At 42.3% G+C, this 57,671-nt stretch carries 48 protein-coding genes (1 of these 48 running past the window's edge); 34 read left to right on the top strand and 14 right to left on the bottom strand.

The window, feature by feature from the left end; all coding sequences use genetic code 11:
• The 5 genes from AC1DQW_RS18740 to AC1DQW_RS18720 all read left to right on the top strand — a co-directional run.
• Positions 1-475, top strand: partial view of a glycosyltransferase family 2 protein gene (locus AC1DQW_RS18740; RefSeq protein ID WP_477455471.1) — the 3' portion only. 263 nt of this gene lie to the left of the window's left edge; only the last 475 of its 738 coding nucleotides appear in the window; its start codon lies off the left edge, out of view; its stop codon occupies positions 473-475.
• 76 nt (positions 476-551) lie between these two features.
• Positions 552-1,655, top strand: a complete 1,104-nt coding sequence (locus tag AC1DQW_RS18735; RefSeq protein WP_477455470.1) for an MraY family glycosyltransferase — start codon at positions 552-554, stop codon at positions 1,653-1,655.
• 110 nt (positions 1,656-1,765) lie between these two features.
• Complete coding sequence (gene gap, locus AC1DQW_RS18730) at positions 1,766-2,773, top strand: type I glyceraldehyde-3-phosphate dehydrogenase (RefSeq protein WP_477455479.1); 1,008 nt, start codon at positions 1,766-1,768, stop codon at positions 2,771-2,773.
• A gap of 27 nt (positions 2,774-2,800) precedes the next feature.
• Positions 2,801-3,235 carry a GNAT family N-acetyltransferase gene (locus tag AC1DQW_RS18725; RefSeq protein ID WP_477455469.1) on the top strand — a complete coding sequence of 145 codons (435 nt, stop codon included), beginning with the start codon at positions 2,801-2,803 and terminating at the stop codon, positions 3,233-3,235.
• Positions 3,236-3,335: 100 nt separating this feature from the next.
• Entirely contained in the window at positions 3,336-4,526 is a 1,191-nt protein-coding gene (locus tag AC1DQW_RS18720) for a phosphoglycerate kinase (protein WP_477455468.1), read from the top strand.
• 147 nt (positions 4,527-4,673) lie between these two features.
• Here the strand turns inward: AC1DQW_RS18720 and AC1DQW_RS18715 are convergent, their stop codons facing one another.
• Complete coding sequence (locus AC1DQW_RS18715) at positions 4,674-5,912, bottom strand: endo-beta-N-acetylglucosaminidase H (RefSeq protein WP_477455467.1); 1,239 nt, start codon at positions 5,910-5,912, stop codon at positions 4,674-4,676.
• 432 nt (positions 5,913-6,344) lie between these two features.
• Here AC1DQW_RS18715 and AC1DQW_RS18710 point away from each other — a divergent pair, with 432 nt between their 5' ends.
• Both AC1DQW_RS18710 and AC1DQW_RS18705 read left to right on the top strand, forming a co-directional pair.
• Positions 6,345-8,210: a CocE/NonD family hydrolase gene (locus tag AC1DQW_RS18710; protein ID WP_477455466.1), complete on the top strand. Its 1,866-nt coding sequence runs from the start codon at positions 6,345-6,347 to the stop codon at positions 8,208-8,210.
• Positions 8,211-8,344: 134 nt separating this feature from the next.
• On the top strand, positions 8,345-8,761 hold the full coding sequence (locus AC1DQW_RS18705; protein ID WP_477455465.1) for a hypothetical protein: 417 nt from the start codon (positions 8,345-8,347) through the stop codon (positions 8,759-8,761).
• 12 nt (positions 8,762-8,773) lie between these two features.
• Here the strand turns inward: AC1DQW_RS18705 and AC1DQW_RS18700 are convergent, their stop codons facing one another.
• Positions 8,774-10,087, bottom strand: coding sequence for a polysaccharide deacetylase family protein (locus AC1DQW_RS18700; protein ID WP_477455464.1), 1,314 nt, complete (start codon positions 10,085-10,087; stop codon positions 8,774-8,776).
• A gap of 174 nt (positions 10,088-10,261) precedes the next feature.
• Between AC1DQW_RS18700 and AC1DQW_RS18695 the strand changes: the two genes are divergently transcribed.
• Positions 10,262-12,739: a TonB-dependent siderophore receptor gene (locus AC1DQW_RS18695; protein ID WP_477455463.1), complete on the top strand. Its 2,478-nt coding sequence runs from the start codon at positions 10,262-10,264 to the stop codon at positions 12,737-12,739.
• 122 nt (positions 12,740-12,861) lie between these two features.
• Positions 12,862-14,076: a PepSY-associated TM helix domain-containing protein gene (locus AC1DQW_RS18690; protein ID WP_477455462.1), complete on the top strand. Its 1,215-nt coding sequence runs from the start codon at positions 12,862-12,864 to the stop codon at positions 14,074-14,076.
• Between the two features lie 224 nt (positions 14,077-14,300).
• Here AC1DQW_RS18690 and AC1DQW_RS18685 read toward each other — a convergent pair whose 3' ends face one another.
• The gene (locus AC1DQW_RS18685) at positions 14,301-15,314 is read right to left on the bottom strand and encodes a methyltransferase (protein WP_477455461.1); all 1,014 of its coding nucleotides are present in this window, start codon (positions 15,312-15,314) and stop codon (positions 14,301-14,303) included.
• Between the two features lie 352 nt (positions 15,315-15,666).
• Here AC1DQW_RS18685 and mraZ point away from each other — a divergent pair, with 352 nt between their 5' ends.
• The 14 genes from mraZ to AC1DQW_RS18615 all read left to right on the top strand — a co-directional run bounded on the left by mraZ (position 15,667) and on the right by AC1DQW_RS18615 (position 33,032).
• Positions 15,667-16,131: a division/cell wall cluster transcriptional repressor MraZ gene (mraZ, locus tag AC1DQW_RS18680; RefSeq protein WP_477419912.1), complete on the top strand. Its 465-nt coding sequence runs from the start codon at positions 15,667-15,669 to the stop codon at positions 16,129-16,131.
• Complete coding sequence (rsmH, locus tag AC1DQW_RS18675) at positions 16,124-17,026, top strand: 16S rRNA (cytosine(1402)-N(4))-methyltransferase RsmH (protein WP_477403466.1); 903 nt, start codon at positions 16,124-16,126, stop codon at positions 17,024-17,026. Before mraZ ends, rsmH begins: the two co-directional genes overlap by 8 nt.
• A complete protein-coding gene (locus tag AC1DQW_RS18670; protein ID WP_477403468.1) occupies positions 17,023-17,436 on the top strand; it encodes an FtsL-like putative cell division protein in 414 nt (137 codons plus the stop codon). The genes rsmH and AC1DQW_RS18670 overlap by 4 nt, the downstream gene beginning before the upstream one ends.
• A complete protein-coding gene (locus tag AC1DQW_RS18665; protein WP_477455460.1) occupies positions 17,426-19,537 on the top strand; it encodes a penicillin-binding protein in 2,112 nt (703 codons plus the stop codon). Before AC1DQW_RS18670 ends, AC1DQW_RS18665 begins: the two co-directional genes overlap by 11 nt.
• Positions 19,534-20,994 carry a UDP-N-acetylmuramoyl-L-alanyl-D-glutamate--2,6-diaminopimelate ligase gene (locus tag AC1DQW_RS18660; protein ID WP_477455459.1) on the top strand — a complete coding sequence of 487 codons (1,461 nt, stop codon included), beginning with the start codon at positions 19,534-19,536 and terminating at the stop codon, positions 20,992-20,994. The genes AC1DQW_RS18665 and AC1DQW_RS18660 overlap by 4 nt, the downstream gene beginning before the upstream one ends.
• Before the next feature lie 94 nt (positions 20,995-21,088).
• Positions 21,089-22,330: a phospho-N-acetylmuramoyl-pentapeptide-transferase gene (gene mraY, locus AC1DQW_RS18655; protein WP_477403474.1), complete on the top strand. Its 1,242-nt coding sequence runs from the start codon at positions 21,089-21,091 to the stop codon at positions 22,328-22,330.
• 65 nt (positions 22,331-22,395) lie between these two features.
• Positions 22,396-23,787 carry a UDP-N-acetylmuramoyl-L-alanine--D-glutamate ligase gene (murD, locus tag AC1DQW_RS18650; protein ID WP_477455458.1) on the top strand — a complete coding sequence of 464 codons (1,392 nt, stop codon included), beginning with the start codon at positions 22,396-22,398 and terminating at the stop codon, positions 23,785-23,787.
• A gap of 70 nt (positions 23,788-23,857) precedes the next feature.
• Positions 23,858-25,003: an FtsW/RodA/SpoVE family cell cycle protein gene (locus tag AC1DQW_RS18645; protein ID WP_477455457.1), complete on the top strand. Its 1,146-nt coding sequence runs from the start codon at positions 23,858-23,860 to the stop codon at positions 25,001-25,003.
• Between the two features lie 96 nt (positions 25,004-25,099).
• Positions 25,100-26,203, top strand: coding sequence for an undecaprenyldiphospho-muramoylpentapeptide beta-N-acetylglucosaminyltransferase (gene murG, locus AC1DQW_RS18640; protein WP_477403480.1), 1,104 nt, complete (start codon positions 25,100-25,102; stop codon positions 26,201-26,203).
• Between the two features lie 53 nt (positions 26,204-26,256).
• A complete protein-coding gene (gene murC / locus AC1DQW_RS18635; RefSeq protein WP_477455456.1) occupies positions 26,257-27,615 on the top strand; it encodes a UDP-N-acetylmuramate--L-alanine ligase in 1,359 nt (452 codons plus the stop codon).
• Positions 27,608-28,468, top strand: coding sequence for a cell division protein FtsQ/DivIB (locus tag AC1DQW_RS18630; RefSeq protein ID WP_477455455.1), 861 nt, complete (start codon positions 27,608-27,610; stop codon positions 28,466-28,468). Before murC ends, AC1DQW_RS18630 begins: the two co-directional genes overlap by 8 nt.
• Position 28,469: 1 nt before the next feature.
• The gene (ftsA, locus tag AC1DQW_RS18625) at positions 28,470-29,810 is read left to right on the top strand and encodes a cell division protein FtsA (protein ID WP_477419920.1); all 1,341 of its coding nucleotides are present in this window, start codon (positions 28,470-28,472) and stop codon (positions 29,808-29,810) included.
• A 127-nt stretch (positions 29,811-29,937) separates the two neighbouring features.
• Complete coding sequence (gene ftsZ / locus AC1DQW_RS18620; protein ID WP_477455454.1) at positions 29,938-31,539, top strand: cell division protein FtsZ; 1,602 nt, start codon at positions 29,938-29,940, stop codon at positions 31,537-31,539.
• A 248-nt stretch (positions 31,540-31,787) separates the two neighbouring features.
• Positions 31,788-33,032: an aminotransferase class I/II-fold pyridoxal phosphate-dependent enzyme gene (locus AC1DQW_RS18615; RefSeq protein WP_477455453.1), complete on the top strand. Its 1,245-nt coding sequence runs from the start codon at positions 31,788-31,790 to the stop codon at positions 33,030-33,032.
• Positions 33,033-33,260: 228 nt separating this feature from the next.
• On the opposite strand, the gene AC1DQW_RS18610 is transcribed toward AC1DQW_RS18615, so the two are convergent.
• Positions 33,261-33,884: a LysE family transporter gene (locus AC1DQW_RS18610; protein WP_477455452.1), complete on the bottom strand. Its 624-nt coding sequence runs from the start codon at positions 33,882-33,884 to the stop codon at positions 33,261-33,263.
• A gap of 116 nt (positions 33,885-34,000) precedes the next feature.
• On the opposite strand from AC1DQW_RS18610, the gene AC1DQW_RS18605 reads away from it, so the two are divergent.
• Positions 34,001-34,927 (top strand): cobalamin-binding protein, encoded by a 927-nt coding sequence (locus AC1DQW_RS18605; RefSeq protein ID WP_477455451.1) that lies wholly within the window; start codon positions 34,001-34,003, stop codon positions 34,925-34,927.
• 195 nt (positions 34,928-35,122) lie between these two features.
• Positions 35,123-37,699, top strand: a complete 2,577-nt coding sequence (locus tag AC1DQW_RS18600; protein WP_477455450.1) for a family 20 glycosylhydrolase — start codon at positions 35,123-35,125, stop codon at positions 37,697-37,699.
• Positions 37,700-37,838: 139 nt separating this feature from the next.
• On the opposite strand, the gene AC1DQW_RS18595 is transcribed toward AC1DQW_RS18600, so the two are convergent.
• Entirely contained in the window at positions 37,839-38,864 is a 1,026-nt protein-coding gene (locus tag AC1DQW_RS18595; RefSeq protein WP_477455449.1) for a hypothetical protein, read from the bottom strand.
• A 161-nt stretch (positions 38,865-39,025) separates the two neighbouring features.
• Between AC1DQW_RS18595 and AC1DQW_RS18590 the strand changes: the two genes are divergently transcribed.
• The 4 genes from AC1DQW_RS18590 (at position 39,026) to AC1DQW_RS18575 (ending at position 42,598) form a co-directional block, all read left to right on the top strand.
• The gene (locus AC1DQW_RS18590; protein WP_477405144.1) at positions 39,026-39,598 is read left to right on the top strand and encodes a thymidine kinase; all 573 of its coding nucleotides are present in this window, start codon (positions 39,026-39,028) and stop codon (positions 39,596-39,598) included.
• A gap of 169 nt (positions 39,599-39,767) precedes the next feature.
• Positions 39,768-40,136 (top strand): response regulator, encoded by a 369-nt coding sequence (locus tag AC1DQW_RS18585; RefSeq protein ID WP_477405146.1) that lies wholly within the window; start codon positions 39,768-39,770, stop codon positions 40,134-40,136.
• A 187-nt stretch (positions 40,137-40,323) separates the two neighbouring features.
• On the top strand, positions 40,324-42,258 hold the full coding sequence (locus AC1DQW_RS18580; protein WP_477455448.1) for an alpha-amylase family glycosyl hydrolase: 1,935 nt from the start codon (positions 40,324-40,326) through the stop codon (positions 42,256-42,258).
• Positions 42,259-42,406: 148 nt separating this feature from the next.
• Entirely contained in the window at positions 42,407-42,598 is a 192-nt protein-coding gene (locus tag AC1DQW_RS18575; protein ID WP_091145844.1) for a cold-shock protein, read from the top strand.
• Positions 42,599-43,141: 543 nt separating this feature from the next.
• On the opposite strand, the gene AC1DQW_RS18570 is transcribed toward AC1DQW_RS18575, so the two are convergent.
• Both AC1DQW_RS18570 and AC1DQW_RS18565 read right to left on the bottom strand, forming a co-directional pair.
• Positions 43,142-44,002, bottom strand: coding sequence for a sigma-70 family RNA polymerase sigma factor (locus AC1DQW_RS18570; protein ID WP_477419929.1), 861 nt, complete (start codon positions 44,000-44,002; stop codon positions 43,142-43,144).
• A 336-nt stretch (positions 44,003-44,338) separates the two neighbouring features.
• Positions 44,339-46,828: an AsmA family protein gene (locus AC1DQW_RS18565; RefSeq protein ID WP_477455447.1), complete on the bottom strand. Its 2,490-nt coding sequence runs from the start codon at positions 46,826-46,828 to the stop codon at positions 44,339-44,341.
• A gap of 601 nt (positions 46,829-47,429) precedes the next feature.
• Between AC1DQW_RS18565 and AC1DQW_RS18560 the strand changes: the two genes are divergently transcribed.
• The 3 genes from AC1DQW_RS18560 to AC1DQW_RS18550 are packed head-to-tail and all read left to right on the top strand — an operon-like array spanning position 47,430 to position 49,766.
• On the top strand, positions 47,430-48,197 hold the full coding sequence (locus AC1DQW_RS18560; RefSeq protein WP_477455446.1) for a CHAP domain-containing protein: 768 nt from the start codon (positions 47,430-47,432) through the stop codon (positions 48,195-48,197).
• 10 nt (positions 48,198-48,207) lie between these two features.
• Positions 48,208-48,570 (top strand): hypothetical protein, encoded by a 363-nt coding sequence (locus tag AC1DQW_RS18555; protein ID WP_477455445.1) that lies wholly within the window; start codon positions 48,208-48,210, stop codon positions 48,568-48,570.
• Entirely contained in the window at positions 48,567-49,766 is a 1,200-nt protein-coding gene (locus AC1DQW_RS18550) for a hypothetical protein (RefSeq protein WP_477455444.1), read from the top strand. The genes AC1DQW_RS18555 and AC1DQW_RS18550 overlap by 4 nt, the downstream gene beginning before the upstream one ends.
• 16 nt (positions 49,767-49,782) lie before the next feature.
• Here the strand turns inward: AC1DQW_RS18550 and AC1DQW_RS18545 are convergent, their stop codons facing one another.
• Positions 49,783-50,820, bottom strand: a complete 1,038-nt coding sequence (locus AC1DQW_RS18545) for an LLM class flavin-dependent oxidoreductase (protein ID WP_477455443.1) — start codon at positions 50,818-50,820, stop codon at positions 49,783-49,785.
• Positions 50,821-50,999: 179 nt separating this feature from the next.
• Between AC1DQW_RS18545 and mmuM the strand changes: the two genes are divergently transcribed.
• Positions 51,000-51,935, top strand: coding sequence for a homocysteine S-methyltransferase (mmuM, locus tag AC1DQW_RS18540; RefSeq protein ID WP_477455442.1), 936 nt, complete (start codon positions 51,000-51,002; stop codon positions 51,933-51,935).
• A 2-nt stretch (positions 51,936-51,937) separates the two neighbouring features.
• On the opposite strand, the gene AC1DQW_RS18535 is transcribed toward mmuM, so the two are convergent.
• From AC1DQW_RS18535 to AC1DQW_RS18525, 3 genes are all read right to left on the bottom strand, one after another.
• On the bottom strand, positions 51,938-52,312 hold the full coding sequence (locus AC1DQW_RS18535) for an iron chaperone (protein WP_477455441.1): 375 nt from the start codon (positions 52,310-52,312) through the stop codon (positions 51,938-51,940).
• Positions 52,313-52,532: 220 nt separating this feature from the next.
• Positions 52,533-53,339, bottom strand: a complete 807-nt coding sequence (locus tag AC1DQW_RS18530) for a phytanoyl-CoA dioxygenase family protein (RefSeq protein ID WP_477455440.1) — start codon at positions 53,337-53,339, stop codon at positions 52,533-52,535.
• 258 nt (positions 53,340-53,597) lie between these two features.
• Entirely contained in the window at positions 53,598-54,374 is a 777-nt protein-coding gene (locus tag AC1DQW_RS18525) for an SDR family NAD(P)-dependent oxidoreductase (protein WP_477455439.1), read from the bottom strand.
• 235 nt (positions 54,375-54,609) lie between these two features.
• Here AC1DQW_RS18525 and AC1DQW_RS18520 point away from each other — a divergent pair, with 235 nt between their 5' ends.
• Positions 54,610-55,818, top strand: a complete 1,209-nt coding sequence (locus tag AC1DQW_RS18520) for a hypothetical protein (RefSeq protein ID WP_477455438.1) — start codon at positions 54,610-54,612, stop codon at positions 55,816-55,818.
• 18 nt (positions 55,819-55,836) lie between these two features.
• Here AC1DQW_RS18520 and AC1DQW_RS18515 read toward each other — a convergent pair whose 3' ends face one another.
• The 3 genes from AC1DQW_RS18515 to AC1DQW_RS18505 all read right to left on the bottom strand — a co-directional run.
• Entirely contained in the window at positions 55,837-56,505 is a 669-nt protein-coding gene (locus tag AC1DQW_RS18515; protein ID WP_477455437.1) for an STING domain-containing protein, read from the bottom strand.
• Positions 56,506-56,936: 431 nt separating this feature from the next.
• A complete protein-coding gene (locus AC1DQW_RS18510) occupies positions 56,937-57,305 on the bottom strand; it encodes a hypothetical protein (RefSeq protein ID WP_477455436.1) in 369 nt (122 codons plus the stop codon).
• Positions 57,306-57,479: 174 nt separating this feature from the next.
• On the bottom strand, positions 57,480-57,671 hold a 192-nt coding region (locus AC1DQW_RS18505; protein WP_477455435.1), incomplete at its 5' end, for an immunity protein Imm33 domain-containing protein.

Below are 57,671 nucleotides of genomic sequence, written 5' to 3'. Positions count from 1 at the left end.
TGACCGCTTGGCCGATGACCAGGTTATATCGGGAGTCGCACAAGTATTTACGCAACAGGATATTGACGCCGTTTATGGGAATTTGAATTTTGTTGATGTGACCGGAAAAATAACCCGTAAGTGGGTTTCAAAACAGTGTAGAGCTAATTCCTTTAACCGGGGATTTATGCCCCCGCACCCTACATTTTATTGCAAACGTGATTTATTTAAAAAATTAGGTTTTTATAGCCTTGAATATGGTTCAGCGGYCGATTACGAATTAATGGTAAGGTTTATGCATCTGTATAAAATCAAATGTTTTTATTTAAACAAAATAATGGTTGCCATGCTGAATGGGGGGGTAAGTAATAAGAGCTTTCAAAACCGGCTCAAAGCCTGGGGCTTTGATTTAAAAGCTATGCGGAACAACGGTATCAGGTTCCCTGTGCTTACGTTGGCTTTTAAGCCAATCCGCAAAATCTTGCAATATTTTTAATTTTAAGTTTAAACCTTTGATATGCTAACCGCGTATAAAACCCTGATTGATAAACTAACTGATTAAATACCTTAATATGATTGAAATTTTACATTCGTATCATTTTATTTACAATATTTTAATAGTATTGTTTTCAATCCTGATCACTTTGCTATCCATTCCATCCATTTTACACGTTGCGCGTTCAAGGCATCTTTATGATGATGTGGGCCATTTCAGAAAGCAGCATGATCACGGTATTCCGCGTTTAGGAGGGGTGGCTATTTTTGTAAGCTTTACCATTACAATTTTGCTGTTTAGTGTCATTGATAAGGCATTACCTATCAGTTACCTGCTTTTAGCCTGTATAATTCTTTTTATTATGGGATTAAAGGACGATCTATCCGGAGTAAATTCAAGTACAAAGTTCCTTATCCAGTTTGCGGTTGCAGCTATATTAGTGCTATTTGGCGATATCCGCTTAACCAGCATGTATGGTGTATTCGGTATTTTTCATCTGCCGTATATCCCAAGCGCCATACTCTCTATACTGCTGATCATGCTAATTGTCAATTCCTTCAATTTAATAGACGGAATAGATGGCCTCGCAGCTACAACAGGTATTATTGCAAACTGCACATTTGCTTTATTATTTATGTACATTAAGCAATATGAGCTGGCGGCTATTTCATTTGCTATGGCAGGTGCTATTATTGGCTTTTTAAAGTATAATATTACACCAGCCAAAATATTCATGGGCGATACAGGTGCATTGTTAATTGGCCTTGTATCGGCAGTTATGGCCATTAAATTTATCGAGATGAGTAAAATTTCGGGCGCTGGCATCCCTGCTATAAGCTTTGCGCCTGCATTAACAATTGCTGTATTGATAGGGCCTGTTTTTGATACTTTAAGAATGTTTACACTTCGGATAGTTAGCGGAAAATCGCCATTCGATGCCGATAGGAATCACAATCATCACCGTATATTAAGGCTTGGGCTCAACCACTTACAAACTACCCTGTGCTTGTCAGTAATTAATTTTTTATCAATAGGAATGGTATTTATGTTTAGTGGCTTAAGCAATTCGCTGCTAATTGTGATCATCTTGTTATTTTCGGTAGCCTCTAACTGGATCATCACTTTTTGCCTGCGCTCAAAAGAGCGTGAAAGCCTGGCATTGCGCAATTTTTTGGCCTAAATTAATCCATATTCAATGATGGTACTTTAAGTAGTTTTAAAGTCACTAAATTTAGGTAACTATAAATAGCCATCCATCTTCATTAACTTTGCTGCCCTTATAAAACAATGATGAAGATTGCCATAAATGGATTCGGCCGCATCGGGCGCATATTTTTAAGAAATATATTATCACGCCCTGATATACAGGTAGTAGCAATTAACGACCTAACTGATACCCAAACCCTTGCTCATCTGTTTAAATATGATTCTGTACACCGGGGTTTTAAAGGCGAGGTAAGTTTTGATGCGGATAACCTGTTCATTAACGGGCAAAAAATAAAAGTATTGGCCCAACGTGATCCCCTGGCCCTGCCATGGAAAGATCTGGATATTGATTTGGTGATAGAGTCTACCGGGAAGTTTACCTCAAGACAGGGTGCTCAGCTGCATTTAACGGCAGGAGCAAAACAGGTGATCATATCCGCCCCGTCAACGGATAAAAGTGTGCCAACAGTAGTGCTGGCCGTTAATGATGGGCTGGTTGACCTTCAATCGCCAATATTGTCTAATGCGTCCTGCACTACAAATAATGTGGCTGCTATGGTAAAGATACTTGACGAAAACTGGGGTATCATTGATGGTTATATCACCACTGTGCATTCAATGACGGGCGATCAAAGCCTGCATGATACACCACATAAGGATTTGAGGCGTGCAAGAGCGGCATCGGCGTCCATTATTCCTACAACTACCGGGGCCGCCAAAGCTATTACAGCAATATTTCCCCATCTTGATGGCAGACTGGGCGGAGCAGGCATTCGTGTTCCCGTACTTAACGGCTCATTAACCGATTTTACCTGCAGCCTTAAAAAGCTACCTACTATTGACGAGATTAACTTTGCATTTAAACAGGCAGCCTGCGGCTCCATGAAACATGTACTGGAGTATACCGAAGATCCCATAGTATCAACCGATATATTGGACAACCCTCACAGTTGTATTTTTGATGCTCAGCTTACCTCAATAGTAGGCGGTTTGGTTAAAGTTGTAGGTTGGTATGACAATGAAATGGGGTATAGCAGCCGCCTTGCGGATCTGGTTGAGAAAATTGCCAAATTAAAAAGTGCGATGGCTTAAATAGTTCAATTTTATTAGCTAAACTACATGATAAAATTTACTGAGGTTGAGGATCTTTTAGCCATTCGCAATGAAGTATTACGCGAGGGCAGACTTACTTTAAATGAATGCCGTTTCCCCACCGATAAAATAGAAGGGGCCTTCCATTTAGGGTTTTATAAAGATGATGAACTGGCATGTATAGTATCATTCCATCCCCAAACTTATGGCGAGTTTGCAGGAATGGGTTACCAGTTGCGTGGCATGGCAACCATTGAAAAATACAGGGGGCTGGGTTTAGGTAATCAACTGGTAAATTTCGCACTTACCTACCTGCGTGGCCAAAAGGTAAATTATGTTTGGTGTAATGCCCGCAAAAAAGCTGTCCCATTTTATCATAATACTGGTTTCGAGATCGTCTCGGCCGAATTTGAAGTGCCCGGAATTGGGCCACATTATGTGATGTATGTTAAATTAAGATGAAGTTTTAGGCGAAAAAGAATACCTTTTTTACTTTTTCGTTAAGAATTTAGAATAAAATGCTGAATTTGCGGCCCTCACATATAATGACCCATATAATCATATGAAAACTGTAGATCAAATTAGTTTCGCAGGCAAAAAAGCCCTAATCAGGGTTGATTTTAATGTGCCCTTGGATAAAAACTATAAAATTACTGATGATAACCGGATGACGGCGGCATTGCCCACTATAAAAAAGATTTTAAAAGATGGCGGCAAAGTTATCCTGATGTCGCACCTGGGCAGACCGAAAAGCGGGCCTACAGAAGAATTTTCATTAAAACATGTTGTGCCTCATTTATCCGATTTGTTGGGGCAGCAGGTTGAGTTTGCTGATGATTGTATTGGCGCGCAGGCAGTTGAAAAAGCTAAGAATTTGGGTAACGGCGAAGTGTTGTTATTAGAAAATCTTCGTTTTTACAAGGAGGAAGAAAAAGGCGATGTAGCCTTTGCCGAAAAATTATCGAAATTAGGTGATATATACGTAAACGACGCGTTTGGTACTGCTCACCGCGCGCACGCTTCAACGGCAATTATAGCACAGTTTTTTCCTGATGCCAAATACTTTGGTTACCTGATGGCAGCCGAACTGGCTAATGCCGAAAAGATCTTGAACGGAGCTGCAAAACCTTTTACTGCTATTATGGGTGGTTCTAAGGTTTCTGATAAGATCCAACTGATAGAAAGATTGCTGGATAAAGTAGATAACCTGATTATTGGTGGCGGCATGGCTTACACCTTTGCTAAAGCAGATGGAGGTAGTATTGGTACATCGCTTGTTGAAGCCGACAAACTTGATCTTGCCATAAGCCTGGTACAAAAAGCTAAAGAAAAGGGTGTAAAACTCTATCTGCCTGTAGATAATGTGGTCGCCGATGCTTTTTCAAACGAAGCAAAAACCGATGTTGCTAAAACCGGTCAAATTCCAGACAATTGGATGGGATTGGATATTGGTCCTGAAACGGTAAAATTATTCAGCAAAGTAGTTGAAGAATCAAAAACCATTTTATGGAATGGCCCAATGGGGGTATTTGAAATGGAAACATTTTTGGTTGGCACCAAAGCAATAGCCGAGGCTGTAGTAAAAGCAACAGAAAACGGAGCATTCTCATTAATTGGTGGTGGTGATTCTGCAGCGGCGGTTGCTAAATTTAACCTTACTGATGAGGTTAGCTATGTATCAACCGGTGGTGGCGCACTGCTGGAGTATATGGAAGGCAAAGAATTACCGGGTGTGAAGGCTATTAACGACTAACTGATCATAACGAGTTAGTGAGTATAACCATTTAGTGCTCAAATGGATTATACCTTGGTGGTATATAGGTATCCACTTGTTTTATTTATCATATTAAAAAAGGACTTTTCAAGTAGTTGATAGCTGCCCGAAAAGTCCTTTTTAGGTTTAGTTTATTTTAACTGATGATACCACATCATTCGCATTGGGCAATAGGGTAGTAAAGTTTGAGGTGTTTGATGTACGTATCCATGAAGTACCTAAAAAGTTATTGCTGCTGTACATGGTCACTGTCCATCCGGCCGGTACTTTCATTGAGGACGCCCAGTTGTCAACAAAGCCATAAGCCTGTAGCTGAGCCAGGGTGTAATTGCCCTTTGGTATATTCCCTGTTGCTGTACCGGTATAATTAATATTCTGGTAAAAATTAACCCCAGCAGCAGGTGTTCCTGTATTAAAAGTGGTAGCCTTGCCATAAAGCGCATTTGATACGCTGCTTAAGTAAGTATGCGTGTCGGCATTTGGCAGGTTGTAATACAGGTAAATGCCATAGTTATTGTTTACCGTTTGTGTAGCCAGTGATGCAGCAGTTGATGAGCTAGTGCTTTGAATATTAATGGCCGCCGGCCCAAGGTTGCTTGCCACAAGCCCTGGTACTGCTGGTACCGAGTAGGTGCCATAAATGGCGTTCCAGCTGTAATCAACCTTTGAGCCTACGGTTACACCATTAAAGCTTAAACGAGATGCCGCTGGTCCGTAAAAGTAAAATGAAATGATTTTTGTAGGCATCAACTGGCGTAGTGCGGTAACCAAATAAACAAATGAGCTTGAATTAGGTTGCCCGGTTCCGTTGTTGCCGTAATCAGCGTATTCATCATCAAAGTCAATTCCATCCAGTCCGTAAGTTGTAACCGCGTCGCTCAGTAATTGTGCATATGCGGTAGCGGATGCCTGATCGGGAAAGTTACAAATACCGGCGCCCTGGTGGTTTCCTAAAATTGATAGCAGTACTTTTATACCTTTAGCCTGTAAGGGTTGTATATAGGTTGCCTTATTGCTTAGTACATTGGTTACCTGTGTATTAAAAAATAGTTCGGCTTTTTGGGTTGTAGTATTGTAATTGATATTAGCGGCAAATATAATGGCAATATCAAACAACTGCTCACCGGTTGAAAGGTAGTAATTGCCCACGTTACGGATATCATTATTATTCACCTCCACATAGCAAACACCCTTTGGTCCGCTTACACCAATAGCATTGGTATTGAGTTTTGAGGTGGAGTTTGATTTGATCGATTCGGCAGGAGCGGGTGCGCTTTCTTTTTTACAGGCCGAGGTAATAAGTAGCAGTAAGCCAAATAAGGCGGTTAATGTTTTGTGTAGCGGTAAATTAAAATTTGTTCTCATAGTTTTTGGTTGTTTTTAATTTGACAAATAAAAATGTAGAAGCTCGTTTAACATTCGGTTGATTCATAGGCATGTTTTCAATTGGTTATTAATATGGAGGTATCTATAAAAGAGGGTAAGCCAAGGCCATAGCACGGTTAGTGGCATAGTATTGTTTTTTTATTATGGTATTTAGGCAGCCGTATACATTGGGGGATTTGTATATGGGGGATATTGGTTTATAAAGTGATAGAAAATCAATCGGTATAACTTGCACACAAGTTAATTATTATTTATAAAATAAATATTGATTTATAAAAAATATATTAATAGTTTATTTTGAAAATATTGGCCATGGGCTTTGTAACAAAGCAGTGGGAATCCATAAATCCGGTAGTACCGAGGTTGTCCTTTTTATTTTATTCAATTACTTTTAAACAATAATCATTTAATATGAAAAAAAGTCTACTTATAGTTGTTTGCTTTTTACTTTCAGCTTGCTGTCTGCAGGCTCAGCCTAAAGGCCCTGATGCTGATTATGTAAAAGCCAATTACAGTAAATATGAGTACCAGGTGCCCATGCGCGATGGCAAAAAGCTGTTCACATCGGTATATGTGCCAAAAGATCAAACCAAAAAATACCCTGTCATGATGGATAGAACCCCCTATAGTGTTGCCCCTTATGGTGCTGATGCTTATAAAGGTAGTTTAGGCCCGTCATCGTTGTTTGTGCACGATGGTTACATTTTTGTTTACCAGGACGTGCGCGGTCGTTGGATGAGCGAGGGTATCTACGAAGAAATGACACCTGAAAAAGAAGTGCATAAAACCAAAAACGATGTGGATGAAGGTACCGATACCTATGATACCATCAATTGGCTGCTAAAAAATGTGCCCAACAATAATGGTAAGATTGGCGTATGGGGAATTTCATATCCCGGCTTTTATACTACTACAGCGCTGCTGAGTCGTCACCCTGCATTGGTAGCCGCATCTCCGCAGGCGCCTATTGCCGATCTTTACCGGGATGACGCTTTTCATAATGGCGCATTTATGCTGGTGGCCAATTTTGGCTTTTACCCGGGCTTTACAAACAGGCAGGATGATAAACCAACCCAGCGTCGCGGATCGCGATTTGATGCCGGTACCGAAGATGGCTACGATTTTTTCCTGCGGATGGGTTCGGTAAAAAACTCAAACGATAAATATTATAAAGATACCATCCGTTTATGGAACGAGATGCTTGATCATCCCAATTATGACCAGCATTGGAAGGACCGAAATGTACTTTATCACCTGCACGATATTAAAACCGCGGTACTGGTTACCGGAGGATGGTACGATGCCGAGGACCTGTACGGCGCAATTAATACCTACAAAACGTTGGTTAAGGAAAACCCTAAAACCCCGGTTTACTTTACCATGGGCCCCTGGGTACATGGTGGCTGGGCGCGTGGTGATGGTGACCATTTAGGTGATGTTAGTTTTGGCGGCCCGACCGGTCCGTTCTACCGTGAAAAAATTGAGTTCGCTTTTTTTAGTCATTATTTAAAAGGGACCGATTTGAACCTGGAGCCAATATCAACCTTTGAAACCGGTGTTAACCAATGGAAAACCTATAAAACATGGCCGCCAAAAGAGGCCAGCGAAAAGAATTTATACTTGCTGCCCGGTGGCAAATTATCATTTGATGCTCCTGCTACAGGTGAAAGCTTTGATGAATTTGTATCAGATCCCAATAAACCGGTACCATTCATCAATACCATTGATAATGGCATGAAACGCGAATACATGACCGGCGACCAGCGTTTTGCTTCGCAAAGGCCGGATGTTTTAACCTACGAAACAGATATATTGGACAAGGACCTTACGCTTGCCGGAAACATCTGGGCCAACCTTAAAGTATCAACCACGGGTACCGATGCAGATTGGGTGGTTAAGGTTATTGATGTGTACCCCGATTCAACCAAAAACAATAAGTTTACCGGTAAGGAAGTTTACCTGTCTGGTTACCAGCAAATGGTACGCAGCGAGGCTATGCGTGGTAAGTTTCGCAACGGCTTTGATAAACCGGAGCCATTTGTGCCAGGCAAAATAACCCCGGTTAACTTTGAGCTGCAGGATGTGCTGCATACTTTCAAAAAAGGGCATAGGCTAATGGTACAGGTACAAAGCACCTGGTTTCCGCTTATCGACAGGAACACCCAACAGTTCCAGGACATTATGAAAGCTAAAGACATCGACTTTAAAAAGGCCACCCACAAGGTATACACCTCCAAAAATGAACCGAGCTTTTTGAAAGTTAGGGTGATGGAATAGATTATTTAAATAATAACGAAGCATACTGAGCAGTGAAATTCCGCGGAACTTTGCTGGAGAAATGATACTTTAAAAAGGCGGTGTAATCTGTAGCATTTCTCCCATGTAAGCCGTAATAGTATAAAACCACCGTTATGACCAGGAAGATATTATTGCTGCTGCTTGTTACAGTTTGCTTATCGTGTAAAAAAAACCATCAAAAACCAGGCTGTTCCATAAGTGTATGTACCCAGGAATTTGCAAGCATAGGTATACGCTTTGTAAATAAAGCAGGTAGTGGCGTAACGGTAACAAACTTTAGTGCCAAAAATTTAAGAAGCGATTCATTGATTGTTGCAGGTGGCGGTGTTGATCCTGGTTTTTCGCCTGGATTTAAAGCAATTGCAACCGATAATAACCTGGAACAATTTTCAACCGGGGGCGATGATGTAAGGGTCTCGGCAACTAATCCAAGCACCGATCAAACCAAAACCGCCATCGTAAAAATAGCGGGAGGATGCGCGTGCCATATCAGCAAAATTTCCGGGCCGGATACGGTAGTTTTTGATTAGATCTGATACCCCTTATACTCGTGTTAAAAGTACCGGTGAACCATTGGCATTTACCTGGTACAATACATAATAGCCACCGTTGTCATTCATTGCCTTTACCATGTGTTTTTTGCCGTTTTGGGTTACACTCACTTTCTTCCATTCGGTAGGTACATACGTTTTCATGGTTAGTGGTATATTATAAAAACCTTTATTTAAGGGATGGCTTACGCTTACCGCTATGTACCCATTTTTTAAATCCGATTGTACTTTCGCGCTTTGCCTTTCGCGCATGTATTTGGTAACATCGGCAAAGGTGGCCATCCAAAGCTTATCTTCGCGGTTTTTGATGTAGGTAAAATATTCATTCAGTTCGGTAGCTGGCAGGGCTTCCCAGCCAATGCCTTCTACGCCATGGTGAGTAAGCACCAACCAGGTATCATGCCGGTTTATGGTAGTATCAACCCAGGCTTTCATCAGGGGCAGCGGTGTTTTGGTGGTTGCCCCACGCTGGTATTGTACATACGCTTTATCAGTGTTTCCCGGTGTATCCTTACTGCCCCGGCTAATCTCCTTAAGCCATGGCTCGGGCATGCGGTTACGCAGGGCGGGGTAAACCTTGCTTAAGTATTCCACTACACGGTCATTCTCGGTGCCAAACGGGCCCTCGGCGCTAAAGGTATAACGCATGCCTAAATGATTTAAAATATCCAGCCGGCTTTTCTCCATTTCGTACATAATGTTTGGTTCATCAAGCGCGGCCAGGCGGGGGTGGGTTATCATATGGCTGGCAAACTCATGACCCTGGGCCGCGTACTTTTTAATTTCGGTCCAGGTAGTGCCGTGTGCATCGTTATACTCGGTATTATGTTCAATCCCCGGCTTAAAATCGCCATGGCGTACTTTGCTGTACAGTTCATCTATCACTTTATAGGCGGCTTCGGGTTTGTTATCATCTATTAACGATCCGGCTTTGTAGTGATAATCAAGTGTGCCCACCAATCCTAAATAACCCGCAGCCGAAGCCCGCTCGTAAAAATTGCTTTTATTGGTGGGCATGGATGCTGTTTCGGCTATGATCTCTTTTACCGGCCGACCAATAAATTTACCATGATACTGCGAACCGGGGATCTGGCCGGTGATGATGAAAAAAGTGCCTTTTATATGGAGTTTATTCAAAATAGGCAGGGCTATTTTAAACTGGTTGATAGAGCCATCATCCCAGGTAATGGAAACCGCGCCGTTGCGACCATATTGCCAGCGGGTGATCTCCGTTTTACCGGGCTGTGCATTTAAATGGCTTGCAAACGCCAGCATAACTAAAAAAATAGGCAGTGTTTTTTTCATAAAAACAGGTTTATGAGGCTAATATAATTACATCTGCAGGGCTTTAGGCCTTGTAACGAAATAGTTATAGCGGTAGACCGGTCTATTTATCTTATTTAAACTAATTCTAAATAAAAGTTGCGAATAAGAAATGTCTTGTTATTTTTGCCCTTAATTAGACTTAGTATAAATAGTATGGCAAACAATCTCTACAATTACATTCAAAAATTTACACTCTTAATTCTATTTATATTTATAAATACCCTCGTTTTAAAAGCCGACGAGGAAGGCAATAACGGTAAAATAACCGGTTTTGTTAAAACCAGCGATGGCAAGGCTGCCTCATACGTTATTGTTGCGATAAAGGGCCTTAATAAAAGTACCACCACCGTTGATGACGGATCATTTACCATTGTTAACGTTAAACCAGGTACCTATACATTAGTTACCAGTTATGTTGGTACCAAAAGTGAAGAGCAAACGGTTACTGTTATTGCAAACCAAACCACCCGTGTTAATTTCACACTGCGCGAAAGTGCCGCGCAGCTTAATGAAGTAGTAATATCATCTACAAAAACCATTAACCGCAAAAAATTGAGCGTGGGCAAAATGAATGTTGCCCCTATGGACCTGCCTCAAAGCGTTACCGTAATTGGCCGCGATGTATTGGATCAGCAGCAATCATTACGTTTAAGTGATGTGATCAGGAACGTTAATGGTGTTTACCTGTACAGTGCCCGCGGCAATACACAGGAAACATTTGCTTCCAGGGGATATAGTTTTTCGAGCACCAACATGTTCAAAAACGGTTTTAGGGTAAACTCCGGTGTGGTACCCGAGATAAGTTCGTTAGAGCGGGTTGAGATTTTAAAAGGCAGCGCGGCTTTATTATATGGTAATGTTGCACCCGGCGGTATCCTGAATATGGTTACCAAAAAGCCATTGTTTGAGCAAGGCGGCAAGGTATCCATGACTTATGGCAGCTATGATTTGTACCGCCCCTCGTTTGATGTTTACGGCCCTATATCTTCCAAATTAGCTTACCGCTTAAACGGCACTTATGAAAAAGCAAACAGTTTTCGTGATAATGTAAAATCCGAACGGGAGTATATTAACCCTTCGTTCCTGTACAAAGTAAGCGATAAAACAACCATTATTGTTGAAGGTGATTACCTGAACTATGATTTTACCCCCGATTTTGGCACTGGGCAAATCAATAATGTAATTGCCAATGTACCGCGTAACCGATACCTGGGCGCATCATGGTCAACCGGTAATACCAAACAAAGCACGGCTACTGCTACCATTAATCACCAGATAAATAGTTTATGGCAAATAAGCGGAGGTATCTCTTACCAACACTTTAACAGGCAATACCAAACAACCGAGCGTGTGCTGCCAAATGCAAGCGGCGACTGGGGACGCACCCTGAACCGGGCAAAAACACTGGAAGATTATTACACCGGGCAGCTTAATGTTACCGGTCAGTTCAATACAGGTTCCATCAAACACAATATTTTAGTAGGTGTTGACGCGGATAGGTATAACAATACTGCTTATACTTATGTGGCTAACATTGATAAAGTGTCGAGTTATTGGGATCAGGGTACTGCTATAAAACCTGTGGTTTACGATACAATTAATATTTTTAATGTAGATAAATATAATTTGCGTACAGACAAACCTGTGATGAATCCCTTGTATAGGATATTGACAAAAACTAATCGTTTTGGTGCATATTTTAACGACCTTATTAGCTTATCAGATAAAGTTAAAGTGCTTGCAGGTATTCGCTGGTCATACCAATATATAGCGCCAACGGTAGTTGCCAATTATTACAACACTACTCCGGCCCTGGCTACGCCAGCAAAAAGCAAAACCGACAAGGCATTTTCTCCAAGAGTGGGTATAGTTTACAAACCGCTAACCAACACTGCGTTGTTTGCCAGTTACTCCAACTCTTTTATAACCAATACTGGTTCAGATGTTAATGGTAACCCACTTGATCCATCAATAGTTGACCAATATGAAGCCGGGATAAAAAATGATTTCCTAAATGGAAATTTGTCCGTGAATGTAACGGCATATCGCATTATCAATAACAACCTTGCTCAAACAGCACCATTTTTGGCCGATGGGACAACCGTAAATATAAATACCAATATTAAAGAACTGGTTGGTCAAACAAAAAGCAACGGTGTAGAACTCGACATTGCAGGGCATCCGGTTAAAGGGCTCGATCTGTTAGCCGGTTACAGTTATACCAACGCCCGTTATTCAAAAACCTCAGCTTCGTTTGGCAGCAACATAGCAGGGCAGCCCTTATTGAATGTGCCAAAGCATACAGCAAATGCCAGTGCTTTCTATAACTTTTATGATGGTAGCCTTAAGGGTTTTAAAGTGGGTGCATCGGTATATTACCTGGGCGACCGTATTGCAGGCAATGCCAATACCGTACCGGCTAAAGGACAAGCCCAGCCTGCAAATAAACTGGTATATGTATCCGGCTTTACCACGGTTGATGCCTCAGTTGGTTATACCTATAAAAAGATCTCTATTATTGGTAAGATCTCCAATATAGGTAACGTATTAAATTATAACGTCCACGAAAATTACAGTATCAACCCAATACCACCAAGGCAGTTTTTAACTACCCTGGCTTATAGTTTTTAAGGCATAAAGCTGTATAAACATAGTGCACCATAACGATGGGTTTCAAACCCATCGTTATGGTTAAGATATAAAAGAGAATACACCGGGATATGCTTTGGCATACCCGGTTTTTATAATTAAAAATGATGAAAGTATTTTTCCGCACCATTCACCTTTACCTGAGCCTTGCGGCGGGTATTGTCATTTTTTGTTCGTGTGTTACGGGCACTATGTTGGTGTTTGAAAAAGAGATTGAGCATAGCCTGCATCCCAAACGTTACTATGTGGAGCCACAGCAAACGCGGATGCCATTGGCACAGCTGATAAAAGCCGCGTTGAAACAGGCGCCCAAGTCAAAATTTGCTTCGGCCATGGTTTATAACGATGCCGGGAGAACGGTGGAGATTGGCGTGGTGGTGCCCGAGAAAAGGGACAAAAAGGAAAAGCCGGCTCAAACCGGTAAAGGTAAACCTGCAGGTGCGCCTGGTAAAACCGGTAAAGGCGCCAAGGAGGGAGGAAAGCCCAATTTAACCGTTTTTGTAAACCCATATACCGGCCAGGTAACGGGCGAATATAACCGCAGGCAATCGTTCCTGTTTTCAGTCGAGATGCTTCACCGGTTTTTGTTAGCCGGGAAGGATAGCGCGGGCGATTGGATAGTAGGGATCTCAACCCTGCTTTTCTTGTTCATACTGATAACCGGTGTAGTACTCTGGTGGCCAAAAACAAAAAACATCATGCGGCAGCGGCTAAAAATAAAGTGGGATGGCAGTACCAAACGGCTAGTGCACGATCTGCATATAGTTACCGGCTTTTATACCTCGGTTTTTTTGATAGTAATTGTTTTAACCGGGTTAATCATGTCGTTTAAATGGGCCAACCAGGCATTGTTTGCCATAACAGGTTCAAAACTTGTAAAAGAGCAGCCAAAATCGCCGCAATCAAAATACCAGCCGGGTGGTGTGGCTTTAACTGTTGACGCTGCATTGCAAAACGTAGCAGCTAAAACCAATTCTGCAGAATACTATACGGTGCGTGTTCCGGGAGATTCAACCGGGACCTATAGCATCAATATTTTACCCAAAGGTGCAATAGAAAACACAGCCGATACTTATTATGTAGATCAGTACAGCGGCAGTTTGGCGGGTGCGCAAATGTTTGCCGCTAAAAGTTTAGGTCAGCGTGTAAGAGCATTGGTGAAGCCCGTGCACACCGGTTCGGTATACGGTTTACCTACCAAGGTTGTCAGTTTTGTAGTTTGTTTACTATCGCTCATATTCCCGGTAACCGGGGTAATGATGTGGCTTAACCGCACACGGAAAAAGAAAAAACCGATAGTTAAGCTACAATTGGTGTAAGTGTTTTATGGTTTTAAAAAAAAAACTTTTTTGTCATCCTGAACGGAGTGAAGGATCTACTCTCCGCCGTGCCTCTTCGCCCTGCATAGTCTGCGAATAGATCCTTCACTCCGTTCAAGATGACAAACTTTCAAAACGTTTTCTACTTTAGAGTTTCAAGAAATTTTACCTCTCGCAATGCGAACGGATATGTGTTTCATTAGAGGCGTTTTTAGGAATGTATGCTATTTACTTATTCCTTCAAGGATACTAAAAGGCGACATTGTTGGTATTACCCTGGTTAACTTAAGGCTGGCATCGTCAAACAATTGCCTGTATTCCTTTTCTGTTCGTTCGCAGCCGGGCAGGTATTGTAGCATCTGTAAATCAAGTAGTTTTGCAGGCGATGGTTCATTTCCTTCGGGTACAACCATTTCTACTACCAGTACCTTGCCACCGTATGGCATTGCTTTACGGCAATTTTGGAGCAAAGTAATACATTGCTCATCGTTCCAGTCGTGAATAATATGCTTCATAATATAGGCATCGCAGCCTTTAGGCACACTTTCAAAAAAATTACCGCCTAACAGCTCACACCTGTCTGATACGCCATGTGCCGTTAACAGTTTTGCTGCCTCAGCAACAATAGCCGGCATATCATACAATACACCCTTTACCGTACCATATTTGGCAAGGATGGATGCCAGTAAAAAACCATGTCCGCCGCCTACATCTGCCAATACCGAAATGGAAGAAAAATCATAGCCATTCACTACGGCAACACTTGAAAAAGCGCTATTGCTTGTCATGGCGTCATTAAATACCCTGCCAGCTTTCTCATTGCTCCAAAAATAATCAAAGGCCTGCATGCCGTGTACTTTTTCAAAAGAAGGCTTCCCGGTTTTTACGCTATAGGTTAGTTCGGCCCAGGTTTGAAACTGCCAGTCGGTAGTAATCATTTCTGCAAAAGCCCGTAAGCTGCCCTGGGCATCACTACGCAAAGGCTCGGCTAAAGGTGTAAGGGAAAATCGTTTTTCAGCATCTTCTGAAAATACGCCGGCGCTGGCACATGCCCGCATTACCCGATAAAGAGAACGGGCATGAACACCTGTTTGCTGTGCTAATTCTTCGGCTGTTTTTGCTCCGTCTTTTAAAAGATCGGCAATGCGCAATTCTGCGCATACACCAATAGCACGTGATACAGCAAAGCCAAAAAGCAATTGCATTAATTGAACCGGAGGAGGGGGTTCTTGTATCATAAATAATTATTTTATAATGGTATAGCAATTTACAATAAACTTTTGGTAATTAAATGAGCATTAAAAATGATAATAAATGTTTCCGGCTTTGTGAATTTTCTATCGCGTGATGCTGTGGTGGGAATGGCTTGCCAGGGTATTTATATGCAGAACTAAGCATATTCATTTGTTGAGCCAACTCGCATTAAATACCCTGATTCTGATTTTAAACCCGACGCCCAACGGAGTTTTTGCATTTAGGCGCATAGCCCAAAACCCGCCAAAAATGTTGAAAACTTTTTGGTGGTAAAAAGTGGTAATTTGTGGTAAAAGAGAACTACTTTTACCTATTAAATTAAGCCATAGTCTGATAATGCCGCATTTAACCGGAGAATTTGAATGTAAACTGGATGCCAAAGGGCGGATGATGATCCCTGCGGGCCTCAAAAAGCAGCTTCCTGAAGCTGACGGCGAGGGCCTTATGATCAATCGCGGCCTGGAGAAGTATCTTGTTATTTACACAAAATCCGAATGGGATAAAAGACTGGACGAATTAAGCAAACTTAACGAATACGACCGACAAAACCTGCGTTTTATACGCTATTTCACCGGTGGCGCCACGGCTTTAATGCCCGATGCAGCCGGCAGGGTGTTGTTGCCAAAAGGGCTGCTTGATTTTGCGGGTATAGGCAATGACGTGGTTTTAACCTGTGTATTAAACAAAATTGAAGTTTGGGATAAGGCTGCCCATACCGAAATGATAAATAACGAGCCAGATAATTTTGCCGAATTGGCAGAGGCGGTAATGGGTAGTAAAGCAAGGAGGATAGATGAGTGAGTACCATACACCGGTAATGCTGCAGGAGTGCATCGAAGGGCTTGACATTAAAAAGGATGGCACCTATGTAGATGTAACTTTTGGCGGCGGCGGGCATTCGCGCGAGATTATGAAGCATTTGGGGCCCGGAGGCACTTTGCTTGCTTTTGATCAGGATGCTGATGCGCAGCAAAATGCCATTGAAGATGAGCGATTTGTTTTTATAGATCAGAATTTTAGGTATTTAAAAAACTTTTGCCGTTTGCATGGTGCCATCCCGGTTAATGGGATCCTGGCTGATCTGGGTGTATCATCATACCAGTTTGACCAGGCCGAACGCGGTTTTTCTATCCGCTTTGACGCCGAGCTGGATATGCGCATGAACCAGTTAGGCGACCTAACGGCTAAGGATGTTGTAAATAATTATACCGGCGCCGAGCTGCATCGCATTTTTGGGATTTATGGCGAGATCCAAAATGCAAAATCGCTGGCCGAAACTATTGTTACCGCAAGGCTTAACGCCCCGATCGTAACCATAGCCGATTTGAAGAACGCGATAAGTGCACGCATCCCGAAGGGAAAAGAAAATAAATACCTGGCCCAGGTTTTCCAGGCCCTGCGTATTGAGGTTAACCAGGAGTTGGAAGCCTTGAAGGAATTTTTGGTACAAAGTGCAGAGGTATTGGCTGTTGGTGGCAGGCTGGTAGTAATGAGCTACCATTCGCTGGAAGACAGGCTGGTAAAGAATTTTATCGCCAAAGGCAAGTTCAGCGGCGAAGTAGAGAAAGATTTATACGGTAACAATAATAAACCGCTTGATGCTGTAAGCCGCGGAGCAATCACAGCATCGGCAGATGAGATAAGTAACAATAACAGGGCACGGAGCGCTAAATTAAGGATAGCTGTAAAAAGATGACCAATCGTTTGCGTACAGAAATTCCGGAAGAGGAAGAAGAAGCGGAAGAACTGGTTGTGGAGGAAAGAACCCGAAGGGAAATTCCTGACAACTTTTTTACGCAGTTTTTCACCAAACGCTTTATTAGCAGCGAGAAGGCTACTAATGCGTTGCCATTTGTGCTGTTCCTGGCTTTTTTGGGTATGGTATACATTGGCAACATGCACCTGGCCGAAAAAACTATACGTGATATTGATGATCTTACCAAAGAGGTAAAGGAGCGGGGCTGGGATTTTAAAACCACCAAAGCCGAAATGGCTTTTAAAAGTACATTAACAGAAGTGGCCAAACGTGCCGATACCATAGGGATAAAGCAATCTGTTGAGCCGCCAAAAAAGATAATAGTGAAGGAGGATAAAGATGAAAATTAGAACCAATATACTACTGCGGGTATACATCGCTTTTGGGTTGGTGGTGTTTTTTTCATTTGCGGTTGTTGTACAACTTTGCCGGGTACAGTTTGTACAGGGCGCAAAGTGGAAGGCTAAGGCCGTCAATATGTCGGCACAATTCAGAGATGTTGAGGCAGCGCGCGGAAATATTTTTTCTGAAGATGGCAGCCTGCTGGCTACGTCGGTACCAGAGTATGAGCTGCATATGGATATGCTGGCCGGGGGGATAGCTGCTGATAGTGTTTTTAATGATAAAGTTGATGTACTGGCTGCAAACCTATCCAAAATGTATGGCGACAGAACAACCCGTGAATATTCAAGGGTGCTACGCGATGCCCGCCGGGAAGGCTCGCGTTACCAGTTATTAAGACGCCGGGTAACTTACCAGGAATTAAAAAAAATTCGCGAGTTCCCGATATTTAAAAGCCGTAAAACCAAAAACTGCCTTATTGTTTTACAGCAGAATAAGCGCATCCTGCCCTTCCGTTCATTAGCGGCCCGTACCATTGGCTATAAAAACGAGAATGTAAAAAATCCGGTTGGTCTTGAAGGTGCTTATTCTTCATTTATCAATGGTGAAAACGGCAGGCGTTTAATGCAGCGTATTCCTGGTGGTACCTGGATGCCTGTAAATAATGATGAGGATGAGATAGCCGCAAAAGACGGGGCTGATATTATATCGACCATTAATGTAAACTTCCAGGAGATGGCCCAGGCTGCACTTTTGAAGCAACTGGATTCAAGCGCGGCCGATCATGGTTGCGTGGTATTAATGGAAGTAGCAACCGGCGAAGTGCGTGCTATTGCCAACTTTACGCGGTCAAAAGATGGTTTGTACCAGGAAAAAATGAATTACGCTATCAGCAATGCTATTGATCCGGGATCAACCTTTAAGCTGGCATCATATATGACCATGCTTGATCAGCATAAACTGGATACAAATACCATTGTAAATGCCGAAGGCGGGAGATACAAATTTGCCAAGGGCCCAACTATTACGGATACGGAGCATGATAACTATGAAATGAGTGTTAAACGTGCTTTTGAGGAATCATCAAACGTGGCGGCTGCAAAACTGGTATATGGTAATTACAAAGATAACCCCTGGCAGTTTATCAATAAGCTGTATAGCTACCATTTAAATGAAAAGCTTGGATTGCAGATTCCCGGCGAAGGCAGGCCTGTAATAAAAAATCCATCAAACCGCAGCTGGAACAAGTATTATACCCTGCCCGAAATGGCTTATGGGTACGAGATGAACCTAACACCCCTGCAGATGCTCGCTTTCTACAATTCGGTGGCTAATAACGGCAAATTGATAGCCCCCATTTTTGTACGGGAAATCCGCAGGATGGGCAATACCATTGAGCGGTTTAACGCCAGGGTTATTAATGAAAAAGTATGCTCGGATGTTACTTTGGGTAAGGTAAGGGGTATGCTTGAGGGGGTTGTGCTTAATGGTACCGGCAAAAATGTGATCAAAAACAAACTATATAGTGTGGCCGGTAAAACAGGTACCGCGCAGGTAGCCGATGGTATAAAGGGTTATAAAATGAAAAAATACCAGGCATCCTTTTGCGGGTATTTTCCTGCCGATCATCCTAAATACTCCATGATAGTGGTAATTAATAACCCTACAAGAGGTGCTTACCTGGCGGCAAAAGTTGCCGGCCCGGTTTTTAGGCAGGTTGCCGATATGGTTTACGCCAACGATATGGAGATAAACCAGCCAACGCCCGTACGTTTTGTTGGCAATACATCATTGCCGAAAGTAAAACAGGGTAATTTAAAAGCATTAAAACATGTGTATAGTAAATTGGGTGTAAAACCACTTTACGCATCGGCAAATGCCGTAAATAATGGGGTTGATACCAGCAATGGTATTCCGTTTGAGGAAGTAAGATATAAGGAAGGTACTGTTCCAGGCGTTACAGGAATGGGCCTTAGCGATGCCTTGTATGTTTTGGGCAATGCAGGTTATAAAGTAACGGTACGCGGCAGCGGCATGGTAACCACACAATCAGTTACGGGCGGCAGCTTAATACCAAAGGGATCACGCATAACAATTGAGCTTCAATGAAATATTTAAGTGATTTATTGGATGGATTAGCCTTTACAGAACTGCAGGGTAGTGCGGATGTGGAAATTACTTCGGTAACTTTTGATTCGCGGCAGGTAATTCCGGGATCGTTGTTTGTTGCCGTAAAAGGGACATTGGTTGACGGGCACGATTATATTCAGCAAGCTATTAAAAAAGGCGCTGTCGCCGTTATATGTGAAGATCTGCCTGCCCATACAGCGGGTGAAGTTGATTTTTTAATGGTTGCCGATTCTGGTAAAGCCTTAAGCCTGGTTGCGGCCAATTTTTATGATAATCCATCGGCACAATTAAAACTGGTAGGTATTACCGGCACTAATGGCAAAACCACTATAGCAACTTTATTATATCAGCTGTTTCGCGATCTGGGTTATAAATGCGGCTTATTATCAACCGTCGAAAACCAAATTAACGGCCAGGTGATCCCATCAACCCATACCACACCCGATCCTGTCGAGATTAACCGCTTGCTGGAAGAGATGGTGGCACAGGGCTGCGATTATTGCTTTATGGAAGTGAGCTCACATGCAGTTGCACAGCATAGAACAGCTAACCTGCAATTTTCGGGTGGTGTGTTCACCAACCTTACGCATGATCACCTGGATTATCATAAAACCTTTGATAGCTACCTGAAGGCGAAAAAAACATTTTTTGACGGTTTGCCAAAAAGCGCATTCGCCCTTACCAACAGCGATGATAAGAACGGCAATGTAATGCTGCAAAATACGCCGGCCCACAAAAAAGCCTATGGCTTAAAAAGCATGGCCGATTACAAGGCCCGTATGCTTGAAAACCAGTTTGGCGGTCTGTTGCTACAGATAGATAACGAAGAAGTATGGTTTAAAATGGTAGGTACATTTAACGCCTACAACCTGCTGGCCGTTTATGCTACTGCCATGCTGTTAGAGCAGGATAAAGCCAAAGTACTTACCAGCCTGAGTAAATTAACAGGTGCCGAAGGTCGCTTTGAATATATAGTTGCGCCAAATAAAGTAATAGGTATAGTTGACTATGCCCATACCCCCGATGCTGTGCAAAATGTATTGAGCACCATTCATGATATCCGCAAGGGTAACGAAAAGGTAATAACCGTAATAGGCTGCGGCGGCGACAGGGATAAAGCCAAACGCCCCATCATGGCACGTGTAGCCAGCGAGTGGAGCGACAAGGTGATCCTTACTTCAGATAATCCGCGGTCGGAAGATCCGGCTCAGATCATCAAAGATATGATTGAAGGCGTTGACCCTGCGTTTAAAAGGCATACCGTGAGTATTGTTGACAGGAGGGAGGCCATTAAAACTGCCTGCATGCTGGCTCAACCGGGCGATATCATTTTAGTAGCCGGCAAAGGCCACGAAAAATACCAGGATATAAACGGAGTGAAAAATCACTTTGATGATATGGAGGAACTTGAGGAACAATTTAAGTTGTTAGTCTGAATCAGAATTTACAGAATTAAAGAATTAGCAAGATCCAGGAAATCACTTTAATCGGGGAAATCAATATAAAAAATCGGCGTAATCAAAAAAGAGCATGTTATATTATTTGTTTACTTACTTAAATAAAAACTACAGCATTCCTGGATTCGGGGTATTTCAGTATATCACGTTCCGTACGGCTTTGGCTGTTATAACATCGCTGCTGGTTACCACGGTTTACGGTCGCCGGTTAATTGATTACCTGCGTTTTAAACAGGTTGGCGAAACAGTAAGGAATCTTGGCCTGGAAGGCCAGATGCAAAAATCGGGTACACCTACAATGGGCGGGCTTATTATTTTGCTGGGTATTTTGGTGCCCACATTATTGTTTGCCAAGTTGGGTAATGTGTATGTTATACTGATGATCATCACAACGGTTTGGCTTGGCGCTATCGGCTTCCTGGATGATTATATAAAGGTTTTCAAAAAAAACAAAGAAGGTTTAGCCGGAAAGTTCAAGATCATTGGCCAGGTAGGGCTATCACTTATTGTCGGGTGGACGATGTATTTTAATGCAAGCATTGTGATAAGACAGGAGGTTAAGCTGCCAGTGAAAGCTGATGTTCCGGTTGATTTTCATTTGAAGCGTAATGTACCTGTTTATACCCAGGATGTACGGTCGACCAAAACAACTATGCCTTTTTACAAAAACAACGAGTTTGATTATGCCAAGGTGCTTAAGTTTATAGGTAGCGACTATGAGCAATACGCACTGGTAGTATTCCTGTTTTTTGTGATCATCATTATCACCTTTATCTCCAACGGGGCAAATATAACCGATGGTATTGACGGCCTGGCGACGGGAACGTCGGCCATCATCGGGATTACGCTGGCTATACTTGCCTATGTATCCGGTAACGTGGAGATAGCCGATTATCTTAACATCATGTTCATCCCCAACTCGGGCGAGCTTGTGATTTTTGCAGGGGCATTTGTAGGGGCCTGCGTAGGTTTTTTATGGTATAACTCGTACCCGGCGCAGGTGTTTATGGGGGATACAGGTAGCCTCGCGATAGGTGGTATCATAGCTGTTTTCGCTATCGTGATTCGTAAGGAATTATTGTTGCCGGTATTATGCGGCGTGTTTTTGGTCGAGAATATATCGGTTATTATGCAGGTAGGCTGGTTTAAGTATACCAAAAAGAAATTTGGAGAAGGACGAAGGGTGTTTTTAATGGCGCCGTTGCACCACCATTATCAAAAGAAGGGCTTCCATGAAGCCAAGATCGTTACCCGGTTTTGGATCATCGGGATATTGCTGGCGATAATAACGATAATAACGTTGAAATTGAGATAAAGCCCCCCAACCCCCTAAAGGGGGAGCAAAAAGTAAAGTTGATATTAGAATTAAAAAAATAAAAAATGAACCAGAACAACAACATACCCAATCAAAAGCACCCCCTTCAGGGGGCGGGGGGGGCTGTGCGCCTTGTTGTTCTTGGCGCCGGCGAAAGTGGCGTGGGGGCGGCATACCTCGCCAAACAGCAGGGGTATGATGTGTTTGTGTCTGATTTTGGAGCTATTGCAGATAAATACAAAAAACAACTGGAAGACTGGAAAATCAGCTTCGAGGAAAAACAACATACGGAAGAGCTGATCCTGAATGCGGTTGAAGTGATTAAAAGTCCCGGTATTCCGGATAAGGCTCCGATTATTAAAAAGTTGAAAGAGAAAGGGATTCCTGTAGTGTCGGAGATAGAATTTGCAGGCAGGTATTGCAACGCGAAGATCATTGGTATTACAGGATCTAACGGTAAAACCACCACCAGCAGCTTAACATACCACATTTTAAAAGATGCGGGTTTAAATGTTGGCCTGGCGGGTAACATAGGTAAAAGCTTTGCTTACCAGGTGGCTACCGAAAAGTTTGATATATATGTGCTTGAGCTGAGCAGCTTTATGCTTGATGATATGTTTGATTTTAAAGTAGACATAGCGGTTTTGCTCAATATCACACCCGATCATTTAGACAGGTATGATTATAAGCTGGAAAATTACGTTGCATCCAAATTTAGGGTAACGCAAAATCAAACAGCTGCCGATTATTTTATTTACTGTGCCGACGACCCGGAAACCATAAAAGGGATGGCCGGGAGGAATTTTGAGGCGCAGCTATTACCTTTTTCCATTGAAAAAAAGATTGAAACGGGAGCATATCTCGAAAACGACAATATTGTCATAAACACAAATCAAGAACATTTTACAATGTCAATTAAAGAACTGGCCCTGCAGGGTAAGCACAACATTTACAACTCCATGGCATCAGGTATTGTAGCCAGGGTGCTGGAGTTGCGCAACGAAACGATGAGGGAGAGCATGGGCAACTTTAAGGCCATTGAACACAGGCTTGAGTTTGTTGCCAATATCTCTGGTATCCGTTTCATTAACGATTCAAAGGCTACCAACGTTAACTCAACCTGGTACGCTTTGGAAAGCATGAGCAGCGATGTAGTACTGATATTAGGCGGAGTTGATAAGGGTAACGACTACGGTATGCTTAAAGACCTGGTTAAGCACAAAGTAAAATCGATAGTGTGTTTAGGTAAAGATAACAAGCGCATTCACGATGCATTTGAGGATGATGTACATGTGATAGTAAATACGTTTTCGGCACAGGAAGCGGCCCAGGTAGCGTACCACCTGGCTTCCAAAGGCGATACTGTACTGTTATCACCGGCATGCGCAAGTTTCGATCTGTTTAAAAATTATGAAGACAGGGGAAACCAGTTTAAAGCAGCGGTGAGGGAACTATAATGAATTTGAGTATTTGAAGGTTTGAAAATGGATCGGTGGGATCAAATTAAATCAGTGGAATCATAAAAAAATGCATAGGATATTAGAAAACACAAAAGGCGACCGGTGGATATGGCTGATAGTTATATTGCTTTCTGTTATATCCTTGTTGGCGGTATATAGCTCAACCGGCACGTTGGCTTATAAACGGGGTGTCGGCGTCGAGTCGATATTAATGAAACACCTGGCAATGGTAGTAGGTGGTATAATGCTGATGTATATCTCGCACAAGCTGGATTACCGTTACTACGCTGGTCTGTCGAAAATTATGATGATTGTTACCATCCCGTTGCTGCTGTATACCCTGGTATTTGGTAGCCATATTAACAATGCAAGCCGCTGGATTAATATCCCGGTGATAGGTCTAAGCTTCCAGACATCCGATTTAGCCAAACTGGCTTTGATCACTTACTTAGCTCGTACGTTATCCCGCAAGCAGGAAAATATCAAGGATGTAAAGGAATCGTTTTTGCCGATAATGGGTTCGGTGTGTTTGGTGTTTATACTGATAGCACTGGCTAACTTATCAACCGCGCTGATGTTGTTTGGCGTAAGCATTTTGCTGTTGATCATCGGCCGTATCAGCATAAAACAGATAGCTATAGTATGCGTGGCAGGGTTTATATTATTATTAGGTGTTATTTTTTTAGGACCCAGAAGGCATACTTATGTTTCGCGGGTTAGTACTTTTCTACATCCCGATTCAACCAAGACGGATAAATCATTCCAGGCCGACCATGCCAAAATAGCCATTGCCAGCGGCGGTATTTTTGGTAAGGGCCCGGGTAACAGTACTGAAAGAAATTACCTGCCCGAGTCATACTCGGATGAGATCTATGCCATCATAGTAGAAGAGTATGGTTTAGTTGGCGGTTTTACCCTGGTAGGTATATACCTGTTTTTACTATACAGGTGCATTAAAATAGTAACAAAAGCGCCAAAGGCATTTGGGGCTTTACTGGCTTGTGGGTTAAGTTTTAGTTTAGCCATCCAGGCATTCGCAAATATGGCTGTAGCCGTAGGCCTTGGTCCGGTAACCGGTGTGCCGCTGCCCTTTGTAAGTATGGGTGGTACGTCTATACTGTTCACAAGCATAGCGTTTGGGATCATACTATCGGTAAGCCGTGATATTGAAGAGCCGAAGAAGGTAGTAGTAGGAGAGATAAGGACGGCTTAGGTGGCTTAGGTGGTGAGTGGTGAGTGGTGAGTGGTGAGTGAGAAAATGGCGGGGTCAATTTAGGATTTAGAAATTAGGGTTTAGCGTTTAAAAAACATGGCAAAGAAAATTATCATCAGTGGTGGCGGAACAGGAGGACATATCTTCCCGGCTATTGCTATTGCCAATGCTTTAAAAAAGATAGACCCGGCTACCGAGATTTTGTTTGTGGGGGCTTTAGGTCGTATGGAAATGGAGAAAGTTCCGGCGGCCGGATATAAGATCATTGGGTTGGATATCCGTGGGATTCAGCGCGATTCTATCTGGAAAAACGTAATGTTCCCGGTTAAACTGGTAAACAGTGTACGCAAGGCTCTGCAGATTATTAAGGATTTTAAACCTGATGCTGCTGTGGGTGTTGGGGGCTATGCCTCCGGTCCGCTGTTGTATGCCGCATCAATGAAAAAAATACCGTACCTGATACAGGAGCAAAACTCCTATGCAGGTATTACCAATAAATGGCTGGGTAAAGGTGCCAAAAAAATATGTGTTGCTTTTGATAATATGGAGCAGTTTTTTCCTGCCGGTAAAATCATCAAAACAGGCAATCCTATCCGCAAAGATGCCGTGAACATTGCCGGCAAGCACATGCAGGCGCTGGAGTTGTTTAAGTTATCAACGTTTAAAAAAACCATACTGATAACCGGGGGCAGCCTGGGTGCGCGTACTTTGAATAATAGTATCATGGCTGGTTTGGATAAGCTGATAGCTGCAGATGTACAGATTATCTGGCAAACCGGTAAGTTTTATTACAAAACGATCATCGAAAAACTGGGGGATAATTATCATCCGGATGTTAAAATAACGGAGTTTTTAAGTCGTATGGACCTGGCTTATGCCGCTGCTGATATCATTATATCAAGGGCAGGGGCTGGTACAATTGCCGAGTTGTGTATGGTTAAAAAGCCCGTGATCCTGGTGCCTTCGCCAAATGTAGCCGAAGATCACCAGACAAAAAATGCGTTGGCACTGGTACAGGAAGACGCGGCCATTTTTGTAGCCGACAGAGATGCCGAAGCCAAACTGGTTGACAGGGCCCTTGAGTTGCTGAATGATAAACAACTGCAAAAGAAACTAAGCACTAACATAGGTAAAATGGCCATGCCGGATGCCGATGAGGTGATAGCTAAAGAGCTTATACAATTAACAAATAACAATTAAAATTATGGTTCTCTTCTCCCAAAAAGAGGAGGACCTTTTTTAAAAACATTAACATGGAACTACGCGACATACAAAGGGTTTACCTGGTGGGCATCGGCGGCATCGGAATGAGCGGCCTGGCCCGCTATTTCCATCATTTAGGCTGTATTGTTTGCGGTTATGATAAAACGGCGACGGATTTAACCAACGATCTGCATAACGAAGGTATCCAGGTTGTGTTTGATGACAAGGCCGAATGGATCCCGATGAGTTTCCAGCAACCTTGTAGTGATACACTTATAATTTACACACCGGCTATCCCCAAGGATTCGACCATACTGAACTATTTTAAAAATAAAGGATTCGAGCTGTTTAAGCGCTCGCAGGTTTTAGGATTAATAAGTAAAAGTTCCTTTACTATTGCAGTTGCGGGCACACATGGCAAAACCACCACCTCAACCATGGTGGCGCATTTACTTAAAGCATCGGGTAATGATTGCTCAGCATTTTTGGGAGGCATCTCATCCAACTACCAAAGCAATGTGTTGTATGGTAAAAATAATGTAATGGTGGTTGAGGCAGATGAGTACGACCGCTCATTTTTAACGCTGTTCCCGGATGTTGCCATTATCACATCGATGGATGCTGATCATTTGGATATTTATGGCGATCACGCGCACTTAACAGATTCATTTAAACTGTTTGCTTCGCAGATAAAGGTAGGTGGTACATTGGTGCATAAAAAAGGTTTGCCTTTAGATACCGGCTACACTTATGCTATTGATGATGTAACCGCCGATGCCCATGCAGCAAATATCCGCATTGAAGGAGGCGATTTTTATTTTGATTTTGTAAACGCCGATTTAAACATTCCCGGTATTAAAATGGGTATTGCAGGTACACATAATATCGAGAATGCTGTAGCTGCAATTGAGGCTGTTTTAAGGCTTGATATTCCGGCCGGGTCCATAAAAAGCGCGCTGGCATCTTTCAGGGGGGTTAAGCGCAGGTTTGAGTACATTGTAAAAACACCGGAACATATTTATATTGACGATTATGCCCATCATCCCGAAGAACTAAGGGCCTGCATATCATCAGTAAAAAAATTATATCCCAATAAAAAGCTGACTGCCATTTTTCAACCACACCTATATACCCGCACACGCGATTTTGCCGATGGCTTTGCCGAAGTTCTGGATATGGTTGATGAGCTTATATTGCTGGATATATACCCGGCCCGGGAGTTGCCTATTGAAGGGGTAACATCGGATATGCTGTTGAACAAAATGCAGCTGGCAAATAAGCGCAAGCTAAGCAAGGAGGAAGCATTGAATGCTGTAGAAAATGAAAAACCCGAACTGTTGATAACAGTAGGCGCTGGGGATATTGATACTTTGGTTCACCCTTTAAATGAGATACTTCAACATGGATAGAAAACTCATATGGAAGCGCCTTTTAACAGGATCTGCCTGGGTAATATGCCTGGGGGGGCTTGTGGTGCTTATGAGTTTTATCGAAGCCAAAAAAGCTTCGGTAGTATGTACTGCTGTAAAGGTAAATATTCCGGGTAGCCAGTATTTTATAGATAAGCAGGAAGTTGACCAGATTTTGCAAACAAGCAGCCATACACTAATAGGCCGAAAGCTGGAGAACATAGATATTCAGGAACTGGAAAATAAATTAAGGGCAAATCCATTTATCGAGTTTGCCAAAGTTTATACCGAGATGGATGGTATATTAAGAGTTGAGGTAAGTCAGCGCCAACCCATATTGCGGGTGATGAACCACTATGATATGGATTTTTATATAGATCAGCATGGCTTAAAAATTCCGCTTTCATCAAATTTTACTGCAAGGGTACTGGTGGCTAACGGGTATATTGAGGAGTTGTTTACCAACCATGTCGACTCGTTACATACACACCTGGCGAAGGATCTGTATAAAACAGCCGATTTTATTCGTAAGGATTCGTTATGGGATGCACAGATAGCCCAGATCTATGTAAATTCTGATCGCGAGATTGAGCTGATCCCACGGGTGGGCAGCCAAAGGATCCTGATAGGTAATGCCGATTCATTAAATGTAAAGTTCAAAAATCTGGTTGCATTTTACAAGCAGGTGCTGCCACAGGTAGGGTGGGACAAATACAGCAAAATAAATATTAAGTATACCAACCAGGTAATTGGTATAAAAAACGAAATGACAAAAGCAGATTCGGCAAAAGCAAAAGCAATTAAGCTGGATTCGCTAAGAATGAAAAAAGAGACTTCTCAAATTAAATTGTAACATGGACAAAAGCTCAACACAAGAAAAAAGTTCACCAATTGTAGTAGGATTGGATATCGGGACTACTAAAATATGCGTCATCGTTGGTCGCAGGAGCAAGAACGGAAAGATTGAGGTATTAGGAATTGGTAAAGCTGAATCTGCGGGTGTAACCCGTGGAATGGTATCAAACATAGACAAAACTGTACAGGGCATTACCCAGGCGGTTGAAATTGCAGGCGCGCAATCAAATGTTGATATAAAGGTAGTGTTTGTGGGTATAGCAGGTCAGCACATTAAAAGCTTACAGCACCGTGGTTTAATAACCCGCCGTGATCTGCAATCAGAGATCAGCCGCAAGGATATTGATAAACTGATAGAGGATATGTACAACCTGGTAATGCCTCCGGGCGAAGACATTATTCATGTATTGCCACAGGAATTTACCGTAGATAATGAGCCGGGCATTAAAGATCCTATTGGTATGGCAGGTGTTAGGCTTGAGGCCAATTTCCATATTATATCGGGCCAGGTTACAGCAATTAAAAATATTGTTAAATGTGTTAACAAGGCCAACCTGGATAGCCAGGACCTGATACTGGAGCCACTGGCATCTTCTGAATCTGTGTTGAGCGAAGAGGAAAAAGAAGCAGGTGTGGTATTGGTTGATATTGGCGGTGGTACCACAGATGTGGCTATTTTTCATGAAGGCATTATTCGCCATACCGCGGTGATTCCTTTTGGTGGTAACAGCGTTACCGAGGATATTCGCGAAGGCTGTTCGGTAATGCGCAACATTGCCGAGCAACTGAAGGTTAGGTTCGGTTCTGCTTTAGCAGACGAGAATAAAGAGAACGAGATAGTTTGTGTACCTGGTTTACGCGGCCGCGAACCAAAGGAGATCAGCGTTAAAAACCTGGCCTACGTTATCCAGGCCCGTATGGAAGAGATTGTTGAGCATGTGTATTACGAGATTAAATCATCTGGCTACGAGAAAAAATTGATTGCCGGTATTGTAATAACAGGTGGTGGCGCGCAACTGAAACACTTACGCCAGCTGGTGGAGTTTGTTACCGGTTTGGATTGCCGTGTTGGGTACCCAACAGAGCACCTGGCCAAAAATGAAGTGCTGCCTAAAAACATATACGAGGAGCTGCAAAGCCCAACGTTTGCAACAGGTATAGGCCTGCTGATAAAAGGGATACAGAAAACAGAATATATGAATGTGGATATTCCTGCAGAAAAAGCGCTGAAGCCTAAGTTTGAAACTAAAGGTAAAGAAGGCGGCTTGTTTGACAGGTTACTGAAAAAAAGTATCACATTTATTAAAGATGATATAAACGACGAGGACTTTTTGAAATAATTATACACAATAGTTAAGTTTTTCCACATTGTAGACATTTGTGGAAAACTCTTGTTGAAAAAGTCCTATTATTACGATGGTAAAATCTAAATATTGGTTGAATCACATATAGCTGAAAACGAAGATTATGCAGTTTGAGATGTTAAAAGAAAAATCGTCAATCATCAAGGTAATTGGTGTTGGCGGTGGCGGTGGTAACGCGGTGAACCATATGTACCGGCAGGGAATTACCGGTGTTGACTTTATTATTTGCAACACCGATGCCCAGGCATTGGAGCTTAGCCCAATACCAAACAAGGTGCAATTAGGTGCCAGCCTTACAGAAGGAATGGGAGCCGGCTCGATACCCGAAGTTGGAAAAAATTCAGCTATTGAAAATATCGACGATATTAAACAGATGTTGGGTGTTAATACCAAAATGCTGTTCATTACGGCTGGTATGGGTGGTGGTACCGGTACCGGTGCAAGCCCTATTATAGCTAAAGCGGCCCGCGAAATGGATATATTAACAGTGGGTATTATAACCACGCCATTCTCTTTTGAAGGTAAACGCCGCAAAATGCAGGCCGATGCCGGGATGGAAGAGTTAAGGAAATATGTTGATTCGTTCCTGGTAATATCAAACGACAGGCTGCGCCAGATATTTGGCAACCTAACCATGAGCTCGGCTTTTGGCCAGGCCGACGACATATTAACCACAGCCGCTAAAGGTATTGCCGAGATTATAACCTTACCAGGCTATATCAACGTTGACTTTAAGGATGTGCGCACCGTAATGAAAGACAGCGGTGTGTGTATAATGGGCAGCTGCACAGCCGAAGGTGAAGGCCGCGCACTGAAAGCGGTTGAAGGCGCTTTATCATCCCCTTTATTGAAAGATAATGAGATAGAAGGTGCACGTTATATCCTGCTTAATATCAGTTCGGGTCTTAAAGAAGTTACCATGGATGAGGTAAGTATTATTACCGATTATATACAGGAAGAAGCCGGTTTGGCTGCCGACCTGATATGGGGTAATTGCGTTGACGAAAACCTGGAAGATAAACTATCGGTAACCATTATAGCAACCGGTTTCCAAACTAAGGATGAGCGTGAAAAAGAACACAGCAACAAAAAGATAGTATCGATGCTGGTTCCGGAAAATGCGCCTTTGGTAAAACCTGTTAATGAGTTTATAAATCCGGTTAAAGCCAATGCTACTGCCGAGCCTTATATTAAACACCATAAAGAAGAGCCAAAGCAAACCGGTTTGTTTGACATATTTGCCCGCCCGGAAGAAAAACAGGAATCTGTAGTGAAGTATAATCTTGCCGAAGATGATCACGAGGATGAAGAAAGCGAAGCGGATACGGCTGGTTTTACCTTCAAAATGGCCGAGCCTGAATCATATGCCCCGGTAAAGGAAGAACGCAAACCAGAGCCTGTACCAGAACCAGAGCCGACCCATGCCGCCGGCGCCGATGATCATAAAACAAATGAATCTATAGAGGAGCAGCTAAAAAAATCGCGCGAGCGGATTATGCGCTTAAAAGACCTGAGCATGAAACTGCGTACAGGCAACATCCAGGAGCTGGAAAATGTACCTGCCTATAAACGAAAGGAAATAGCCCTGCAGGATACCCCGCAGTCTGACGAAAGCCAGATCTCCAGGTTTAGCCTGATGCCCGATAACGAAGGTAACACCGAGATCCGTAAGAACAACTCGTTTTTGCATGATAACGCGGATTAGTATCAAGTAGTTAGTATCAGGTATCAAGACAGATATGAAAGCCGTTATAAAGGTATAAACACACTTTATAGCGGCTTTTTTAGTTTTAACAATATCAGCCTCCAGCAATGCAAAAATCTTGATACTTGATACTAACTACGTGATGCTCCCGTAAAGGTTATAACCTATTCTAAAAAGTTATAGCTATTGGAATGAGCCGTATTTACGGCTATATTTGCAATTATTCACTAATTTAAAGGTAAATTATTTTGGATTTATTTGATAAAATAACAAAAAGCTTAGGTGGGCCTTTAGGGCAGCACCAAAAATGGTCACATGGTTATTTTTCATTTCCTAAACTGGAAGGGGAAATTGGGCCGCACATGCAGTTCAATGGCAAGGAACATTTGGTTTGGAGCCTTAATAATTACCTGGGTTTAGCTAATCATCCCGAAGTAAGGGAAGCTGATGCTAAAGCCGCTGCCGACTATGGTATGGCCTACCCTATGGGCGCGCGTATGATGTCGGGTAACTCGATTCACCACGAAGAGCTGGAAAATAACCTGGCCGAATTTGTGGGTAAGCAAGCCGCGTTTTTACTTAACTACGGTTACCAGGGTATGGTATCCATTATAGATTCACTGGTTGACCGGAATGATGTAATTGTTTACGATGCCGAATCGCATGCGTGTATCATTGATGGTGTGCGCCTGCATATGGGTAAGCGTTTTGTTTACCAGCACAATGATATTGAAAGCTGCGAAAAGCAACTGGAACGCGCAACAAAATTAACCGAGCAAACCGGCGGCGGTATTCTGCTGATCACCGAAGGTGTTTTTGGTATGTCGGGAGCGCAGGGTAAGCTGAAAGAGGTGATTGAATTAAAAAAGAAATTCAATTTCCGCTTACTGGTTGATGATGCGCATGGTTTTGGCACCATGGGTAAAACCGGTGCCGGTACACACGAAGAGCAGGATTGTATTGATGGGGTAGATGTATACTTTGCCACATTTGCCAAATCAATGGCAGGCATCGGTGCTTTTGTTGCTGCCGATGAAGAGATAGTTCATTTTTTGCGGTATAACATGCGTTCGCAAACATTTGCTAAAGCGTTACCTATGCCGATGGTTTTAGGATTAAAAAAACGTTTCGAGCTGCTAACCTCACAACCACAACTACGCGAAAAACTGTGGGAGATTTCGTCGACCCTGCAAAACGGATTAAAAGAACGTGGTTTTAACCTGGGTGTTACCAATACTATGGTTACTCCTGTATTTTTAGAGGGCGACCTTTACGAGGCCACCAGCTTAACCCGCGACCTGCGCGAGAATTACGGTATTTTTTGTTCAATAGTAATCTACCCGGTTATCCCTAAAGGATTAATATTGCTGCGCCTGATACCAACCGCCAGCCACACCTTAGCCGATGTACAGCGCACCCTTGATGCCTATACCGAAATGGGCGAAAAACTCAAAGCGGGATATTACAAAGAAAATAAGCTGGCGATAGCCTAGTTTAGATGTGCAGATTTCAAATTTCAGATGTGCAGATTTGAAGTATTTTTATTTTAAATTATTTGATTTTTGCCGACCTGTTGTATAATACTCAGTATATTAATAAAGGGCCCAAATTTTTGAGGCCCTTTGTTATTGTATTCGTTTGAGCTAATTGTAATTATTAACTTTTGAATTACGTTAAAATCATCTGCACATCTGTAATCTGCATATCTGCACATTTGAAGCTCAGTGCTTAAAAAACGATAAATATACCTGCTTTACAACATGGTAAGCAGCGAAGGAGAAAAACAAAATTGCTATACTGGTATTTATTAACCGGGTACTTAAGGCAAATTTACTTTGTATATACCTGGCAAACTCCGCATACAAAAACAAGCATAAAAAAGAACCCGCTGCAGAACCAACGCTAAATATCACTAAGGCTAATCTGCCGTCGAGGATCCATTCGTGGGTAATGAGGTATGTACCTGTCACCATCCAGAAAGGTATCTGCATAGGGTTTAAAAAACCAAGCACGATACCATATTTGATGCTGGCATGTTCAGAATAACTGGTTTGGGGTGGTTTATTCCGGTGGATCCAGGTAGTAGCGCCTAATACGCCAAAAAGTATAACCATTACCCAATCAATAACAACAGCCAGGTGCATTTGGCCCGAAAGCCACCTGGCGGCATGCATAATAAAATACGTAAAGAAAAACTCTACACACGAAAAAGCGATGATAAAGCGCAATGCTTCTTTTACGCCGCGGTTTATAGTGATCTGTACAAGTGTAAGGTTGATGTTGCCGGGAGGTATGTAACCAATAAAGTTGGCTATTAGCCCGATGAAAAAGGTAAGAAATATCATTGCGGCAAAGATATGTTGTTAATTTGAAATTTGAAGATGTGATGATTTGAAAATGGGGCGCCTTTCTTTTTTAATTTTCAAATCTTCAAATCAATCTTCCGTACATTTGCGTCACCATGCCAGCTGATAAAATAATTTCCTTACTACCATCTGCTACCGAAATAGTATGTGCCCTGGGGCTCCAGGATAACCTCGTGGGGCGTTCGCATGAGTGCGACTATCCCGAATCGGTAAAACAATTACCGGTTTGTACCGAGGCAAATTTTCCTGATGGTTTAAGCAGCGCGGATATTGATGTGAAAGTAAAGGAAATTATTGCTGATGCCTTATCGGTATACACCGTAAAGCGCGAACAAATAAAGCAACTGGCCCCCGATGTAGTGATTACGCAGGATCGGTGCGAAGTTTGTGCCGTATCCCTAACTGATGTAATGCTTGCCTTAGATAATTACCTGGAGAAAAAAGCCGGCATCATTTCCCTGCAGCCAAATAGCCTGGAAGATATTTTTAATGATATAGCCACCTTAGCCAGCGCTTTGAATGTGCCCCAGGCTGGTGCCAATCTGCTGGAGTTGTTAAACGAACGGGTGGATATCATCAAACACAAATTAAAATTTGCAGATAACAAACCAACCGTAGCCTGTATCGAATGGCTCGATCCGATAATGGTATCTGGTAATTGGGTGCCTGGCCTGGTAAGTATTGCCGGTGGTACACCTATCCTGGCCCAGGAGGGCGAGCACTCACCTTATGTAAGCTGGGACGATATTCGCGGGCAAAATCCCGAAATCATAGTTGTAATGCCCTGCGGTTTTTCTATAGAGCGTACCTTAAAGGAAATAGATATTTTAATGCAGCTGCCCGGCTTTGCTGATATGAAAGCTGTAAAAAATAACCAGTTATACATTGCCGATGGCAACCAATACTTTAACCGCCCTGGTCCGCGTATTGTTGATTCTATCGAGATCCTGGCCGAGATCATCCGCCCTAAGCAATTTGCCTTTGGCTACGAGGGCGAAGGATGGATAAAGTTTGGCATGTAAGGTTTGCCGCCAATCGTACTTACCTAACTTAGCGTTCTAATCTCGTCGCTTTGTCATTCTCACCTTCAGAGTTCCCGAATTTTATGCCCCGATGGCTATACACAAATCAATCTGATAATAAAGTTTCAACTTATTAAAATTATTTAAAAAGTTGCATATATTTACGTGTCCAATATTATCAAACACTAAAATTATATGCGCAAAATTTTTAACCTGGTGCTTCTCGGGGCATTTTTTATAGGTACCGCTTTTAAAACTGCCGATACAATAAAATTTAATGCCGCCGATTTGCGCATTAGCTGGGAAGTAATGGACGATAACTACCAGGGTAAAAATGAAGCATTGACCGTGCTGGTGATCACCAACAGTGGTAAAGATGTATTGCCTGCCGGGGGATGGAAGTTTTACTTTAATTCGGGCCGCGGCTTTACCGAGAATGCGGTAAGCGGCAACGCCAAAATAAACCAAATAAACGGTGATTTATACAGCATTACCCCGACTACCGGTTTTAAAGAGCTAAAACCCGGCGAATCTGCTCGTATTGAATATGTGAATGACGACCCCGTGGTAAACATTACCGACGCCCCCGAGGGTATTTACCTGGTGTGGGATGCGCAGCCCGAAAAGGGTTACAGCATTGGCTCTTTTGATATAAAACCCTATAAGCCTACCTATGCAGGCTTAGTTACTCCCGAAATTGTTTACGACAGGAATAAAACCGTTACCGATATCCCGGCCGATCAGCTGCCTAAAATTTTGCCTACCCCTGCAAGTTATAGCGAAACAGGCGGAACCTTTACAATTGATGGAAAAACAGCAGTTATTGCAGATAAGGAATTTGCAAAAGAAGCAAACTATACATCTGCAAATATTGGCGCGTTGCTTGGTAAACCATTAACAATTGCTACAAATACACCGGGCCCGGCTATCTACCTGAAAAAGGTTGATGGTATTAGCGCCGAAGGATATGAACTTAAAGTAACGCCCCAATCTATTGTTATTAATGCATCGACTTCAGCGGGCGTTTTTTACGGTATCCAGTCCTTAAAAACATTGATTCCACCAACTATTACTAAGGCTCAAAAAGGTATCAAAATTGCTTGCGTTGATGTAAAAGATGCCCCCCGCTTCCCGCACCGCGCGGTGATGCTGGATGTAGCCCGTAACTTTCAAACCAAAAAGCAGGTGATCAAACTGCTGGAGGCGATGAGCCTTTATAAGCTGAATGTACTGCACCTGCATTTAACAGATGATGAGGGCTGGAGAATAGAGATCCCATCGTTACCCGAGCTTACGTCAATAGGTTCAAAACGCGGGCATACTTTGGATAGTAAAAATCATTTACCGGCATCGCATGGCTCGGGGCCGGATGTGGATAATCCTTATGGTACCGGTCTTTATACGAAGGCTGAGTATATCGAAATTTTAAAATACGCTACAGATCGCCATATTACCGTAATCCCCGAAATAGAAACTCCGGGTCATGCCCGTGCAGCTATCAAAGCTATGGATGCCCGTTATGACAGACTGATGGCCGGGGGTAAAAAAGACGAAGCCACTAAATATTTACTGAGCGACCTGTATGATAAATCCGAATACCGCTCTGTTCAGTATTGGAATGATAACGTGATTAACGTGTCGTTGCCGTCAACTTATACGTTTGTTGAAAGGGTTGTTGATGACCTTATCAGCATTTATAAAGAAGCCGGAGCACCATTGCCAACCATTCATTTTGGTGGAGATGAAGTGCCGCCGCATGTATGGGAAAAATCGCCTGCATACATCGCCTTAAAGGCTACACACCCCGAAATACAAAGTACCGGCGATCTGTGGTATTATTTTTACGCACGCGTTAACCAGGTATTGAAAGCTAAAGGCATCCGCCTATCCGGCTGGGAAGAAATGGCCCTGCGCAAAACCAAGGTTGATGGTAACGATACCTATGTGCCCAACCCCGATTTTACCGGCGAGCACCTGCAGGCCGATGTATGGAACAATGTTTTGGGCGGTGGCCAGGAGGACCTGGCTTACAAGCTTGCAAACGGCGGCTACAAGGTGGTGCTTACCTGCGTTACTAATTTATATTTTGATATGGCCAACTACAAATCATTTGATGAGCCAGGTTATTATTGGGGTGCATTTTTGGGGATTGATAAGTTTTATTCTTTTATTCCTTATGACTACTTTAAAAACGCCGATGTAGACAAAAATGGAGCACCCATAAACAGGGCCATATTTTTAGGCAAGCAACGCCTTACCGATTATGGTAAAAGCAATATTATCGGTTTGCAAGGCGCACTATGGGCCGAAACTGTGAAAGGCCCCGCGCGTATGGATTATATGATTTTTCCACGCCTGTTTGGCCTGGCCGAACGTGCCTGGGCACAGGATCCTGCCTGGGCTACCGAGAAGGATCCTATAAAAGCTCAACAGGAATACCAGTTGGCATGGTCATCCTTTTTAAATGTATTGGGTAAAAGGGAAATGCCGCGCTTGAGCTACTATAACGGCGGTTATAACTACCGTGTACCAAAACCTGGGATCAGCCTGCAGGATGGTAAATATTCAAGTAATGTAGAATTTCCCGGTTTAACCATTCGTTATACCACCAACGGCAAAGACCCGGATACTAACAGCAAAGTTTACACCGGACCGGTTGATTATAAAGGCGGCGAGATAAAGTTCCGTGCCTTTGACCCTAAAGGCAGGGGAGGGAATGTAGCTACAGGTGGTGAGGTTGCAGAAGGAAAGAAACAGGGATCGACCTTGTAAGTCTGAAGTTCTAAGTCTGGAGTTCTAAGTCTTAAGTCGAAAGTCAAAATAGAGGCAAAAAAAATCCGCAAGTCAAAACAATTGACCGCGGATTTTTTTTGTGACTAATGACTAATGACTAATGACTAATGACTAATGACTAAACCGTAGGATATCGTCTCCTTAAAAGAGCGTAGAACTTTTCGGCGGTCGAGGCTTTGCCATCCCAGTTGTTTTTGGCAACATAGTTGGTTTTCAAAAAGCGTTCGGCTTCTTCAAAGGAGTTAAAACGGTTCACTATTTCAATAGCTTCGCTATAGGCCAGGCTGTAGCCGTTAAAAAGGTCTTTAATATAAAGCAGTTTATCATTCAGGTTAATGGCCGATTTAAGATCGGTAACAGGCAAGGCGTTTACCTGTGCCGACAAGCCATTTTCCCTCTCGGCTTTTTGTGCCGACATTTTTTGATTAAAGGTAAGTATCTGATCGCTTTCGGCTTTCGCAATTTCTGGTTTCGCAATCATCGGTTTAAATAGTTCTGACTGGGCTACTGGTTCTGTTTTTTCAACCATTGGTTCCTCTGTTGCCACCTGCACCTGCTGTTCAACTATTGTCGCAGGTTCGGCCGCCTTTGCTTCCTCCTGGGGGATGCTTACTTCCGCTGTTACCAATTCCGCGCTAATGCTTTCGGGTTCTCGCTGTTCAAATGTATATGAATCAGCTGTGCTCTCTAACTCAGTATCAATTACAGGCTCAGGCTCATCCTTAACCGTTATAAGGTTGGCTATTTCGGGTTTTACAGGGTTATAAGGCGGTTGAACAGGTAACTCAGCTTCATTGCTTAGCTCAAGTTTAGCTTCAACAACAGGCTTCTGCTGTACAACAGGCTCAAAAAACCTGCGTTCGTGTATGGGTTCCTGTTTGGATATGGGAGTAGTTGCCGGTTGGGGTTTTTCAATAACAGGTTCAGGTTTTACAACAACTTCCTGTTTTTCGGCAGGCGGTGTATTGCGTTCATGAATTTTACGCAATATTTCGGCATGGTCTTTTAAAAAATGTGCGTTGGCTACAAAAAGCTCCAGTTCAAGTTCATTCAGGTCGCTACTGTCGGCTTTAAGGTAATCATATTGGTCATTAAGCTCTTGTAAAATGCCACCGATCTTTTTAAATACATCCATTTGCTTCATGGCTTCAATGTTAGAAAAATGCTTATCAAAAATAGGATAAAATTCTGATATTTGACGTTTTGTTATAAGTTACCTATCGTAAATGCAGGCAGGGAATTAGCATCGATTTTGCATTCGGGATATAGTGTTTAATAATTTGATTTTTAGAGTTTATTGATATAATGGTATACCACGAGGATGTTTTTAGGCGGAAGAGTGAATTTGGCGGCAGTATTGAACTGATTTGCGGATCGATGTTTTCGGGTAAAACCGAGGAACTGATCAGGAGGCTTAATCGCGCCCGTATTGCCAGGTTAAAGGTGGAGATCTTCAGCCCGAAAGCAGATACCCGCTATGGCGAAGGAGCGATTATTTCGCACAACGCCAGCAAATTTTCTTCAACCCCGGTGGATAGCGCTTCGGCTATATTGCTGCTGGCCAATGATGCCCATGTAATTGGTATTGATGAGGCCCAGTTTTTTGACGACCAACTGCCCGATGTTTGTACTATACTGGCCAATAGGGGTATCCGTGTTATTGTGGCGGGGCTTGATATGGATTTTAAAGGCCGCCCTTTTGGCCCTATGCCGGCGATAATGGCCATTGCCGAGTCTGTTACCAAATTACATGCCGTATGCGTTCAATGCGGTAATCCGGCTTTATACTCATACCGCCTGGTGCCCGATGAAAGTAAAATATTATTGGGCGAAAAAGAAAGTTACGAACCCCGGTGCCGTGTTTGCTATAACAGCTAATTTTAAAATCCCGTATTTTTTTTCTTCATTAAACGAATCAGGTAAAACAAAAGGTGATCCCTTGTGTGTTATTCTTTTGAGCGGATATAGAAATTGGGTTATGAATTATAGGTAAATTTTATAATTTTTAATTAAATTTCTTATATTCGATCCTAACTATGAGCACGCTATGGCGAAGAAAATTTTAGTGATCGAAGATGATAAGGATATTCGGGATACCATTGTGTATGTTCTGGAAGAAGAAGATTACGAAGTTATAGCTTCTGATAATGCCCGCATCCTGAAACGATTGACCGAGATAGATCCCGACCTGATTCTGTTGGATAACTGGCTTACCGACTGGAAAAGTGATGCCAGCGGGCAACAACTGAGTAAAGAACTTAAAAGTAATCCGGCTACCAATGGTATTCCGGTGATCATTGTATCGGCAGTAAATAATATTGAAGAGATTACAAAAGAGGGTAACGCCGACGGATATCTGAAGAAGCCGTTCGATCTTACAGAATTGGTAAATGTTGTTAAAAAATATGTTAAATGATATAAATATCAGTATAACTAAAAAATGGCCTCCCGGTATAATCAGGAGGCCATTTTATTTATAGCTTAACCCCAAAACCAATATTGAATAGGTGCTAACACCCTGGGAATTTTATTTTGAGTATTCCTGTACTTAAATAAAAATTTCAGACTACTTTTATAGAACCAATTTTATAAACACATCATATATGATAATCAAAAATTTTTACTTTTTGCTGGTTGGCTTGCTGCTGATCAGTTTTACTGCATGCAAAAAAACATCTCCTTCTACGGGAGGTTCCGGGAACGTTCCCGGTGATACGGTGGTGAGCGGTGGAAAAGAATTGCCGGCAGGAACTGTAGATGGAGTTACCTATATAAATTCCGGTAAATCAGTCATTTTTAATTTATATGCTCCATCAAAAACATCAGTAAGTGTAATTGGCGATTTTAACAACTGGGCGGCAAGTGCCAAATATGCCATGAATCATACCCCGGATGGCAAGCGCTGGTGGATCCAGGTTGATAACCTGGATGCCAATACAGAATATGCTTACCAGTATTTAATTGACGGCAGCCTTAAAGTAGCCGATCCATATACCGAAAAGGTGCTCGACCCGGATAATGATAAATATTTAACCGCCGATACCTATCCGGGCTTAAAAGCTTATCCAACCGGGAAAACAACCGGTAATGTAAGTGTCTTGCAGGCTAACCAGCCAGCCTATAGTTGGAAAAATACAACCTTCGCCCGTCCCGAAAAAAAGAAACTTGTTATTTATGAACTCCTTGTGCGCGATTTTATCGACAAACACAATTACCAAACCTTAAAGGATACCTTAAACTACCTGGCAAACCTTGGTGTAAATGCCATTGAGCTGATGCCCATCAATGAGTTTGAAGGTAATCTTTCATGGGGATATAATCCATCGTTTTACTTTGCGCCCGATAAATACTACGGTACTAAGAATGCTTTAAAAGCATTTATTGATGAGTGCCATTCACGAGGCATCGCGGTTATCCAGGATATGGTGCTTAATCATTCATTTGGGCAATCGCCAATGGTACAAATGTATTTCAATACAGCTGCCGGCAAACCTGCTGCCAATAACCCATGGTATAATGTCGATCCCACGCATCCTTATAACGTGGGGTACCAGTTTAATCATGAGAGTGCGGCCACCAAATATTTTGTAAAAAATGTAATAAAGTTCTGGATGCAGGAATATAAAATAGATGGTTTCCGTTTCGACCTTTCTAAAGGCTTTACACAGGTTAATTACGGCACCAGCGATGCCGCTGTTGGGCCCTGGGGGCAATATGATGCCAGCCGGGTGGCTATCTGGAAAGAGTACAATAACTACATTAAAAGCATCGACAATAATAACTTTTATGTGATACTGGAGCACTTTGCCGCCAACCAGGAAGAGAAGGAGCTTGCTGAGGAAGGGATGATGTTGTGGAACAATTTAAATTATAATGCCAATGAAGCCACTATGGGCTGGTTAACTAATTCAAATTTTCAGGGGATATTTTATGATCAGCATACATTTACCCTGCCTTACCAGCTGGTAGGCTATTTTGAAAGCCATGACGAGGAACGCCTGATGTTTAAAAATGAAGCCTACGGCAACGCAGCCGGCAGTTATAGTGTAAAAGAAATACCAACCGGCTTAAAACGCGAAGAAATGGCTGCCGCGTTCCTGTTATCGGTACCGGGCCCTAAAATGATATGGCAGTTTGGTGAGCTTGGCTATGATAAAACTATTGACCTTAACGGTCGCACGGGTAATAAACCTATACTGTGGAATTACAATGCTGATCCACAACGGAGGCATTTGTACAGCATATATTCACAATTGATAAACCTGCGGAAAAAGAACGCGGTGTTTGCAACTACAGATTATGTTTACAATCTTTCGGGTGCTGTTAAAACAATTCAGCTAAAGGATGCCGGTGCCAATGTTGAAGTGGTGGGTAATTTTGATGTAGCATCGCAAACAGTAAATATCACCTTCCCGTCTACAGGCACTTATACCGATGCTTTAACCGGTGCAAGTATAAATGTTGCCTCGCCAAGCTATTCAATAACACTTGCACCTGGCGAATATCATGTATACAGCAGCACTGCTTTGGCTCATTAACCGGGGGGTAACATGCTAATATATAAAGGCTTCTGGCGTATTACGGAGCCTTTATTATTGACGGGCTTTTTAATAAAATAACTTAATTGCCTTATTTATAATAGATTGTTGGTTTATTAACCGTACATTTGCTTAATTAAATAAAAATATAATGCAAGGAACAGTAAAATTTTTCAATGAAAGCAAAGGTTTCGGATTTATTACACCTACAAATGGTGGTGCCGAAGTTTTTGTACACGCCTCAGGCCTTATCGACACAATCCGTGAAAACGACAGTGTTACCTACGATGTAGAACAAGGTAAAAAAGGCTTAAATGCGGTAAATGTAAAAGTAGGTTAAAACTAACTATTATATAAAGAATCGTACAAGCATCTGCTCCACAATGGGCAGATGCTTTTTTTTGTGCCTATATTATTAAAAACACCGTTATAGCTGCGGTTCTACCTAAGACGTATTTGCTAAAAAAAACTCTTTTGTCATGCTGAACGCAGTGAAGCATCTATTATTCGCCATGCTTCTTCGCCTTGCACGGTCTGCAAGTCGATCCTTCGTTTCTACCCATGATGTGTTTAAAAAAACCTTTTTGTCATCCTGAGTGAAGGATCTACTCTCCGCCATTCCTATTCGCCCTGTACAGTCTGCGAATAGATCCTTCACTCCGTTCAGGATGACAAACTTTCTAAAACGTCATTTCCCCTTCAGGATCCACGGATTTTACCATTCGTACATGGTTGTTGGGTTCTAAAACCAACGCGTCATTATACTATTTTTTCAGGATTTTCTTTCGCCTAACCTGTGAAATGAACACAAAAAAAACGCGGATGATTTTTACCATTCGCGTTTCAAATATATGTTTGGATGTAGTTACATCCGGCTAATCTCTTAGTTCAAGTATGACTGTAAAAGATTTGATTTTGAGTTGTGACGTAAACGCATCAACGCTTTATCTTTTAACTGGCGTACACGTTCGCGGGTAAGGTTAAATTTCTCGCCAATTTCTTCTAAAGAATGAGCGGCATAACCACCTAAACCAAAAAACAGGATAATAACCTCGCGGTCACGTTCGGCAAGAATGCCTAATGAGCGTTTAATCTCCTGTGATAATGAATCCATCATCAGCTCGGTATCAGTTGCTGCATCAGTGCTTTGCAAAACGTCAAGCAAAGTATTTTCTTCACCTTGTATAAATGGCGCGTCCATTGATACCTGGCGACCGGCATTGCTTAATGAATCGGCAATTTTGTCAACAGATATTTCCAGGTCTTCCGCCAGTTCTTCCGGTGTTGGTTGTCTTTCAAATTCCTGCTCTAATTTAGATGCAGCTTTGTGTATTTTACTCAATGAACCTATCTGGTTCAAAGGTAAACGTACAATACGTGATTGTTCGGCAACGGCAGATAAAATGGATTGACGGATCCACCATACTGCATATGAAATAAATTTAAAGCCTTTTGTTTCATCAAAACGTTTTGCCGCTTTAATTAAGCCTAAGTTTCCTTCGTTTATCAGGTCGCCCAAAGTAAGGCCCTGGTTTTGGTATTGCTTTGCTACCGATACCACAAAACGCAGGTTGGTTTTTGTCAACCTTTCTAATGCAGCCTGGTCGCCCTCACGAATCTTCTGCGCCAGGATCACTTCTTCCTGCGCGGTTATTAAATCTACTTTACCTATCTCGTGAAGGTATTTTTCAAGCGATTGAGATTCACGATTGGTAATGGATTGGGATATTTTGAGTTGTCTCATTTTTTTGAATAGATTTTTTTCAGCTAATTATAAGTCCGATAAGATTTTACACCGTTGGTTTAACCTGCAGTTTAAAAATATGATGAATTAAGCGGTGCTCCTATGAATTTTTTTAAACCCGGAATATTTACAAAACGAGGGTTGGCTTTTGACATTATAGCATTAGGATGCGCGGTATCTAAAATATTGAAATAAAGTGCAGCGACCGGTAAAAGTGTAATCAAATGTGATATCTCTTAAATGGATTCACAAAGATACGCATTCAATTGCTATTATTATGTCAAAAATGCAAGTATTTGGCACTTAAAATGAGGCATATAAAGGTATTTATTGTAACTATTCTGTTCCTTTTTCGTCGGGTGCATTCTCGTCCCTGTCTTTTTTGTCTTTATCATCTTTTTTATCTCTGTTTTTGTTCCACTTTATTTTTATTTTTCCATCCTCACCGTCGGCGGCCAGTATATGCAATACTATACCCTTCATGCGTTTTTTATTGCGTTTGGTTACATCAACAATTGCACTATCATTTTTTGGGTTGCGTAAAGGGATATCCATGGCAATGCTGGTTCCCTTTGATAATGAGTAAACTCCCGCAACATCCATATTAATAGCGCTGGAATTGATTTGCATAGGGCTTATGTTGATCTTATCTCCATCAATATCAAACTTCATATCCATGTTGGCAAACCTGATGTTTTTAAGATCGCGGAAAGGGAACGCGAACTTCCCTACACTGGTAATGGGGCTAAAGTTAAGCAGCGCCCCTTTTTTAAGGTTAACGGTAACCAATCCTTTCAATGATCGGGGAACTATATCTCCCCGGCTGTTTATTCCGCCGGTTAGGTGTGCCTGGGCCGATAGAAAACCCGTTAGGTTTTTCGACGTGAAATTTTTCATGCCAAAATTATTGAACGAGTAAAAGAAATTACTGGTGTTTACATTGTCAATCTTAGTATTGATGGTGAAGTTATTTACATTACCATTTTGCACCAGTGTGCCATTTAGTTTTAATGAACCTCCGGCGTTTTTCACGCTTACATTATTAACCTTGATGACGTTATCGGCCATTAAAAAATTGGCAGTGGCATCTGTAGCTAAAAAGTTTTTGTAATATACTTTATCAACCCTCAGGTGAATCTCGGCCGTCCCTTTTTCAAAAGCAGTGCTCAGGGCGCTGTTGACATTGGTTCTTTTGCCAGGTGATTTAACTGGTGCGGCGGGTTGGCGGCGGTTTAAAAATCCCAAAAACTCAGCCAGGTTTAATTGCGGACTACGAACCTGCCAGGTAAGTAGTATTTTTTCGGGAGCAGTATAATACAGGTTAAGAAAATTGTTTACCCTGCCTTCCATAAACACAATACTGTTACCGGTTTGCAAGCGAATGTTGTTGAGTAACAGGTCGTCCCCCGAAAATTTTATGGTGATAGCCGTGTTTTTAAAATTAAGGTTACGCGGCACATAGCTTACATTGGCATTTTTAATGTTGATGGTGCCGGCCAGTTTTGGCTTGCTAATCTGGTAATCAACCAGGTTGGCTTTATAGGCCAGTTTCAGGTCGGCATAACCCTTGGTAAATTTCAGGTCATCATCGCCAACAGCATGTGTAAGCTGCGATATATCAAAATGCGATTTGAATATGCCGGTAGCTACCGGGGTGTTTAAATTATTGATAAAAGCCGTATCAATAATGAATGGTATTTTTTGATAAGTACCATTAAAATGGTACAATTTTATAACTGAGTTGTCGTCATTAAGGCCCTTGCCGTTGATATAATTATTGGAGAACACCCCATTAAAGCTGCAGTCTTCAACTTTCAGGCCGGGCATGGTCACTATATTATCATTTACTTTGGCAGTAACAAAAATAGATGGATCGCCTCCGGCGCTAAAAAAGCCGGCAATATCACAGGTAACCGCTATGGGATTGTCGATATTGAACTTGCTAAGACTTTTTGTAATGTTGGGCGCTAACAGGCGGGCTGCGTTTGTCCACAGGATTTTATCATTAACAATATTCAATACAAATGCTACATTGGGTTTGGCCAGGTTAAATTTGCCTCCAATGGTAAACGCATCGTAGCCAATGTTTAAAACATTGGGGGCTACTGTAATAAGTTTAGCTGGTTCATTATAAGTAATATCAAATGTGCCATCAAGCAGTTTATCTTTCATGAAGCTGCCCTTTTTGGTATTGAACGAAAAGCTTTTAACCAGTGTTTGCAGCCTTATATCGGCATGCCAGCCGGTTGGTGGGTACTGCATCCGACCGTTTACATTCATTATTTCAAACCTGAACAGCTTAAAAGCTTTGCGGTCATCAACTACAAAATTAACCTTGCTAAGGTGAAAGCGTTTTATTTGGGTTGATGAACTGCTGGTATCTTTGAGGGCATTTTTATCTTTTGGTTTGCCTTTAAAAACAGCTGTATTGCTATAACCTGTGCTATCGGTAAAAAGGTCGATATTTGCCTGGCCGATGTCTATCTTATTTATCTCCACGTTCCCTTTCAATAATGCCGTTGCATTTACAGAGACATCAACGTTTTTTGCATCCAATAAAGTATGATGATGAGCAGGCCATTGCCGATCTTTAATAACCACATCCTTAAGATTTACAGAAACACCCGGAAAACCTTTAAAAAATGTTGGATCAAGCTTGCCGATGGTGAGTGTACCGTCCAGGTTTTTGTTCAGTTCGGTGGTGATCATTTTGAGCACCTTTTCCTTGTTGAAAATAATGTACATAAAAATGCCAGCAAAGGCAATTATTACAATGCCTGTTAAAGCTCCTAATATTTTTAATGTCGTTTTTATCCACTTGGGCATTTGTACCTTTATTATCTTATAATAAGGTTTGATGTGTTTAATTGTTTGATTTATACAGATATAAACACTTTAAAAGCCAACTCTGGAGTATCCATACCGAAGATCAGTGCAATAGTATGTACCGATATACGGGAGATAGTTTGCAGCTTAAACGGGTAAGCAGGGTTGAAAATATTGGTTTAGGGTTTTTATGTCTCATGAAACTTAAATTTTGTTTCTTTGATAAAATAAAAACTATATTTAATGAATCAATTTATACCTGATTAAGATTAAGTTTCTTTACTCTTTTAAAAATGCGATTTTATTAATACTTCCTTAAATAAGTTTAAGGTGATCTGAATTTATCCATTGTAAGTTTGGCTATTCCCTGTAAAATAGCCTCCGGGAAGCCCAAAACGGAATTTAGAGTAAGCAATCATAACCTATTCTTATCACATCATGCCGGCAGTTATATCAATTGGATTGCTCTCCCATACCCCTCGTATTTTGGGGAGAATTATCTCAGGAATTTATTTTTTGCTTATATCAGCTATAGCTTTTGGTGAAGATGCCTCATAAACTTTTTGCAGATATATTGGAAAACCATTAAAAACTTAAAGAGATGAATTACCCAAACAGAGTTATTAAAAAAGGCGAAAGCGACACAGATGTTGTAAAAGCAATTCAAAGTAAACTGAACGAAAAAAACTGCGGGCCATTGGATGTTGATGGCGATTTTGGCAATAATACAGTCAGCGCTGTAAAATTATTTCAAACCCGGCATACCGACAACATGGGCGCCTCACTTGTGGCAGATGGTCAGATAGGTGCCATGACCTGGGCTGCATTATTTGGAGCAGAAACTATTGCTGCTGCTAATACCAACCAGGCTTCATCACCTTTGCTTGCGGATGCCCTTTTAGTTGGTATCTCGCAAATTAATGTGGTAGAACAGCCGCAAGGGAGTAACCGCGGACCCGAAGTTGATGTATATTTACGCACAACAGGGTTAGACCTGGAAGGGCAGCATTACAGCTGGTGCGCGGCTTTTGTTTACTGGAGCTTTAACGAAGCTGCGAAAAAACTGGGAATCCCTAATCCTGTAGTTAAAACCGCTGGGGTATTAGACCATTGGGCCCGGGCAAAATGTACAAAGATTACAAAAGCGGATGCCATTAATGACCCATCCAAGATAAAACCGGGCAGTATTTTTATTATCGACCATGGAGGTAATCTTGGGCATACCGGCATTGTTGAAAGTGTAAACGGTGGAAATTTAACAACTATTGAAGGTAATACCAATACCGGGCAAAGCCGCGAAGGTTATGGAGTTTTCAGGTTAACCCGGCGAAAAATATCCGATATTACCAAAGGCTTTTTAAATTATTAAACACCAGTATATGGCAGTAAAACATGTTGATTTAGAAACAGTAAGCTACACGCCGCAAACAAATGATAACGATATTATTGTTGAGGTACAAATAGGAGATGCGGCTGACGAAGATGGATCTTACTCGGTTTTCCTGGGCTCCCGCTTTATTGGCGCCAATGCGCCGGCCAACATAGGTAAAAAGGCAGATGTTGGCGGTAAAACAACTGTAGTATCTGTAACCATTGTTGATACATTAACGGAAACCAACTGGACAAGCATGACCGTTTTTGTTCATGAAGGAGATGGATTGGTAACCTATGGCCCTTATAGCGAACAGGTAGATAGTGACCTGGATACGATAGTTTATACGCTTAAAATTACAAATTCATGAAACGTTGGATTTACGTAGTTGTATTGATAATAATGGCGCCGCAGTTGCTGTTTGCACAGGATGAAGCTAAGTTAACAGTGCCTGCAAGTCCTGCTTTTAGCATCCTTAATTTCGAGCCGTCTGCGGTTATGCGGCCTACAACTGCCAAATCCCTGTCGTCAGATATTCTTAATGCCTTTGATAAAGATGGCAAACTGTTGATGAACCTGGGGCTTGAGGTAGCGCCGTATTGGTTAGCAAGTCATCCTAAATTAAGCAGGCAAAATTATCTTAACCCTAATTTGGGTCAAACAATTTTACGAAGCTTAAGCCTGTCGGCCGCAACTGTAAAAGATTCTGCCTCGGGGAATAACAAGCTTGGCGCTGGGCTCCGCTTTAAATTGTATAATGGCGAGCCGGCCGGTGACGTGGGCAAATTGAGTGCACAACTGAAAACCAAAACAACAGTTATTGCTATCATTAATGGAATCCGGGCTTCGGTTGGTGCCGGCGCAATTGACACCCGGCAAAAAGCCATAGCCAGTATCGATAATATGCTCACCACAGCCGGAATTGATCCTAAAATAGTGACCGAAACAAAGAATGACGCGAAAAGGCTCCAGGATGATTATACAGATGACCCTGCGGGCATTAAATCATTTTTAGATGACCTTGTAAACGCGCGCGCCGAAGCTTATAAAGGGCTTGCAAAAAAAATATCAGATATGCTTTATCAGCGTAAAGGTTTTATTGTGGAAATGGCGGCGGCAAGCGGCTTCAATACCTCAAAAAATAATAGCCTCGAAAAAATTGGCTTTTGGAGTAATGTTTCATACACGTTATCGCCCGATGATTATATTACTTTTACCACAAGGTACATGTTTAAAAACAGGGATACCCTTACCACCAACTTTGACGCGGGCTTTGGCTTCCTGAAAAAAGCCGCCGATTTTAATATTTCGGCGGAGGCTATGCTGCGGCATCAATCGGCAGAAATCCCCGATATTAATAGCACCAATCAACCCATTACACGCATCGAAAAAAACTTTACTTATCGGCTTGCTGTACAAGGCTCTTTTAAGGTGAGCGAGGGGATAAGCTTAAACCTCAGCTTTGGCCGGGATTTCGATTCACCATTTATTAACAGGTCGGGCTTTTTCTCCATATTGGGTCTAAATTATAGTATTTTTAGTAAGGAGATTCCGGGCCTGAAATAGAAAGTCAGACCCGGGATCATGAGTTGGCGCCTGTTTCCTTGCGTACTATGGGCGCCACTCTGGTACCATAGATCTCAATTGCTTTCAGGATCTTTTTGTGCGGGGTATGGCCGGTTACCAGTTGTGCCACAAAGCGGGTATTGCCAAACAGCTCATATTGCTGCATAATTTTATCTACAGCCATTTGTACATCGCCTACAACCAAAGGCCCGTCCTTGCGCAGGTATTCAAACGAATCCCTGGTCATGGGCGACCAGCCGCGTTCCCGGCCCACACGGGTCATCAGGGCAGCGTATGAGGGGTAAAACTCATCAGCAGCCTGGTCGGCGCCTTCGGCTACGTAAAACTGCGAGGATATGGCTAACTGCAGTTTACTTACATCATGCCCGACCTTTGCTGCCGATTCGCGGTAAGCTTCTACAAACGGAACAAAATGTTTAGGGGCGCTGCCTAATATGGCAATGATCATGGGCAGGTTTAACCTGCCGGCACGCAGGGCCGAGGCGCGGGTACCGCCAACACCTATCCAAACCGGGATAGCTTCCTGCAATGGGCGCGGATATACACCCTGGTTAACCACCGGTGCGCGGAATTTACCCTGCCAGTTCACTATCTCCTGCTTGTTGATCTGCAGGAACATTTCCAGCTTTTCGGTAAAAAGAGCATCGTAATCATCAAGGTCGAAACCAAAAAGGGGGAATGATTCGATAAAGGAACCACGACCGGCTATCATTTCGGCCCGGCCACCAGAGATCAGATCCACAGTGGCGAAATTTTGAAAAGTGCGCACCGGATCGGCCGAGCTTAACACGGTTACCGAGCTGGACAACCGGATATTTTTGGTGATGGAAGCCGCCGCGGCCATAAATACCTCGGGGGCCGAAATCACAAAATCGGGCCGGTGATGCTCGCCAAAGGCAAAAACATCCAGGCCAACCTCATCGGCCAGTTTAATCTCGGCCAATAATTCCTGTACCCGCAGATGGGCGTTAACGGCTTTACCGGCAGTGCCGTCGGGATGTACCTCGCCAAATGTGCTAATTCCTAATTCCATAAGTAAAAATAAGAAGTTTAAACATTTATTTTGGATGGGTGAGGCGAAATTTACAGGGAGGTGAAGATGGCCGGTTTTTTATTAAGTTTCCATAAGTTGAATGTAATTGTACCATTTAAATAAAAGGTTTTTTCATTCACAAAAAATACAATTACTACCTTGCAGGTAGAATTATACCAATGGAAAATATATTTGACCCTTTTATCCGCGCGAAAGGATTTGTTATCCTTGATGGCGCAATGGCCACAGAATTAGAATCAAGGGGAGCCAATCTTAATCATACATTATGGTCGGCCAAATTATTGAGGGAAGATCCGGAGTTGATTAAACAGGTGCATTATGATTATTTGATTGCCGGTGCTGATGTTATTACGACAGCCAGTTACCAGGCCAGTTTTGAAGGATTTGTCAAAAATGGATACACTGCCGAAGAAGCAGTTGAATTGATGCAGCTAAGTGTGCAGCTGGCTTTCCAGGCACGCGAGGATGCCATGAAAGTTATATCCCGAAAAGAAAAACCACTGGTAGCAGCATCTATAGGTCCTTACGGCGCATCTTTAGCCGATGGTTCAGAGTATCGCGGTAATTATGGCGTGAGTATTGAAGACCTGAAATCGTTTCATCGCAGCAGGATGAAATTGCTGATCGAAACCGGTGCCGATTTGCTGGCATGCGAAACAATCCCTTGTTTAGATGAGGCTATCGCCTTAAAAGAATTGTTAACGGCGTTTCCGGGTGTGCAGGCCTGGATCAGTTTTAGTTGTAAAGATGAAAGCCACCTGAGCAGTGGTGAAGATTTTTCTGATGCGGTAAAACTGTTAAGCCAGTCGGGCCAGGTAATTGCAATTGGTGTTAATTGTACTGCACCGCAGCACATCGCATCGCTAATAAAAATCGCGGCAGCAAATACCGGCAAGCATGTCCTGGTTTATCCTAATAAAGGGGAGGTGTGGGATGCGGTTAATAAACGCTGGCTGCCGGCGCCTGCCAACTGTGCACACTTTCTTGATGATGCGAAAGTTTGGTATTCGGCAGGAGCAAAAATTATTGGCGGCTGTTGCAGAACAACCCCTGAGGATATTAAGCAATTGCAACAGCTGGTGGATTTAGCATAACCTTAGCTGTGCTTTTTATCCGGCTTTTCTAAGCTTTTCTTTACCCTGAATTTCACAATCCTGGTTATCAAATCCAGGGGCATTGGTTTATCAATCGGGAACTGAACTGAACCTTTTGCACCTTTGTATGCCGAGAGTTCTTCTTTAAATTCCTCAATCCCATTAGGTGTTGGGTAAAGCCCGATATGATTTTTAAAAGCCGCGAAATGGATTAAGTTTCCTTTAAGGGTGAAAGTAGGCATTGCATAACTTATTTTTTCCTGGGCATCGGGTGCGGCTTTTTTAATAGTGGTACGTACCTCCTGCAGGATTTTTTGAACATCGGCCGGAAAATCAGCAATATACTCGTCAATGGTAGTAGGCTTACTGGCTATCATGTTTTATGTAGTATTTTGGCTATCTGCCTGGTTTATAATGTATAAATATACAAAACCTACTATAAAAAAGCTATTTGCTGGTTAATTCCGAATCCACAGCTCAACTGACGGGCGGACGAATATATACTTTGGCGGGTACTTTATTAAAGAAATTCCTGATGGCAGTTATTTTTCCGGTGCGGATAAGATAGCTGATGAATAAGGCGATTAACATAGTTTTTTATTTAACAATACCAGCAAAACGTTGATAAAAAGCGGTAGGGCTATCGGCATTTTTAGGCTCATACTTACCGGCAATGATGGGGATATAAATTACCCTCCTGCGGCTTTCTTCGCCAATTACGGATGACTGCGCCACGCGGTGCCATAAGCGGCCGTCGTGTATAGTCAGGTCACCGGCAGCCGGAATAATGGCAACTTCATTTTCATCAGTATCATGATCCAGGAAATACTTTTTACGGAAAAGCATCTGGTAAAGATTCTGCTGGTGCGTTCCGGGTAAAATTCTTAACCCACCGTTCTCAGGTTTAAGGGTGCTCAGGTGAATGCCCACGTTAAGCATCGGGTTTAGTTTTTGGCCGTGGAAAATATCGCGTAAACCATCGGTATGCCAGCCCATTTTGGTAAAGCTGCTTTCGGGGCCGTTTACATAGTGGTTAAAAACCATTCCGTCTTTTTCGTCGGTACCCAAACGGGCGCCTTCGCCAATAAGGTTCAGTAATACCCGGAAGCGCGGATCCTGCGAAAATTCGTTAAGTAATGGGTGGTGTTTGTTGATAAAAGCGAAGCGTTGCACAATAGGGGAGCCATCCACATCTTTACCATATTTAATGGGTACGCCATTTATCTTTTCAACCTTATTGCTAAGCCAGTTTTGCTGAACCTGTTCAGATGCATCAATGATATCGGCCACTGTTTCGGGCTTAATGAAGTTTGTAAAGTGAATAAAACCATGCTGGTTAAAAAAAGCTTGTTGCTGGGGTGTAATTGTTGAGCCTAAGGTGAATTTTTGATATGAGCCTGCCATGAAAATAAGTATTAAAAATGCCTGGAAATGAGTATAAAAAATGTGGGAACTGTTTTAAACAGTTTTAAAAGAAGGATTGGATCCCCGGGGAAATTAACAACAACAGCTGCACATGACCCTTGTCTGAAAGGGCATTCGCATGGAGCATGCAAAAGGTATGTGGCTTGTGTTATTCAATGTATATAATGTCTATGTATTTAATAGACTATGCAAATGTAAATAAATTATTAAACCAAACAAATTTTCATGAAAATATTTTTAATGCTTGTACAAGCCTGCGGTTATACGCTCAATAAAGGCTTTGGGGCTATGCCTTGCAGCCGCAGCCGATAGTTTATTTAAAAAGCCCGGCACAATCTCGGCTTTTTTACCAAACATGCCCCGTATGCCTATCCTGGCCACCTCGTCGGGCGTCATATTAAATTTGGCTGCCAGTTCGGCCAGCGCGTCCATACCCGCGCGGTGAGCAAATCCTGTGTCGGTAGGGCCGGGGCACAGGCAGTTTACCGATACAGTAGTATCTTTTAGCTCATAACGCAAAGCCCTGCTAAATGCCAGTACAAATGATTTTGATGCCGCATATACCGCCAGGGTAGGCACAGCCTGGTAAGCCGCGGTACTGCTTACATTTAATATATACGCCTGCTTTTGCAATTTTAAAGCAGGGAGCAAATAGTGCGACAATGCTACCACAGCATCTATATTAACCCGTATCATGTGCATTTGATCGGCCAGGTTCAGTTCATCAAAGTTACCCCAAATGCCATAGCCGGCATTATTTATAAGTATGGATACCGGTACCGATAAACCTGTATACCAATCCGCAATCCGCATAGCTGAGCCGGCATCCGACAGGTCGGCCAAAAAATAGTGTACTTCAACATGATATGTAGATTTGAGGTGAACCGATAATTTCTGCAATTCAGCTTCAGACCGGGCTACCAGCAATAAGTTATAGCCTTTTTGCGCTAATAATAAAGCCATGGATTTGCCTATACCTTTGCTTGCACCCGTTATTAAAGCGTATTCTTTCATCTTAACAATGTCATATCAAACTAAAAATAAGGTTGATGTTGCAAGTTTAATAAATACTCTACTAAACTTGTAGACTATTTAAAATGTAATTACGTTTGTATCGCATATGAAAAACGCTTCTCATCATTTGGTTAATTATAATAATTGCAACTATTGTTGTTGTAGATAAACAAACCGCACGTACTGTTTGTAATTCATTTACGTTAATATAATATCCAAATAAAGACCATTTTTTATGATTACGCATCGTATAACGCACTTATTTAAGGCGTTTATAATCATAGGTTACATTTTGTACAGTTTGCCCGCACATGCCCAACTATCGGCAGCGGTGCATTATAAACTAAAGCCGGGCGATACCACCGCCAAAAGCATTTTTGATAACAATTACAGTAACCTGGTTTTGTTTGATGAAAAGAAAACACCGGTAGCTGCCAGCAAAGCGCCTGTAATAATTGAAAATAATGCCAGCCTTATAGAAGGTATGGAAACGCATTTAAATAACCGCCAGGAACGCAAAAAGCTGATGGGTTACTTAAAAGAGCTTTCGGCAGGTAACAGCCAGGTAAATTATAATCAGGCAAAAGTTAAGGTATATTACAGGCTGGCCAACGTATTTGCCAGGTTGCGCCTGTACCCCCTGGCCATGAAATGTTTTTTTAAAACAATGCAGTATAAGGGTAAGCAGGCGATTAATAACCGGCTGCAATCTCAACCTCCTGTTGATTCCTTATCTGCCGATACCTCAAACCGGGATTTAAACTTAGATACCGCTTATTTAGCCATTAACGCCAAGGATGATTCTGTATTTGTTAATGACCCTAAACCATCCGGCTTAAACGATAAAACCGAAGAAAAGAGCAAGGCAATAACTTACGACCGCATCGTTAATACATTTAATGATGGTAAAAAGGCTGCTGCCTATGCCTTACTGTTTCATGTAAAGCAACCGGTGCCGGGCAAACCCAAAGTATTTGCGTTAACCAATACCGGTCATACTTTTATTACCCTCATTAAGTATAATACCGACTCTACTTCTGTTTCTATTTCCTTTGGATTTTATCCGCAGAAGGATAACCTGTTTTCGGCAACGCCATTGGATCCAACCTGCTCAGGAACATTTAAAAATGACCGCGGGCACAAATGGGACGAGGTTATGGGCAAGTTTATTACCAAAAAAAGATTTGAGCGCATCCTGGCGCTAACTAAAAGATACGATGGCCTGGAGTATCATCTATCCAAAAACAACTGTACCGATTTTGCCATTAAAGCGGCCTCTTATGCCGGTTTCGGGGTATCCAATGCCAATGGTTCCTGGCCTTTGGGGCATGGCAATAACCCCGCTGTTACAGGGCAAAGCATTATAGCAGGGGGGATTTATGATGACGACGGCAAGGCCGGCCTGTTCATTAATTTTGACGAGGTGTTGAATAAAAATAAATAGGCTGGCAGGTTTGGCATCTTATACATATTCAAACTTAATCCTGTCGTTGGGGAACTCGTTGCTGTGCTGTATTTTTAATTGCGTTAACTTTTCATCAAAATACTTATAAATCTTTTTCGAGTTTTTTTCGGCCATCTCCTGGTTTTCAAATTCTTTTTCCAGGTACCTTGAAAGGGCGAACAGGGTTCGCGGAAACTCGTAAATGGTTATGGTGCCATCCGTTTCCTTTTTTGCCCGCACCCAGTAAGGGTCATTTTTTGTCGACTCGCGGATGTACACAACCTCGGCCTGGGCCTCTACCATATTGCAGTATCGCACCAGGGCGTTTAGCGTGGCCGGGATGCCTACCTTAACGTTAACCTTGCCGGGAGCGTAAGCTTTAAGATGGGCATCCGGAAAAGAAAAGCTAATATCGGCCCTGCCTTTTAAAAGTTTGGCCAGCCTGCCGGTAAAATTCATAAAATAACCCATGGCCAGTATTTCGGCCAGCGACCGCCGGTAGTTGCGTTTATTTTCGGCATGGAAGATGATGCCCAGGACCACAGATACCACCAATCCCGATCCAAAGGCCACCCATTTATTGGGGAAAGTAATAATGCCATCAAGGAAGCCGCCATAAGTACCGATGGTTGGTATAATGGAAAATATAAAATCCTTAAACGGGAAAAATCTAAAAGTAAAAGTCATGATTATGAGGGTATTAGGTTAACAATGGTAATTTAAATTTAAGTAAATTACTGTTGTTATACAAAGGTGGCGGATAATTTAAATAACCTTATTGCCATTTGTGCATAACCAGGGCGCTAGCCTTTTATTCCGAAAGCGAAAGTTTGAAAGCGCCGGGCAATATAACGTTACTGGTTTTGCTTATTTGGGCGTATCCCCCGCTGGTAGAAGCGGGGGCCAGGCATTCTGTTCATACGCCTGCAGGCATTAGGCGCGAGGCCGGTATCCACGCCAATCCTTTACGCAAATTTTGGGTACAAAAAAATCCCGGAGGAAAACTAACCTCGGGGATTTGCATATTCAATACTTAGCATGCGGGCCACAAGGCCGAAGCTTTGCGGTAGCTTGGGAAGGAAACATGCTTGCTTGTAGTTGGGATAACTAACAAACCTTCAAAAAAACTCGATAGAATGTTCTTTGAGTTTATATTTTAGATAGTTCTTGCGAATGTTTTTATTTTTTTCAAAAAATCTCATCTCAATGGCATCATAAACTACATCATTTTCTTTTATAGAAACATTTACGGCGATTCCAGCGATTTTATAATCACCTTCTATCACGCCCTTGATAAATGCATTTTCAAGTAAATCAATTATTTCAGATGTAGACGGGTTATCATTTTCCAAGTAAGCACTGATAGGTACAATTTTATTCTGTTTATCAATACAAGTACCAAAAGGATAAAATTCATTCGCTTCTAATAAGAACAATTTTGCTTGCTGTTTAAGTAGTTCAGCTACCTTTTCAATTTCTTTTTCCATGATAAAGTAATATCCTTTTGTTAATTACATTGAAATTATAAAAATAGGGTGGTTTTGGTTACCTGGAGGGTATTGCCTTTTTTATTTATATAAGTTTGGACATTCTGGGGGCCAAACTCTGTTGTTAGCTTAGACCGCCGCTACCTGCCTACAAACTCGCAAAAAAGGAGATAATCAAACTTCAAGCAAATGTGGATCTTCCCAAACATCTTCGTAGTTAGGCGCAATTAAAAACCTCCAGCCCGGAGCCATTCCTAAATATTTCAAAACTACAGGGCACCATTCCTTAAGGTGTTCAACATGTAATGGAACAAAGAAATCCGGGTCTGTTGAAAATTCCTCACCGGCCCAAATATACCATCCTGT

The organism is Mucilaginibacter sp. P5_A4 (genome assembly GCF_056400605.1).
This window is presented reverse-complemented; position numbering and strand designations above follow the sequence as displayed.

What these genes read in the sequence shown, in the direction of transcription:
- AC1DQW_RS18735 (WP_477455470.1), top strand. Translation starts at nt 552, where the DNA reads ATGATTGAAATTTTACATTCGTATCATTTTATTTACAATATTTTAATA.
- gap (WP_477455479.1), top strand. Translation starts at nt 1,766, where the DNA reads ATGAAGATTGCCATAAATGGATTCGGCCGCATCGGGCGCATATTTTTA.
- AC1DQW_RS18725 (WP_477455469.1), top strand. Translation starts at nt 2,801, where the DNA reads ATGATAAAATTTACTGAGGTTGAGGATCTTTTAGCCATTCGCAATGAA.
- AC1DQW_RS18720 (WP_477455468.1), top strand. Translation starts at nt 3,336, where the DNA reads ATGAAAACTGTAGATCAAATTAGTTTCGCAGGCAAAAAAGCCCTAATC.
- AC1DQW_RS18715 (WP_477455467.1), bottom strand. Translation starts at nt 5,912, where the DNA reads ATGAGAACAAATTTTAATTTACCGCTACACAAAACATTAACCGCCTTA.
- AC1DQW_RS18710 (WP_477455466.1), top strand. Translation starts at nt 6,345, where the DNA reads ATGAAAAAAAGTCTACTTATAGTTGTTTGCTTTTTACTTTCAGCTTGC.
- AC1DQW_RS18705 (WP_477455465.1), top strand. Translation starts at nt 8,345, where the DNA reads ATGACCAGGAAGATATTATTGCTGCTGCTTGTTACAGTTTGCTTATCG.
- AC1DQW_RS18700 (WP_477455464.1), bottom strand. Translation starts at nt 10,087, where the DNA reads ATGAAAAAAACACTGCCTATTTTTTTAGTTATGCTGGCGTTTGCAAGC.
- AC1DQW_RS18695 (WP_477455463.1), top strand. Translation starts at nt 10,262, where the DNA reads ATGGCAAACAATCTCTACAATTACATTCAAAAATTTACACTCTTAATT.
- AC1DQW_RS18690 (WP_477455462.1), top strand. Translation starts at nt 12,862, where the DNA reads ATGATGAAAGTATTTTTCCGCACCATTCACCTTTACCTGAGCCTTGCG.
- AC1DQW_RS18685 (WP_477455461.1), bottom strand. Translation starts at nt 15,314, where the DNA reads ATGATACAAGAACCCCCTCCTCCGGTTCAATTAATGCAATTGCTTTTT.
- mraZ (WP_477419912.1), top strand. Translation starts at nt 15,667, where the DNA reads ATGCCGCATTTAACCGGAGAATTTGAATGTAAACTGGATGCCAAAGGG.
- rsmH (WP_477403466.1), top strand. Translation starts at nt 16,124, where the DNA reads ATGAGTGAGTACCATACACCGGTAATGCTGCAGGAGTGCATCGAAGGG.
- AC1DQW_RS18670 (WP_477403468.1), top strand. Translation starts at nt 17,023, where the DNA reads ATGACCAATCGTTTGCGTACAGAAATTCCGGAAGAGGAAGAAGAAGCG.
- AC1DQW_RS18665 (WP_477455460.1), top strand. Translation starts at nt 17,426, where the DNA reads ATGAAAATTAGAACCAATATACTACTGCGGGTATACATCGCTTTTGGG.
- AC1DQW_RS18660 (WP_477455459.1), top strand. Translation starts at nt 19,534, where the DNA reads ATGAAATATTTAAGTGATTTATTGGATGGATTAGCCTTTACAGAACTG.
- mraY (WP_477403474.1), top strand. Translation starts at nt 21,089, where the DNA reads ATGTTATATTATTTGTTTACTTACTTAAATAAAAACTACAGCATTCCT.
- murD (WP_477455458.1), top strand. Translation starts at nt 22,396, where the DNA reads ATGAACCAGAACAACAACATACCCAATCAAAAGCACCCCCTTCAGGGG.
- AC1DQW_RS18645 (WP_477455457.1), top strand. Translation starts at nt 23,858, where the DNA reads ATGCATAGGATATTAGAAAACACAAAAGGCGACCGGTGGATATGGCTG.
- murG (WP_477403480.1), top strand. Translation starts at nt 25,100, where the DNA reads ATGGCAAAGAAAATTATCATCAGTGGTGGCGGAACAGGAGGACATATC.
- murC (WP_477455456.1), top strand. Translation starts at nt 26,257, where the DNA reads ATGGAACTACGCGACATACAAAGGGTTTACCTGGTGGGCATCGGCGGC.
- AC1DQW_RS18630 (WP_477455455.1), top strand. Translation starts at nt 27,608, where the DNA reads ATGGATAGAAAACTCATATGGAAGCGCCTTTTAACAGGATCTGCCTGG.
- ftsA (WP_477419920.1), top strand. Translation starts at nt 28,470, where the DNA reads ATGGACAAAAGCTCAACACAAGAAAAAAGTTCACCAATTGTAGTAGGA.
- ftsZ (WP_477455454.1), top strand. Translation starts at nt 29,938, where the DNA reads ATGCAGTTTGAGATGTTAAAAGAAAAATCGTCAATCATCAAGGTAATT.
- AC1DQW_RS18610 (WP_477455452.1), bottom strand. Translation starts at nt 33,884, where the DNA reads ATGATATTTCTTACCTTTTTCATCGGGCTAATAGCCAACTTTATTGGT.
- AC1DQW_RS18605 (WP_477455451.1), top strand. Translation starts at nt 34,001, where the DNA reads ATGCCAGCTGATAAAATAATTTCCTTACTACCATCTGCTACCGAAATA.
- AC1DQW_RS18600 (WP_477455450.1), top strand. Translation starts at nt 35,123, where the DNA reads ATGCGCAAAATTTTTAACCTGGTGCTTCTCGGGGCATTTTTTATAGGT.
- AC1DQW_RS18595 (WP_477455449.1), bottom strand. Translation starts at nt 38,864, where the DNA reads ATGAAGCAAATGGATGTATTTAAAAAGATCGGTGGCATTTTACAAGAG.
- AC1DQW_RS18590 (WP_477405144.1), top strand. Translation starts at nt 39,026, where the DNA reads ATGGTATACCACGAGGATGTTTTTAGGCGGAAGAGTGAATTTGGCGGC.
- AC1DQW_RS18585 (WP_477405146.1), top strand. Translation starts at nt 39,768, where the DNA reads ATGGCGAAGAAAATTTTAGTGATCGAAGATGATAAGGATATTCGGGAT.
- AC1DQW_RS18580 (WP_477455448.1), top strand. Translation starts at nt 40,324, where the DNA reads ATGATAATCAAAAATTTTTACTTTTTGCTGGTTGGCTTGCTGCTGATC.
- AC1DQW_RS18570 (WP_477419929.1), bottom strand. Translation starts at nt 44,002, where the DNA reads ATGAGACAACTCAAAATATCCCAATCCATTACCAATCGTGAATCTCAA.
- AC1DQW_RS18565 (WP_477455447.1), bottom strand. Translation starts at nt 46,828, where the DNA reads ATGCCCAAGTGGATAAAAACGACATTAAAAATATTAGGAGCTTTAACA.
- AC1DQW_RS18560 (WP_477455446.1), top strand. Translation starts at nt 47,430, where the DNA reads ATGAATTACCCAAACAGAGTTATTAAAAAAGGCGAAAGCGACACAGAT.
- AC1DQW_RS18555 (WP_477455445.1), top strand. Translation starts at nt 48,208, where the DNA reads ATGGCAGTAAAACATGTTGATTTAGAAACAGTAAGCTACACGCCGCAA.
- AC1DQW_RS18550 (WP_477455444.1), top strand. Translation starts at nt 48,567, where the DNA reads ATGAAACGTTGGATTTACGTAGTTGTATTGATAATAATGGCGCCGCAG.
- AC1DQW_RS18545 (WP_477455443.1), bottom strand. Translation starts at nt 50,820, where the DNA reads ATGGAATTAGGAATTAGCACATTTGGCGAGGTACATCCCGACGGCACT.
- mmuM (WP_477455442.1), top strand. Translation starts at nt 51,000, where the DNA reads ATGGAAAATATATTTGACCCTTTTATCCGCGCGAAAGGATTTGTTATC.
- AC1DQW_RS18535 (WP_477455441.1), bottom strand. Translation starts at nt 52,312, where the DNA reads ATGATAGCCAGTAAGCCTACTACCATTGACGAGTATATTGCTGATTTT.
- AC1DQW_RS18530 (WP_477455440.1), bottom strand. Translation starts at nt 53,339, where the DNA reads ATGGCAGGCTCATATCAAAAATTCACCTTAGGCTCAACAATTACACCC.
- AC1DQW_RS18525 (WP_477455439.1), bottom strand. Translation starts at nt 54,374, where the DNA reads ATGAAAGAATACGCTTTAATAACGGGTGCAAGCAAAGGTATAGGCAAA.
- AC1DQW_RS18520 (WP_477455438.1), top strand. Translation starts at nt 54,610, where the DNA reads ATGATTACGCATCGTATAACGCACTTATTTAAGGCGTTTATAATCATA.
- AC1DQW_RS18515 (WP_477455437.1), bottom strand. Translation starts at nt 56,505, where the DNA reads ATGACTTTTACTTTTAGATTTTTCCCGTTTAAGGATTTTATATTTTCC.
- AC1DQW_RS18510 (WP_477455436.1), bottom strand. Translation starts at nt 57,305, where the DNA reads ATGGAAAAAGAAATTGAAAAGGTAGCTGAACTACTTAAACAGCAAGCA.